Here is a 57,671-nt window from a genome sequence, read left to right as displayed (position 1 = left end):
CCCGCTCGCGACACCGGCCGCATAGTCGGCCTGCACCAGCGGTGCGAACTCCTGTGCCTTCTCACCGGCCGCGCGGTCGGGGTCGGCCCCGACGTGCTCGGCGTACAGGCGCAGGTCGCCGTCGGTGAGCCGGCTCTGGTTCTTGAAGAGCTTGTGGTGCATCTTCCAGAACACCTCCGGACCGCCCGTGGCCTCGGCCGACTCCGCGGCCAGGGCCGCCGTCAGCGCGTAGGGGTGCGTCTCGAACAGCGGGAAGTTCTGGAACACCAGACGGATCTGGCCCTGCGACGACTCCACCAGCTCGTGCAGCACCGGCGCGGCGCCCGCGCAGTAGGGGCACTCGTAGTCGCCGAACTCGACCACGCAGATCTCCGCGTCCGGGTTGCCGAACACGTGCCGGGCGGCGGCGGGTGCGTCGTCGGGCTCCGGCCGATCGCCCTCGTTGCGCAGGGGAGCGACCGCGTTGAACGGCTCCAGCTCGGGTGTGCCTTCGTCGGGATACGTGGTTTCCACGTCCTGGGACACGGGTCGGGCCCTTTCGTCGAACCGGGCGGATCGGGGACTCCAGGTTACGGACACGAAACGCCTCGTGCCGATCGGCCCTGGTGAGGGCGTCGGGCGTCATCGGTGGGTGATCGTGACCGTAGACTGCAGGATCGACAATCGTCTTCGCCGATTGCCGACCACGACCGTTGCAACACCCGTCGATGACAAGGGAGATGCTCCTCATGCCCGCCATCTCGCGCGATGAGGTGGCCCACCTCGCCGGACTGGCCCGGATCGAGATGAGTCCCGACGAGCTGGACCGCATGGCCGGCCAGCTCGACGTGATCCTCGGAGCCGTGGCCCAGGTCCGTGAGGTGGCCGGGGACGACGTGCCCGCCACGTCGCACCCCATGCCACTCGTCAACGTGACCCGCCCGGACGTGCCGCGCGCCGGCCTGTCCGCGGAGCAGGCACTCGCGGGAGCCCCGGCCCAGCAGGAGCAGCGCTTCCGCGTCCCGCGCATTCTCGAGGAGGACTGATGAGCGAGCTCATCCGCCGCACCGCGGCCGACCTTTCGCAGCTGCTGTCCTCGGGCGAGGTCTCGTCCGTCGAGGTGACCCAGGCGCACCTCGACCGGATCGCCGAGGTCGACGGGGGCGTCCACGCGTTCCTGCACGTCGCCGGTGAGAAGGCGCTGGCCGACGCGGCCGCCGTCGACGCCGCGCGCGCCGCCGGCGAGGAGCTCGGCCCGCTGGCCGGTGTGCCGATCGCCGTGAAAGACGTGATGACCACCCAGGGCCTGCCCACCACGGCCGGCTCGAAGATGCTCGAGGGCTGGATCCCGCCCTACGACGCCACCGTGGTGCGGAAGCTGCGCGAGGCCCGCCTGGTCACGCTCGGCAAGACCAACATGGACGAGTTCGCGATGGGTTCCTCCACCGAGCACTCGGCCTACGGCCCCACCCGCAACCCGTGGGCGCTCGACCGCATCCCGGGCGGCTCCGGCGGTGGCTCGTCCGCCGCGCTCGCCGCCTTCGAGGCCCCGCTGGCGACCGGCACCGACACCGGCGGCTCGATCCGCCAGCCCGCGTCGGTCACCGGCACGGTCGGCGTGAAGCCGACCTACGGCGCGGTGTCCCGCTACGGCCTGATCGCCCTGGCGAGCAGCCTCGACCAGGCCGGCCCGTGCGCCCGCACCGTGCTCGACACGGCGCTGCTGCACGAGGTCATGGCCGGGCACGACCCGCTCGACTCGACCAGCCTCTCCGGCGGCTATCCCGACGTGGTGGCCGCCGCCCGCGCGGGCGCCACGCAGGGCATCGCCGGGATGAAGATCGGCGTCATCCGCGAACTGCACGGTGGCGACGGCGGTTACCAGGCCGGCGTGATGGCCCGCTTCGACGAGTCGCTGGCCCTGCTCACCAAGGCCGGCGCCGAGATCGTCGAGGTCTCCTGCCCGAGCTTCACCGCGGCCCTCGCGGCGTACTACCTGATCCTGCCCAGCGAGGCGAGCAGCAACCTGGCCAAGTTCGACGCCATGCGCTACGGCCTGCGCGTCGGCCCGGCCGGGGTCGAGGCGCCGAGCGCCGAGCAGGTCATGGCCGCCACCCGCGCCGCCGGTTTCGGCGACGAGGTGAAGCGCCGCATCATCCTCGGCACCTACGCGCTCTCGTCCGGCTACTACGACGCCTACTACGGCTCGGCCCAGAAGGTGCGCACGCTCATCCAGCGTGACTTCGCGGCCGCGTTCGAGCAGGCCGACGTGCTGGTCAGCCCGACCAGCCCGACCACGGCGTTCAAGCTCGGCGCCAAGCTCGACGACCCGCTGTCGATGTACCTGCAGGACGTCGCGACGATCCCGGCCAACCTCGCGGGTGTGCCCGGCATGTCGCTGCCCTCGGGCCTGGCCGACGAAGACGGCCTGCCCGCCGGCATCCAGCTGCTCGCCCCCGCCCAGGCCGACGACCGGCTCTACCGGGTCGGCGCCGCGCTCGAGGCCCTCCTCCACGAGGGCTGGGGCGGAAGCATTCTCGACAAGGCACAGGTGCTCGACGCCAAGACCCTGGAGGCGGTCCGATGACCTCGCTCAGCCAGTTCGCCGAGGTCCTCGACTACGACGAGGCCCTCGAAAAGTTCGACCCGGTGCTCGGTCTCGAGGTGCACGTCGAGCTGAACACCAACACCAAGATGTTCTGCGGCTGCTCCACGGAGTTCGGCGCCGAGCCCAACACCCAGGTCTGCCCGGTCTGCCTGGGTCTGCCGGGCGCGCTGCCGGTGCTGAACGCGATCGGCCTGGAATCGGCGATCCGTATCGGCCTGGCGCTGAACTGCTCGATCGCCTCATGGTGCCGGTTCGCCCGGAAGAACTACTTCTACCCGGACATGCCGAAGAACTTCCAGACCTCGCAGTACGACGAGCCGATCGCCTTCGAGGGCTACCTCGACGTCGAGCTCGAAGACGGTGAGGTCTTCCGGGTGCAGATCGAGCGCGCCCACATGGAGGAGGACACCGGCAAGTCGCTGCACATCGGTGGCGCGACCGGCCGGATCCAGGGCGCCGAGTACTCGCTCGTCGACTACAACCGGGCCGGCATCCCGCTGATCGAGATCGTCACCAAGCCGATCACCGGGGCGGGCTCGCGGGCCCCCGAGGTGGCCAAGGCCTACGTGTCCGCGCTGCGTGAGCTGCTGCGGGCGCTCAAGGTCAGTGACGTGAAGATGGAGCAGGGCTCGATGCGCTGCGACGTCAACGCGTCGCTGCGCCCCAGGGCCGCCGACCAGGACTCCGTGCCGCTGGGCACCCGCACCGAGACCAAGAACGTCAACTCGCTGCGCAGCGTCGAGCGCGCGGTGAAGTACGAGATCTCCCGGCACGCGGCGGTTCTCACCGGCGGCCAGAAGATCCTGCAGGAGACCCGGCACTGGCACGAAGACACCGGCATCACCACGTCGGGCCGGGAGAAGTCCGACGCCGAGGACTACCGGTACTTCCCGGAGCCCGACCTGGTGCCGATCCAGCCCGACCCGGCCTGGGTCGAGGAGCTGCGGGCCACGCTGCCCGAACCGCCTGCCCTGCGCCGTCGCCGGCTGCAGGGGGAGTGGGGCTTCTCCGACAAGGAGATGCGCGACCTCTACAACGCCGGTGCGGTCGAGCTGGTCGAGGCCACCGTCGCGGCCGGGGCCTCGTCGGCGTCGGCCCGCAAGTGGTGGACGGGTGAGCTGGCCCGTCTGGCCAACCAGGAAGAGAAGCCGCTGACCGAGATGCCGGTCACCCCGGCCCAGGTCGCGCAGCTGCAGGCCCTGGTCGACGCGGGCAAGCTGACCGACACCCTGGCCCGCCAGGCGCTCGAGGGCGTGCTGGCCGGCGAGGGGGACCCGGAGCAGGTCGTCGAGAAGCGCGGGCTGATCGTGGTCTCCGACGACGGCGCGCTGGGCGAGGCCGTCGACCGGGCGATCGCGGCCAACCCGGGTGTCGCCGACAAGATCCGGGCGGGCAAGGTGCAGGCCGCCGGCGCGCTGATCGGTGCGGTCATGAAGGAGATGCGGGGGAAGGCCGACGCGGCCCGGGTGCGCGAGCTCGTTCTGGAGCGGCTCCCGGTGGATTCGCCGGATGCCTAGATCCTCTCGTGAGTCTCGTTGACGACTCACACCTCCCACGGACGGGACGCCGCGTTCTGGACGGTGGCCGCACTGGCCGTCGTCTGCGCGGTGGTCCTGACCGTGGCCGGAATCTCCCACGGCATGGACGCCCGTTCGCTCGACACCGGTCTGACCGGCGGGGTGGCGCTGCTCAGCGGCGCCCTGCTGGTCGTCCGGGGCACCCGGCCCGTCGCCGTGCGGCACCTGCGGATCCTGGGCGCGGCCCTGCTCTGCTGGGGTGCCGGCCAGGTCGTCAATTCGCTCACGTCCGACGGGTTCCCGGGCGTGGGCGACGTGATCGCCTTCCTCGCGGCGCCTCTCGGGGTGTGGGGCCTGCTGTCGGTGCCGCGCGCGGTGCCGGGCCGGCACCCCGCCTGGCGCCTGGGCCTGGACTCGGTGCTGCTCGGCGTCACCGTGGCCCTGCCCGCCTGGCACTTCGCCTTCGCCGGGCCGCTCACCGGGCGGCCGCTCGACGCCCAGGCCGTCACCGCGGTGCTGGTGCTCATCGCCGACCTGACCGTCATCTGTTTCGCGACCCTCGCGTACGTCCGCGACCTCGACCGCAACCTGCTCATCGCGTGCGTCGGGGCCGGGCTCTACACGATCGGCGACCTGGTGACGATGCGCGCCGGTCTGCTCGACGCCCAGCCCTGGCCCTGGTGGGCCGCGCTGCTGTGGTGCCTGGCCTGGCCGGTGATCGCCTACGGGCTGCTGCACTACGAGCCCGGTCAGCCCGACGAACTGCACGACCCGGTCGACCCGGACGCCCGCGGCGTCATCATCACCACCACGGCCAGCCTGGTGCTGCTGATCGTGTCGCTGGCCGCGCTGCTGGTCGACGACGACACCGACAAGGTCGCGCTGGTGCTCGTCATGATGGCCGTGGTGGTGTTCGGCGGCCGCGAGATGCTGAACACCCGCATCCGCTCGGCCCTGCTGCGCCGCCTGAACGAGGAGGCCACGGCCGACCCGCTGACCGGCCTGGCGAACCGGCGCGTGCTGCAGGCCCAGATGGCGCGTCTGCAGCACGGTGAGCCGTGGTGCCTGCTCACCGTCGACCTCGACGGCTTCAAGGACGTCAACGACCTGCTCGGCCACGCCACCGGCGACAAGCTGCTGGTCGCCGTGGCCCACCGCCTGGCCGCCGCCGTGCCGCCGAACGCCCTGGTCAGCCGGATCGGGGGCGACGAGTTCGCGGTGCTCCTGCCGGGCAGCCTGCAGGTCGGTACCCAGGTCGGCCAGACCGTCGTCACCGCCGTGCGGCAGTCGGCCGCCGACGTCGAGGGCGTCACCCGGGTCGAGGTCTCGGCCAGCATCGGGGTCGCCGCGGTCGACGCCAAGGCCACCGTCGAAGACGGTGTGGAAAGGGCCACGCCGCTGGCCATCCCGGCCGACGACGGCAACTCCCCGGACGACGAGACCCCGGTCGTCGAGCCCCTCGGCGCCCTCTCCGCCTCCGGTGCGGCCCTGCGCGTGGCCAAGGCCAGTGGCCGTAACCGCGTCGAGGTCTACAACTCCACCGTCGCGCGTATCCGTCAGCGTCGTCTGCGGGTCGAGGAACGGCTGCGCACCGCCGTCGAGACCGGCGCCATCACCGTGCAGTTCCAGCCCATCGTCGATCTCCGCCGCGGCGTCGTGACCAGCGCCGAGGCCCTGGCCCGGTGGACCGACCCGGTGCTCGGCCGGGTCGGCCCCGACGAGTTCATCACCGTGGCCGAGCAGACCGGCCTGGTCGTCGACATCGGCGAGCAGATCATGAAGGCCACGCTCTCCAGCGCCGTGAAGGAAGGCCTGTTCGACCGCGGCCTGCGCATCAACTGCAACGTCTCGCCGGTGCAGCTGCGGGTGCCGGGCTTCCACCAGGTGGTGCAGGAGGCCCTGACCGCCCACGGTGCGCCCACCGAGCAGTTCGTCATCGAGGTCACCGAGCAGGTGCTCGTCGAGGAGGGCCAGGCGGCCCAGACACTGCACCGGCTCGCGGCCCTCGGGCTGACCATCGCGATCGACGACTTCGGCACCGGCTACTCGGCGCTGGGCTACCTCCAGCGTCTGCCCGCCGACATCCTCAAGATCGACCGGGCCCTCACCAGCAGCCTGATCACCGAGCCCCGGTCCCGGGCGATCACCCGTGCGGTGCTCGACCTGAGCCGCACGGTCGGGGTCAGCGTGGTGGTCGAGGGCGTCGAGACCAGCCAGGTCGACGACCTGGTGCGACGCATGGGCGTCGGGTTCGGCCAGGGGCTGCACTACGGGCACGCGATGAGTGCCGCCGATCTCGCCGCGATGGCCGACCGGCTCTCCCGTTCCGGCGCCTAGCCGCCGTCCTTTCCGCACCTCGACCGGCCTTCCCGGGCCGTTCGGGCTGCCGCGTCACGCCCTTCGTCCCTCGCTGCGAAATATTTGGTAAAGATGCGTTTAGATTGCTCTGGGCACTTATTGGCCCGATAACATCCGTTATGGCCTTGCCGGACGGCTGGGTGGCGCAGTCGACGGAAGGCGAGGAGCCATCGGATGGCCGACCTGCAGGAGCCCCGGCCTGTCCCGAGTCGGCGCTCCGGCCGTCGTGCCGCGCCCGCCGCGCCGTCCGCCACGCCTCCCGGTGACTTCCCGGCCGGAGCCCACGAGCCCCTGCCCGGGCACCGCCGCGCCGAGGGGCACCGCGCGCCCGCGATCACCGCGCCGAACGGCATGCCGGTGCTGGACGCGCTGCGCGACCGCCGTCAGCGCACGGGCGAGATGTACCTGCAGCGCGACGACGCGACCCCGGCCGCTGCCGATCACCGCCCCCTGAACACGTATCTGCCCGAGTTCAGCCAGACCCCCGAAACGCCCTCCCGTGCGCCGGAAGCCGAGCCCCAGCAGTTCCGCTCGCGGGCCGAGCGCCGGCGCGCCGAGGGGCGCCGGGCGGCGCAGGTGCACCAGGCGTCCCCGGTCGGGAGGGGGCCTGAGGGCATGGCGGGTGCCGGTGGACGCGTCGGTGCCCCCGAGCCGGGCGGCCCCCGGCAGGCGCGGGGAGACGCCGGTGCCGATGGACGCGTCGGGGGCCCCGGGAGGACGGCCGCCCGCCCGCCCGCGGAAACCCCTGCGAACGCTGAGGAAAGGCCCTGGTGGGAGGGGCGCGCGGCGGGGAGTCCGCACGACCGTCCGGGGTCGGCGGCGCCGTCCGGGGGAAGCGGGTCCGGAGCTGCGGCCCCCACCGCTGGTGCCGGTGGCGAGCCGGGGCTGGACGCGTTGTCGGGCGGGCGGACTCGTCCGGGGGGTGAGGTGGCGCGGCGTCCCCTGATGCCGTTCGGCCCTGGCGACGTGGAGTCCGGAAAGCAGCCGGCGCCGGGTCCGCGGACCTCGGCGCCGAAGCGTCCCGGGTTCGATCCGGCCCGCCTGGCCGCCGCCGGGACTCCCACCCCGGATGCCGGTTTCGCCGCGGCCGCGGGTCTGAGGCGCCGTCCGCAGGATGCCGCGCCCGCGCTCGGTGGCGCGAATCCCGGCGGTAGGGCTCCCGGTGGCACGAACCCGGGTGGTGCGGTTGCCGGTGGTGCCGCCCTGGACGACGTGGATCTCCGGGGCACGGTTCCTGGTGAAGCGGTTCCGGGGGAAGCGGGTCCTGGCGGTGTGGCCGTCGGCGGCGCGAACCGGCGCGGTCTGGTTCCGGGTAAAGCGGTCCCGGGCGGAGCTGCGGGTGGGGCGCTGGCTCGGCAGGAGGGGGGTCCGGTGGTCCGGCCGTCCGGGGGACGTGAAGCCGGCGAACCCGACGGCGCGCGTGATCGGTTGCCGGAGAGAGACTTCCGGGGCGGGGCGGCGGGGTATCGGGTCGAGGCGTCCGTGCGTTCACCACACCGGGGGACGGCGGTGCCGAGTGTCTCGGAGATCGCGTCCCGGATGCCGGCGCCGGACTTCGGGGTCTCGGCGCGGCGCCCGGAGCCGGAGACCGACCACGAAATCGACGACCGCGCACACGCCCACGACGCCACCCCCGACTTTGACGCCCGTGACGGCAACGTTGCCAACGGTCACGACGCCGAGACGAAGCGCGATCCAGGGCGGGAGCCCCGGTTCGGCAGGGCTTCCCGGGAGCAGGGACGGGAGCAGGGACGGGGTGCGGCTCCAGTCGCTCGTCGCCATCCGGTGCCGACGACTCCTCCCGGCTTCCAGTCGGTGCAGCACGCGGGCGCCGGGCTCGGCGATCCGCAGGCGTTCTGGACCCAGGACCTGCCCGTCCCCGGACGCGGCCCCTCCCGGCCGGGCAACCGCGACGGCGCTGGCCGGCTCGGCGGGAACGAGGGACAGGACCGGTACGGCCGTCAGGATCGGCCCGCCCGTCAGGGTGCGTACGGCGATCAGGATGAGGACGACCAGGACGGGTACCAGGACGCGTACCGGGAGGAGGACGGCCAGGACGGGTACCGGGACGAGGGTGACCAGGACGGGTACCGGGACGAGGACGACCAGGACGGGTACCGGGACGAGGGTGACCAGGACGGGTACCGGGACGAGGGTGACCAGGACGGGTACCGGGACGAGGGTGACCAGGACGGGTACCGGGACGAGGGCGACCAGGACGCCTACCGAGCCCGGGACGCGTATCAGGACGGGTACCAGGGCCACGACGGGTACCGGGAGCACGACGACCGGCACCACCACGCCGCCGGGCCGTTCGACGAGGGCGACCTGCGGCTGAAGAGTCCCCGGCAGCTCACCGCCGAGGCCTTCAACCGCCAGCAGCGCGAGGAACGCGCCCGCGAACAGCGCGCCCGCGACGACTCCGACGCGATGTGGCTGACCCAGCTCTCCCGCCCCGTCACCCCGGAGAACCTGTTCCGGCCCCACCAGCCACCGGCCGACCAGAACCGTTACGCCCCGGCCCAGTACGCCCCCGACCGCACCCCTGACCGAGCCCTCGACCGAGCCCACGACCGAGCCCCCGACCGCACCCCCGGCCGTCAGCACCCGGGTGACCACCCGGACCCCCGCCACCCCGGCAACCAGTGGCAGCGAGCGCAGGCGCGACCACCGCGTCCGTCATCGGCACCGCACCAGGCGCCCGACGGCCACGGACACCCCAGCAACCCGCCCGCCCGTCCGCGACTGGCCTGGATCGACACCGCCCGGGGCCTGGCGATCAGCCTGGTCGTCTTCATCCACGCCTCGCAGTGGATGCAGGAGTCGACCATCAGCACCCCGCTGTGGAACGACATCAACGAGATCGTCAGCACCCTGCGGATGCCCCTGTTCTTCATGTGCGCCGGCCTTCTCGCGACCAAGTGGCTCTACCAGTCGTGGGCCGACCTGCTCTCCAAGAAGGTCTTCTTCCTGGGCTGGGTGTATCTGCTGTGGCAGGTGGTGGGCTCGTTCCAGGCCGTCGTGGCCTCGACCGTGACCGGTGACGACCTGTCCCCGATGCGAATGGCCCTGTCGCTGGCCCTGACTCCGGCCCGCCCCCGCTTCGAGCTGTGGTTCATCTGGGCCCTGGCCATCTTCTTCGTCGTGGCCCGCCTCTGTTCCCGGTTCCCCCTGGCCCCGCAGCTCGCGATCGGCGCGCTGCTCGGCGGGGTCGCGTTCTCGCACCTGGTGCCGGAGGTCAACCTGGGCTGGAACGGCGTGCCGAAGTACTACCTGTTCTTCCTGATCGGCTGCTACTACCGTCCGCTGCTGCTGGCCCTGGCCGCACGCGTCACCCGGCAGTTGGCGATCGGGGCGATCGTGGGCTGGCTGGTGCTGGCGTCGGTCGCCTACTTCACCGGTGTGCTCTACCTGCCGCTGGTCGGTGTGGTCGTGCGCATCCTGGGCCTGGTCACGGGCATCGGCCTGGCGGTGCTGCTGCAGGACGTGAAGCTGTTCGCCTACCTGGGCTCCCGCACCCTGCCGATCTACCTGGCCCACACCCCGATCCTCGTGGTCATGGTGGCCGTGCTCGACCCGGTCGCGAGTTCCGGTGCGGTGCAGGCGGTCAAGTGGATCCTGCCGTTCGTGCTGACCGTCCCGGCGATCTGGCTGGCGCTGAAGGTGAACGAGGGGCTGATGAAGACCCCGGCGCGGATGCTCTACGAACCTCCGCAGAATCTCACCGATCTCGTGCGGGACACGGTCGGCGGACGGCCCCGGGGCGCGCAGCCGATGCCGAAGGACATGGTGCCCGGCCTGACCCGGCAGCCGTTCGACCGGCAGCTCGAGAACGTGCTGATGTAGCTGCTCGTGGCTACTTCAGGTCGACGCGCAGCACCCGGTCGTCGAGACGGCCGGGGTCACCGCGTCCGTCGGTGTTGGACGTCGTGATCCACAGGTTCCCTCCGGGGGCCGCGGCCACGCTGCGGATGCGCCCGAAACGACCGCGGAAGAAGCTCTTCGGCGTCCCGGCGCTCTTGTCCTTCAACGGAACCGCCCACAGGCGTTCCCCGCGCAGGGCACCCAGGTAGGCCACGTCGTCCACTATCGCGAGACCGCTGGGGGACGCGACATCGGTGTGCCACTGCACCTTCGGCGACACGAATCCCGCCTTGGTCTTCTTGCCCTCGACCACCGGCCAGCCGTAGTTCTTACCGGGCAGGATGCGGTTCAGCTCGTCCCAGGTGTCCTGCCCGAACTCGGCCGCCCAGGGCCGCTTCTTCGAGTCGAACGCGATGCCCTGCACGTTGCGGTGGCCCATCGAGTAGACCGGTGAATCCCTGAACGGGTTGTCGTCCGGCACCGTTCCGTCGCCGTTGACGCGCAGGATCTTGCCGCCCAGGTTCTTCCGGTCCTGCGCGTTGCTGGTCTGCGCGCCGTCGCCCGTGCCGATCCAGAGCTTGTTGTCCGGCCCGATCTTCAGGGCCCCGCCGTTGTGGATGCTCGAGGCCGGGATCCCGGTCAGCACCGCCTTCGGGCGGCTGAGCCGGCTGCCGTCGAAACTCATCCGCACGACCCGGTTGTCACCCCGCGTGCTGTGAACGTAGGCCCAGACATTGACGGGCTGGGCCCGGGTCGGCTTCGCGCTCGGTTTCGTCGCGAGCCCCAGCAGGCCCCCCTCGCCGTCGTCACTGACACCCGGCACGGTGCCCACGGCCGTCTTCTTCCCGGTCCTGCTGATGCGCACCACGTCACCGCTGGGCCGCTCCGACACCAGCGCCGAGCCGTCGGCCAGGAACGTCACGCCCCAGGGCACGTCCAGTTTCGTCGCCAGCGTCCGGCCCAGCGTGATCTTCTTCGGGATCCGGCTCGAGGACGCGCCGGTCGCCGAGGCGCTCGGCCCACCTTCCGGAACGGTCGTGGCGGGCCGGGTGATCGGCTCACCCGCCGATCCCGGAGGCAGGGCGGACTTCGCGGGTTCCGATCCTCCGGCACACCCGGTCAGCGCGAACACGACGAGTGACCCGGCGGCGATCGAACGTGACGTCTTCACCTGCCTGATCCTGCTGGAACCGGCCGCGTTGTGCGAGCCGTCACGCACCGGACGGCGCAGTCAGCCCCTCACCCGAGGGCCTCGTCGAAACGCCGCAGCGCCAGCTCGACCAGGGCGTCGTGCGGTGCCAGCGGAGCGGTGACCCGGTCGGCGCCCGCGCGGTGCAGCTTGCTGCCGAAGTACCCGGGGGCCAGGAGATATCCGGCGACCGTGACGTGCTCGTGGTCCTGCCGCAGCGTCGCGACGGCCTCGGCCACGTCCGGGTTCCCGGCCGCGGCGTACGCCGGGACCACGGCGACCCCGCCGCGCGCGGAGGACAGCGTGGCGGCCATCCGCTCCACCGCCCGCGCGGCCTCCGGATCGCTGGAACCGGTGGCGGCCAGCACGATCGCGTCGTCGTCACCCGCCCCGGACTCGGCCAGGCGGTGCTGCAGGACCTCGACGAGCACCGGGTCGGGGCCGAGCGGACCGGCCGCCCGGGCCAGCCCACCGGTGCCGGCCACCGCCCGGCCGATGTCGTTCTTCACGTGGAAACCGGTCGAGAGCAGCAACGGGACCACCACACTCGGCGTACCCCGCGAGACCAGCCCGTCCACCACGTCCGCGATCGACGGCTCCTGCACGTCGACGTAGGCCTCGGCCACCCGCAGACCCGGCCGCGCCCGGGCCAGGTCGTCGCGGAACTGCTCGATCACCTCCTGCCCGGAGGCTGAGCGGGTGCCGTGCGAGCAGGCGATCAGAACGGGATCCGGCATGGTCGCGCAGTCTGGCACGCCGGGCCCGGCAGATCGAGAAAAGATTCCGGCGGACGAGCAAACCCCAGGGGCATCAGCAGCGTCCTGGTTGCTGTCCAAGTTGTTGCCTGTGGGGGAGTCCACGTGATCGCCTTGCTACCAGCGCTGCGCTTCCGGCGCATGCTGTCCCGACCGGTGCCACCACCGGAATCCTTCCGGGGGGAGGGAACGGCGGCCCTCGACCTGGACGAGGAGTCGGCCGAGCTCGGATTCCGGCGGTTCGTGGCGGCCCGCTGGGGTGCCCTGCAGCGGTACGCGTTCCTGCTCACCGGCGACCACCAGCTCGCCGAGGACGTGGTGCAGGCGGCGCTGGAGAAGTGCTGGCGGCGCTGGGAGAAGATCCGCAACGACTCGCCCGAGGGCTACGTGCGGGCCGCGATCGCGAACACCGCGGCGTCCCGCCGGCGCCGGCGCACGGTGCCGGAGACGTCGCTCGACAGTCTGCTGGTCCCCCCGGCCGCACCCCACGACCACGCGGAGACGCACGCCCTGCGGTCCGGGCTCTGGGCCGGTCTGCGTGACCTGCCTCCGCGCCGGCGCACGATCGTGGTGCTGCGGCTGTGGGAGGACCGCTCGGTCGAGGAGACCGCGCGGATGCTGGGCATCTCGACCGGCGCGGTGAAGTCCCAGCTGTCCAAGGCGGTCTCGACCCTCAGGGAGCATCCCGGGGTCCGTGACCTGCTCCAGAACACCGGTGGGGAGGCCGTCCGATGAGGAACACCGACGATCGGCTGGTGCGTGAGGTGAAGGCCGTGCTCGACGACGTGGACCAGGCGCTCGCGGCCCGTCCCGCCCCGACGCCGCCGTGGGAGGACATCCAGGCGTTCGTGAGGCGCTCACGGGAACGGCGCCGGCGGCGGGTCGCTCTGGTGGCGGCGGCCGCTCTCCTGATCGGGGTCGTCGTCACGCAGGTGAGGGTCCTTCAGTCGTCCGACCAGGGGCGGCCGCAGCCGGCGGCGCCCTCGTTCGAGAAGTGGGACACGACGCGGGGATCGCTGAAGGACGACGACGGCTGGCTCTCCGACTTCCGCGACTTCGCGGCCTCCAGCGACGTGGCCGGCCCGGAGAGCACCGGAGAACCTCTCCCGGAGCCCGGCCGGAACGTGAAGGTGCTGTTCGCCTCGGACATCGGTGAGTACCGGGTCGCGGTGGTGACGGCCGACTGGGCGTCGAACGAGGACACCCAGATCGCCGAGTTCATCGGCGTGCGCGGGGCCGCCGCCGACGCTCTGGTACCGGGGGACAACGGCGCCACGTCGCTCGCGGACAGCGGGAGCCTCTACCAGGGGATCGTCGCCCCGGACCTGCTGCCCGAGGGCACGACGGTGGACCCGGACTCGGCCGCCGTCTACGTGCTGGCCACCGGCGACGTGCCGACGGTGCAGCTGCAGCAGCCGCCGACGATCGCCGCCGACGGCAAGGTCACGCAGAACACCCGCATCCTGGAGTTCGACGGCGGTGCGGCCCAGGCGGACATCTCGGCGGGTGGGCACTACGCGGTGGTCATCCCGTCGGTGATGCGCAGCGGGAGTGAGTACGCGGTGCAGGAGGGGTACCAGGACTTCACGGCCGGGGCCGGGGTCGACCCGGGCCGTTTGCCGATCACGGCGGATCCGGTGCGCGGCAACCAGAGTCGCGTCGCCGCGATCGTGGAGCAGCTGGCGCTGTCCACCTGGATGGCGGTGCGGCAGCCGACCGACACAGGGGAGTGGCAGCTGCTGCTGGCCGAGCCGGGTGGGCTGACGGCCACCGGGCCGAAGCGGGTGGTCGTGGGGGTGCTGACCCTGCCGAGCGGGGCCCGGGTGGTCGGGGCCGGGCAGGTCGAGGCGGACACCTCCGACGACGGGTCGGCCGGGCTCTCCTGGCTCGACACGGCGCGGCTGCTGCCGGCCGGTGACATGGGCGACGTGGCGATCGCGTGGCGTGCGGCGGACTCGCGCACGGTCGCGGTGGGGCCTGCCGGCACCGAGTCGGTGGGGTGGACCACGGCCGACGGCCAGAAGCTCTCCGGGCCGGCCGTCGACACGCTGGCCACGATCGACCACGACGACATCACCTCGGTGCGCTTCCTCGACGGCCAGGGGAAGGAACTCGGGGTGCAGACGGTGCTGGAGCCGGCGGCCGGGATCGAGAGGGAGTTCGGTGAGCAGACGCTCGAGGCTCCCGACCTGATCGCGGCCTGGCAGCTCCCGGAGATCGAGGACGGCCTGGCCGGGTTCTGAGAACCCTTGGGAAAACGCGGGCGGGCTCCGGTTCCGGAGCCCGCCCGGCGGCGCGGCGTACAGTCACGTGACGTGACTGACATCAAGCCGCGCAGCCGGCAGGTGACGGACGGGATCGAGGCCACGGCCTCGCGGGGCATGCTCCGCGCGGTCGGCATGGGCGACGACGACTGGGTGAAACCCCAGATCGGCGTGGCCAGTTCGTGGAACGAGATCACCCCGTGCAACCTCAGTCTCGACCGGCTGGCCAAGGCCGTGAAGGACGGGGTGCACGCCGGCGGCGGCTATCCGCTCGAGTTCGGCACGATCAGCGTCAGCGACGGCATCTCGATGGGGCACGAGGGCATGCACTTCTCGCTGGTGTCGCGCGAGGTGATCGCCGACAGCGTCGAGACCGTCATGCAGGCCGAGCGCCTCGACGGCAGCGTGCTGCTGGCCGGGTGCGACAAGTCGCTGCCGGGCATGCTGATGGCCGCGGCCCGGCTCGACCTGGCGTCCGTGTTCCTCTACGCCGGGTCGATCCTGCCGGGCAAGGCCACGTTCACCGACGGCACCGAGAAGGACGTCACGCTGATCGACGCCTTCGAGGGGGTCGGCGCCTGCGCCCGGGGCCTGATGAGCCGCGAGGACCTGGACATCCTGGAACGCGCCATCTGCCCCGGTGAGGGTGCCTGCGGCGGGATGTACACGGCCAACACGATGGCGAGCGCGGCCGAGGCGCTGGGCATGTCCCTGCCCGGTTCGGCGGCGCCCCCGGCCACCGACCGGCGGCGTGACGGGTTCGCGCGGAAGTCCGGGGAGGCGGTGATCAACCTGCTGCGCCGGGGGATCACGGCGCGGGACATCCTGACCAAGGAGGCCTTCGAGAACGCGATCGCGGTGGTGATGGCGTTCGGCGGCTCGACCAACGCGGTGCTGCACCTGCTGGCGATCGCGCACGAGGCCGAGGTGCCGCTGACGCTCGACGACTTCGCCCGGGTCGGGGCCCGGGTGCCGCACCTGGCCGACGTGAAACCGTTCGGGCGCTACGTGATGTTCGACGTCGACCGGGTGGGTGGCGTGCCGGTGGTGATGAAGGCCCTGCTCGACGCCGGGCTGATGCACGGCGACGTGCTCACCGTGACCGGGTCGACCATGGCCGAGAACCTGGCCGGGATCGACCCGCCCGACCTGGACGGCAAGGTCGTCCGGGCGCTGGGCGAGCCGATCCACCGCACCGGCGGCATCACCGTGCTGCACGGTTCGCTGGCACCCGAGGGCGCGGTGGTGAAGAGCGCCGGGTTCGACAGTGACGTGTTCGAGGGCACCGCGCGGGTGTTCGAGCGGGAGCGGGCGGCGCTCGACGCGCTGGAGGACGGCACGATCGCGGCCGGGGACGTGGTGGTCATCCGGTTCGAGGGGCCGAAGGGCGGGCCCGGGATGCGCGAGATGCTGGCGATCACCGGGGCGATCAAGGGCGCCGGGCTGGGCAAGGACGTGCTGCTGCTGACCGACGGGCGGTTCTCGGGCGGCACCACCGGGTTGTGCGTAGGGCACGTGACGCCGGAGGCGGTGGACCGCGGGCCGATCGCGGCCGTGCGGGACGGTGACCGGATCCGGCTGGACGTCGCCTCCGGCACGCTCGACCTGCTGGTGCCGGCCGACGAGATCGATTCCCGTATGCGTGATTTCGCGCCGTTACCGCACAAGTACACCCGGGGCGTCCTGGCCAAGTACACGAAACTGGTCGGATCGGCCTCCGGGGGCGCCGTCCTGGGTTAGGACGCTCAACCGGCGTCACCCGGTTGCCGAACCTCCTTCCCAGGACCCGGTGGGTCCGACGGGGGAAAGTGGTTCACGGGTGGACTCATGCTGATGTGGCTGATCGCGACCGTGGTGGTGTTCGGGGGCGTCGCCCTGGCGAACGTCGCCGTCGCCGTGCGCGAGCCGGACTACCGCCGCGCCTCGGCGCTGTCCGGCCTCGGGTGCCTGATCTGGGGTGGTATCTCGGTCGGGACCCTGACCGGGATGCCCGACGCCTGGTTCTGGGGCCTGGGCCGTCCCGCCGTCCTGCTCGTCTTCCTGGCCGCGAGTTCCGGCCTCGGGCATGCGGTCTCGCCCCGTGAGGCGTGGGAGACCCTGGTCGAGGGCTGGCTGCAGATGGCCGGTCTGGTCGGGTTCGCCTGGATCCTGGTGCGCGAGCAGAACTGGCTGCCGGTCCGGGAGGACGTCGCCTGGACCCTGGCCTGGCTGCTGCCGGTGCTGCTGATGTCGAGCTTCGCCTGCGGCATCGCGGTGCGGGCCGAGCGCGGCCAGCGCCGGGCGGCCGCGATGGCGGTCGCCGCGGCGGTCCTGGCCCTGCTCGGTGACGTGCTGGCCCTGGCCACCCGCACCGAGGCGGGCATCCCGCTCTGGGCGGCCTCCGCCGTGGTGATGGCCCAGAGCACGGTCTGGGACGCCGGCAACGTCTTCCGCAACCCGGTGCTGGCGATCCGGCCCCGCCGCCTGCGCTGGTGGCAGCTGCCGATCCCGTTCGCGGCCCTGCTCGTGCTCTTTCCCGGTCAGCCCGCCGACCCGGTCACCGGCGTGCTGCTCACCGGCATCTCGATCGCCGTGTTCGCCAACATGATCGGCCAGTCCGGGCAGAGCGAGCGGCTCTGGGACGACCTGACCGCCCGCAGCGAGCTGTACGAGGAGCTGCTGGAGGACACCCAGGACGTGATCCTCCAGGTCGACGACTTCGGGGTGATCGAGTTCGCCAACCCGGCCTCGCAGCGCGTGCTCGGCATGCGCCCGGAGCAGCTGGTCGGCACCACTCTGATGGACTACCTGCACCGTGACGACCAGCGGATGGCCGGCACCGTGGCCGGGGCGCCGCAGTGGCGCCGGGGCGAGCAGCGGGTCGAGACGCGGTTCCTGCCCGTGCTGCCCGGCGTGCCCGCCGAGGTTCCCGAACCGCCCCGGCAGCAGGGCGTCCTGGGCAACCTGTGGGCCGCGCACGAGTCCCGCTGGCGGGTGATCGAGTGGGGCATCACGCCCCGCGACGACGGTGGTGCGGTGCTCGTCGGCCGGGACGTCTCGGACCGGGTGCGCATGCAGGGCGAACTCCTCGACGCCGCCCAGACCGACTCCCTCACCGGCCTTCTCAACCGCACGGCCTTCCTGGAGGCGGTCAACACCCGGCTCGCGGCCGGGGAACCGGTCGCCGTCATGTTCATCGACCTCGACAACTTCAAGGAGGTCAACGACACGATGGGCCACGCCGAGGGCGACCGGCTGCTGCACCGCGCGGCCGAGTGCCTGCGGCAGGCGGCCGGCCCGGGCGACGCGGTGGCCCGGCTCGGCGGCGACGAGTTCGCGGTGATGCCGGCCTCGGCCACCGAGGACGCCGCCCGGGCGGCGGCGGACGCGGTGGTCACCGCCTTCAACGGGTTCGACGAGTCGGCGCACGGCCGGCCCTCGGTCTCGGCCAGCCTGGGCCTGGTGATCGCCGACCCGGCCGTCACCCGCACCGCCCGCGAGGTGCTGCGCGACGCCGACCTGGCGATGTACCGGGCCAAGCAGCGGGGCGGCGCCGGGGTCGTGGACTTCGAGCCGTGGATGTCGGAGCGGGTGATGGAGCACCACCGGCTGCGCGGTGACCTGGAGACGGCGGTGCGCGACGAGAGCCTGTCGCTGTACCTGCAGCCGGTGGTCGACCTGCACACCCGGCAGTGGGAGGGCTTCGAGGCGCTGGTGCGCTGGCCGGTCGGGGCCGAGACCTGGTCTCCCGCCCAGTTCCTGCCGGTGGCCGAGGAGAGCGGCCTGATCGTGCCGATGGGCGCCTGGGTGCTGCGCGAGTCGCTGCGGCAGCTGGCCGGCTGGCGCGACCCCCGGCTGGGCATGGCGGTGAACGTCTCGGCGCAGCAGCTGGTCGGCACCGACTTCTACGACATCACCATGGAGGCCCTGACCGACAGCGGCATCGCACCCGACCGGCTCACCCTGGAGATCACCGAGCAGGCCGCGATCCAGGACCTGGGCCGCACCGCGTCCCGCCTGGAGCTGCTGCGCTCCGAGGGCGTGCACGTGGCGATCGACGACTTCGGCACCGGCTTCTCGTCGCTGCAGTACCTGTCCCGGCTGCCCGTCGACATCCTCAAGATCGACCGCAAGTTCGTCTGGGGGCTGGGGCAGCAGGCCGAGGACGACGTGCTGGTGCGCTCGATGCTGGGCCTGGCCGCCGAACTGGGCCTGGAGGTGATCGCCGAGGGCGTCGAGACCCGGCGTCAGGCCGAGCTGCTGCTGGAGTACGGCTGCCGCCTGGCCCAGGGCTTCCTGTTCTCCCCGCCCCGCCCGATCGAGGAGCTGAGGGCGAGCGACCCGTTCGTCAGCCCGGCCCCTCCGATGCTCGCGATGCCCTATCCGCGGCCCTCGAGCGACCAGCCGGTGACCGGTTGAGAACCGCATGATCACCAACGGTTGAGACCGCGCGCGTCCGGGGCATTTGTGCGGGTCGCCCACCCGCGCGGCGGTTACTGTCGTCACCGTGGTGCCGGCGATCCTGATGGCGGCCGCGGCCGTCGGGGCCGGGGCCTCCTGGCTGTACGCCGTGATCCGGGCGCGGGGCCGCGCGCGCAACCTGCTCACCCCGGCCATCGCCGCCGCCGGGCTGTGCTGGGCCCTCGGCTCGGCCGGGGCCCGGCTGCTCGACCCCGTCGACGGGCTGCTCGCCGGGCAGGTCGCCGACTTCCTGATGGTGACGGCCGCGGCCGGGCTGGCGACCGCGACGGCCATCAACACCGACCGCATCGTGCCGGTGCGCCGCCCGGGCGTCGGCGTGGCCGAGGCCGCCGTGCTGAGTCTCAGCGCCGCCACCCTGACCTGGGTCGCCGTCGACGGCCCGCCCCGCCTGCCGCCCAGCACCGTGTTCTCGCTCCTGCCCGCCGTTCTCGACCTCGTCGCCCTGCTCACCGTGCTGCGCCTGCCCACCCGCACCTCCTTCGAGGCGTCCCGCGCCGGGCTGATCGGCTACGTCGGGCCGGAGGGCAACCGCGCGCCGGGCCGCAGCTGGGGCCTGCTCGTCACGGCCCTCACCGCCGTGCTCGCCGCCGACCTGCTGCGCGGCCCCCGGGTGCTCGGCATCCCGCGCTGGCCGGGGGTTCCCGACGCCGTGCTGGTGTCGGCCGTGGTGCTCGGCTGCCTCCTGCTCACCGTCTACAACGTGCGCCTGAGCCGGGTGCCGGTGTCCTCCCCCGGCCGGCCGGAACGCTCCGCCGACGACGTCCGGTTCCTGCCCCGCCGCCGGGGCCGGGTCGTGCCCTACGGCGTGGCGCTCGCCGCCCCGCTGGCCGTGGCGATGCAGGCGGCCGCGGGCGCCGCCGGGCCGATCGTCTACTCGTCGCTGGGGTGCCTGGCCGTCGCCTTCGTGGTCTGGCAGACCCTTCTGCTGCTGGAGCAGGACGACCTGCTGCGCGCCCAGGTCGAGGCCCGGGGCCGGCTGGCCGCCCTGGTCGAGAACACCAGCGACCTGCTGCTGCGGCTGGACACCAACGGCCGCGTGCTCGCCGTCAACGGCGCCGTCACCCGTCTCCTGCACCGGCGTCCCGCGTCCGTCGTGCACCGACCCTTCGAGGAGCTCGCCCACGACCAGCGGGCCGTGCGCGAGCGGGTGCTCGAGGTGACTCGCGGGCACCGCGAGGCCGCCGAGATCGAGGTGCGCCTGGCCCCGCCCGCCACCGGCACCGCCCAGCTGCGGCTGCGCGCGGTCGAGGGCGGCGCCGTGGCCAACCTCAACGACGTCACCGACTCGGTCGAGCTGCGGCAGCGGCTGGAGCGTCTGGCCCGCTTCGACCAGATGACCGGCCTGGCCAACCGCAACCACCTGCTCGAGGAGGTCCGCACCTGGCTGGCCCCGGGGCCCGGTGAGCCGGTCGCCGTGCTCTACGCCGACCTCGACGGGTTCAAGGCCGTCAACGACCGTTTCGGGCACGCCTGGGGCGACCGGGTGCTGGTGGACGTGTCGGCCCGCCTCGACGCGGTCGCCGGGGGAGTGGACGCGCGGCGCGTGATCGTCGCGCGGGTCGGCGGCGACGAGTTCGTCCTCGCGCTGGAGGGGGTCGACGCGGCCACCGCCGAGACCGCCGCCCAGCGGCTCGTCGAGGCGGTCACCCCGCCGTTCCGGGTGGGTGGGCGCACCGTCGAGCTGGGCGTCAGCGTGGGCCTGGCCCAGGGCGACGGCACGGCCGACGAGGCCGCCCTCGTGCACCGCGCCGACCTGGCCATGTACGCCGCCAAGGCCGACGGCCGCAGCCGCTGGGAACGCTGGCGGCCCGAGCTCGAGGAGCGGGTGCGTCGCCGGGTCGACCTGGCCATCGGCCTGCGTGACGCGTTGCGGCGGGGGCACCTGTCGGTGGCCTACCAGCCGATCGTGCGGCTGGCCGACGGGCACGTCCAGGGGGTCGAGGCCCTGCTGAGGCTGCCCCCCGGCTTCGAGCGCGACGGCGTGGTCAGCCCGGCCGAGCTGGTCGAGATCGCCGAGGACACCGGGGCGATCACCGAGCTCGGCGAGTGGGTGCTGCGCCAGGCCGTGACCCAGGCCGCGAGCTGGCCGGGTATCTCGGTGAGCGTCAACATGTCGGTGGCGCAGTTGGTCTCCCCGGCCTTCGTGCAGCTGGTCACCGGAATGCTCGACGCGGCCGGCCTGCCCCCGTCGCGTCTGGTGCTGGAGCTGACCGAGAGCCAGCTCGTCGACCACACCGGCCCCGCGCCCGCCGCCCTGCAGGCCCTGCGCGACGCCGGCATCCGCCTGGCCATCGACGACTTCGGCACCGGCTACTCGTCGCTGTCCTACCTGCTGCGGATGCCGGTCACCGCGGTCAAGATCGACCGCTCGCTGCTGGCCGGGCTGGGCACCGACCCGCGGGCCGCCCGGCTGCTCGAGGGGGTGGTGCTGATGGCGCGCGGGCTCGAGCTGGCGACCGTTGCCGAGGGCATGGAAGACCTGGCCACCGCCCGCGCCCTGCGTGATCTCGGGGTGCAGGCCGGTCAGGGTTTCGCGCTGTCGAAACCGCTGCCGGCCTCCCGGGTGCGGGCGCTGCTGCGGTCCGGCCCGATCGATCTGGAGGGGCCGCCGACGGACGACGCGGTCACCGGGGCGGGCCCGTCACCCGCGGGGGAAACGGGCGAAAGACCGGAAAACGCCGGTGCCTCACGGGTGCTCGATCTGCCCGTTTCGCCGCGGGTGGTGCCGGTGCCCGAGGAACGGTCAGGCCGTCTCAGTCAGTGAGACCATCCGCGTCCCGATTGACATCCCCGTCATCCGGGGGCAACGTGTGAGCGTGCGTAAGACTCTCGTACTTGGACGGCGCGCCCGCTGAGGTCATGAAGACCCGCGAGCGCGCGACCCCTTGTGCCCATTGGGCCGAGGGGTCTTTTCGTCCCTGCCGACAGTTGCACGCCGTTCACCTGTTGGCACCGACCAGTCCGATGCACAGCAGTGATCCGACGAGCGAAGGAACCCCCTGATGCCCGGCCAGTCCCACACCGAGCCCACCCGCGCCGCGTCCACCGCGCCCCAGGTCGCCGCCGAGCCGATGACCGGGGCCCAGAGCCTCGTCCGCTCGCTCGAGTCGGTCGGTGTAGACACGGTTTTCGGTATCCCCGGCGGGGCGATCCTCCCGCTCTACGACCCGTTGATGGACTCCACGAAGATTCGTCACATCCTGGTCCGCCACGAGCAGGGTGCCGGGCACGCGGCCGAGGGCTACGCCCAGGCCACCGGCCGGGTCGGGGTCTGCATGGCCACGTCCGGCCCGGGGGCGACCAACCTGGTCACCGCCATCGCCGACGCCTACATGGACTCGGTGCCGATGGTCGCGATCACGGGCCAGGTCAACAGCAAGCTGATCGGGACCGACGGGTTCCAGGAGGCGGACATCGTCGGCATCACCATGCCGATCACCAAGCACAACATGCTGATCACCGACGCCGCGGACATCCCGCAGGCGATCGCCGAGGCCTTCCACATCGCCGGCACCGGCCGCCCGGGCCCGGTCCTGGTCGACGTGCCGAAGGACATCCTCCAGGCGCAGACCACCTTCTCCTGGCCGCCGAAGCTCGACCTGCCCGGCTACCGCGCCGTGACCCGGCCGCACAACAAGCAGATCCGCGAGGCCGCCCGCCTGCTCACCACGGCCTCGCGCCCGGTGCTCTACGTCGGCGGCGGTGTGCTCAAGGCGCAGGCCAGCGCCGAGCTCAAGCGCCTCACCGAGGCCACCGGCGCCCCGGTCGTCACCACCCTGATGGCCCTCGGCGCCCTGCCCGACTCGCACCAGCAGAACCTGGGCATGCCGGGCATGCACGGCACCGTCGCGGCGGTGACCGCGCTGCAGAAGGCCGACCTGATCGTCAGCCTGGCGGCGCGTTTCGACGACCGGGTCACCGGCAACCTCGACTCGTTCGCCCCGCACGCCAAGGTCGTGCACGCGGACATCGACCCGGCCGAGATCGGCAAGAACCGCATCGCCGACGTGCCCATCGTCGGTGACGCCAAGGAGGTCATCGCCGAGCTGACCCTGGCCGTCGAGGCGGAGCACCAGGCCGGCCACCGTGCCGACCTCACCGCCTGGTGGACCCAGCTCGACGGCTGGCGCGAGTCCTTCCCGCTGGGCCACGCCCCGGCCCCGGAGGGCGAGGTCTCCCCGCAGGACGTGATCCGCCGCATCGGTGAGATCTCCGGGCCGGAGTCGATCTACGTGGCCGGCGTGGGCCAGCACCAGATGTGGGCCTCGCAGTTCATCAAGTACGAGAACCCGCACACCTGGATCAACTCCGGCGGCGCGGGCACGATGGGCTTCGCGGTGCCGGCCGCGATGGGCGCGAAGGCCGGCAGCCCTGACAGCGTGGTCTGGGCCATCGACGGCGACGGCTGCTTCCAGATGACCAATCAGGAACTGGCCACCTGCGTGATCAACCAGATCCCGATCAAGGTCGCCGTCATCAACAACTCCAGCCTGGGCATGGTCCGGCAGTGGCAGAACCTGTTCTACAACGGGCGTTTCTCCAACACCGACCTGCACACCTCGGTCGGCAGCCGGATCCCCGACTTCGTGAAGCTGGCCGAGGCCTACGGCTGCGTCGGCCTGCGGTGCGAGAGCCCGGAAGACGTCGACGCGACGATCAAGAAGGCGATGGAGATCAACGACGTCCCCGTCGTCATCGACTTCGTCGTGTTCCGTGACGCGATGGTCTGGCCGATGGTGCCGGCCGGGGTCAGCAACGACCTGATCCAGATCGCCCGTGACACCCGCCCGGAATTCGACAGCGAAGGCTGAGGACGAAACAAGTGACGCACAAGCACACCCTGTCCGTGCTGGTCGAAGACCGGCCCGGTGTCCTCACCCGGGTCGCGGGCCTGTTCGCCCGGCGTGGTTTCAACATCCACTCGCTGGCGGTCGGCCCGACCGAGCACCCGGGCGTGAGCCGGATGACCGTCGTGGTCGACGTCGACGAGCTGCCGCTCGAGCAGGTCACGAAGCAGCTCAACAAGCTGATCAACGTGATCAAGATCGTCGAGCTCGAGCCCGGGGCCTCGGTGCAGCGCGAGATGCTGCTGGTGAAGGTCCGCGCCGACGCCACGACCCGCAGCCACGTGCTCGAGACCGTCGAGCTGTTCCGGGGGCACGTCGTCGACGTCGCGCCCGACGCGGTGACGATCGAGGCCACCGGCAGCCCGGACAAGCTCGCCGCCTTCCTCAAGGTGCTCGAGCCGTTCGGCATCCGCGAGCTCGCGCAGTCGGGCCTGATCGGTATCGGCCGCGGCAACCGCTCGATCACCGACCGGGCGCTCCGCAGCGCCTAACCTCTAACCGTCTGATCCTCTTCAACAAGGAGAACTAGCAACGTGGCAGCAAAGATGTACTACGACGCCGACGCCGACCTCTCGCTGATCGCCGGCAAGTCCGTCGCCGTCATCGGTTACGGCAGCCAGGGTCACGCCCACGCGCTGAGCCTGCGTGACTCCGGCGTCGACGTGCGCGTCGGCCTGGCCGAGGGCAGCAAGAGCCGCGCCAAGGCCGAGGCCGAGGGCCTGCGGGTCGTCAGCGTGGCCGAGGCCGTGCAGGAGGCCAACGTGGTCATGCTGCTCACGCCCGACCACATCCAGCGTCACGTGTACACCGAGTCGATCGAGCCGCACCTGGCCGAGGGCGACGCGCTGTTCTTCGGCCACGGCTTCAACATCCGCTTCGGCTACATCAAGCCCCCGGCCGGCGTGGACGTCTGCATGGTCGCCCCGAAGGGCCCGGGCCACCTGGTGCGCCGCGAGTACGTCGACGGCCGTGGCGTCCCCGTGATCGTGGCCGTCGAGGTCGACGCCACCGGCAAGGCCTGGGACCTGGCCCTGTCGTACGCCAAGGCGATCGGTGGCCTGCGCGCGGGTGGCATCAAGACCACCTTCACCGAGGAGACCGAGACCGACCTGTTCGGTGAGCAGGCCGTGCTCTGCGGCGGTATGTCGCAGCTGGTCATGTACGGCTTCGAGACGCTGACCGAGGCGGGCTACCAGCCCGAGGTCGCGTACTTCGAGTGCCTGCACGAGCTCAAGCTGATCGTCGACCTGATGTACGAGGGCGGCATCGCCAAGCAGCGCTGGAGCGTCTCCGACACGGCCGAGTACGGCGACTACGTGTCCGGCCCGCGCGTCATCGACGAGAAGGTCAAGGAGAACATGCAGGCCGTTCTCGCCGACATCAAGTCCGGTGCGTTCGCCGAGCGTTTCATCAACGACCAGGACGCCGGCGCCCCGGAGTTCAAGGCCCTGCGCGCCCAGGGTGAGAAGCACCCGATCGAGGCCACCGGCCGCGAGCTGCGCAAGCTGATGAGCTGGGTCAAGACCACCGACTCGGACTACGTCGAGGGTTCCGCCGGACGCTGATCCCGGACCTCACGCGTCAGGCCCCCGCTGCCCACGAGGCGCCGGGGGCCTTCGCACGTCCACGACGGCTTCTCCCTGATCGTGCGCGGTCGCGAACCACGAGAACGAGGGACGCGGCGGCGCCCCTCACGCACGAGGCGTCAGGGCAGCGGGGCGTACAGGTCGATATGGGTGCCGTCCGGATCCTGAACCGTCGCGTGGCGGCGTCCCCACGGGGCGTCGAGCGGCTCCCGGAACCCGTAACCGTCGTCGTCGAGCCAGGAGTAGAGCTCGTTGAGGGCCTCGGGCGAGTCGCAGCCCACCGCCAGCGTGACCCCGGTGCGCGGGGCGTCGGCGTCGATGTCCCAGCTGAGCTCGCGCAGCAGGTCCTCGGTGTAGAGCCGCAGGCGGAACCCGCCCAGGTCGGCGATCACCGTGCCGTCCCTCCCGCCGGGGGAGAACGAGACCCCCAGGCGCTGGTAGAAGGCGATCGACTTGTCCAGGTCGGCGACCACCACACCGACGGCGTCCATCCGGAATCCCATGGCGGTCACCCTATGCAGGTGAGAGGCGCGGGCCAGCCGGGACGCGCGTCCGTCCACCAAAAACCCTATCCACATAATGAGATCCGGCGACCGGCATCCGGACGCGGGAGGTAATATCGCGGCCATGAGCACCTCGACCGCCCCCACGTCCGTCCGCCTCGCCGTCATCCCGGGCGACGGCATCGGCCCGGAGGTGGTGAACGAGGGCCTCAAGGTCCTCAACGCGGCGGTCGGCAACGAGGTGTCCTTCGAGACCACCGAGTACGACCTCGGTGCTCGCCTCTGGCACAAGACCGGCGAGACACTGCCCGACTCCGTGCTGGCCGAGATCCGGCAGCACGACGTCATCCTGCTCGGCGCGATCGGTGATCCCGGTGTGCCCAGCGGTGTTCTGGAGCGGGGCCTCCTGCTGCGCCTGCGGTTCACACTCGACCACTACGTGAACCTGCGCCCGGCGCGGCTGTACCCGGGCGTCACCTCGCCCCTGGCTCCTCACGTCCTCGAGAACGGCCTCGACTTCGTCGTGGTCCGCGAGGGCACCGAGGGTCCGTACGTCGGCAACGGCGGCGCGGTGCGCACGGGTACGCCCCACGAGATCGCCACCGAGGTCAGCGTCAACACCGCGTTCGGTATCGACCGGGTGGTGCGTGACGCGTTCCGTCGCGCCGCCGCCCGTCCGCGCAAGCACCTCACCCTGGTGCACAAGCACAACGTGCTCACCCACGCCGGGCACCTGTGGCGTCGCACAGTCGAAGCGGTCAACGCCGAGTTCCCCGACGTCACCACCGACTACCTGCACGTCGACGCGGCCACCATCTTCATGGTGCAGAACCCGGGCCGGTTCGACGTGATCGTCACCGACAACCTGTTCGGCGACATCATCACCGACATCGCGGGTGCCATCGCCGGCGGCATCGGCCTGGCCGCGTCGGGCAACATCAACCCCGACCGCAGCGCCGCCCCGAGCATGTTCGAGCCGGTCCACGGCTCCGCGCCCGACATCGCCGGTCAGGGCAAGGCCGACCCGACCGCCACCGTGCTGTCCGTCGGCATGCTCCTCGAGCACATCGGCCTCGACAAGGCCGCCCAGAAGGTCGAGCAGGCCGTGGCCGAAGACCTCGCCGCGCGTGGCGACCGAGTACGCACCACGTCGGAGATCGGCGAGGCCATCGCCTCGCGTCTCGCCTGACCGCAAGCCTGAAGCACCACCTCGGCCGGTCGGGTGAAACCCGACCGGCCGAGTCACGTCCGGGACGGTTGCCGCAAGAAAGCCGGCCGCCCGGTACTCACCAGGCTCACGCGCTTTCCCCGCTGCTACCGTCGTCAGCAGATTCTTTCCGGTCCTCCACCCGGACCGGTTTGCGAGGGAGTATCGCGATGACAGCGCTCACGTTCAGCTCGACCCGTAACCCGCGGCCCGCCACCGATGAGCGGCGCGCGGCGATCCATGCCCAGCCCGGGTTCGGCAAGTACTTCACCGACCACATGGTCTCGATCGACTGGGACGCCGAGAAGGGCTGGCACGACGCCGGTCTGATCCCCTACGGCCCGATCCAGCTCGACCCGGCCGCCGCGGTGCTGCACTACGCCCAGGAGATCTTCGAGGGGCTCAAGGCCTACCGGCACGCCGACGGCTCGGTCTGGGCGTTCCGGCCCGAGGCCAACGCGGCCCGGCTGGCCCGGTCGGCCCGTCGTCTGGCGCTGCCCGAGCTGCCCGAAGAAGACTTCCTGGCCAGCATCGACCTGCTCGTCAACACCGACCAGGCCTGGGTCCCCGACCACGCGAGCGGTGAGAGCAGCCTCTACCTGCGGCCGTTCATGTACGCGTCGGAGACCTTCCTGGGCGTCCGCCCGAGCAAGCAGGTGCGCTACCTGCTGATCGCGTCGCCGGTCGGCCCGTACTTCTCCGGCGGGGTCAAGCCGGTCAGCATCTGGCTGTCGAGCACCTACACCCGCGCCGCGGCCGGCGGCACCGGGGCGGCCAAGTGCGGCGGCAACTACGCGGCCGGTCTGGCGGCGCAGCTCGAGGCCGAGGCGCACGGTTGCGAGCAGGTCTGCTTCCTCGACGCGGCCGAGCACCGCTGGGTCGAGGAGCTCGGCGGCATGAACATCTACTTCGTCAAGAACGACGGCACGCTGGTCACGCCGACGGTCTCGGGCACGATCCTCGAGGGCATCACGCGTTCGTCGATCCTCACCCTGGCGGGCGAGATGGGGCTGAAGGTCGAGGAGCGCCCGATCAGCATCGACGAGTGGCGTGACGGCGTCGCCTCCGGCGAGATCACCGAGGTCTTCGCCTGCGGCACGGCCGCGGTCATCACGCCGCTGGGCCGCCTGGCCTGGGAGGGCGGGGAGCTCGAGATCCCCACCGGCGAGGTCGCGATGAAGATCCGGGCCTCGCTGCTCGACGTGCAGTACGGCCGGGCCGAGGACACCCACGGCTGGATGCGCAAGCTCGCCTGATCCTCTTCGGCGACCACCGCACTGAGCACGCGTCGGCACCCACGGGTGCCGACGCGTCCCTCATTCTGTGGAGGGTTTTCATAAACGGCTGTGGCAGAATCACCCCCAGCATGAACACCAGCGTCGTGATTATTCGCGGGCGCGTCGGCACGGCCTAGACACGGGCATCGTCGACGCGCAGACCTCTCGCATTCGCGGGGGGTCTTTTTTCATGCTGAAACCAGCACCCACGACCAGAGGCGAGCATCCGATGGAGAGCAACCCCAGTACCTTCCAGGTCTACGACACCACCCTGCGCGACGGCGCCCAGCAGGAGGGGCTCAGCCTCTCGGTGCAGGACAAGCTGGCGATCGCGGGTCATCTGGACGAACTGGGCGTCGGCTTCATCGAAGGTGGCTGGCCGGGCGCGATTCCGAAGGACACCGAGTTCTTCCGCCGCGCCACCACCGAACTCGACCTGAAGAACGCGGTGCTCACCGCGTTCGGCGCCACCCGCAAGGCGGGCGTGAAGGTGCACGAGGACCCGCAGGTGCGGGCCCTCCTCGACTCCCTCGCCCCGGCCGTCACACTCGTGGCCAAGAGCGACATCCGGCACGTGGAGCGCGCTCTGCGCACCACCGGCGACGAGAACCTGGCCATGGTCACCGAGACCGTGCGGCATCTGCGCGAGCAGGGACGCCGCGTGTTCCTCGACGCCGAGCACTTCTTCGACGGTTACGCCTTCGACCAGGCCTACGCCCTCGAGGTCGTGCGGGCCGCGGCCGAGGCGGGGGCCGAGGCGATCGTGCTGTGCGACACCAACGGCGGCATGCTGCCGAACCAGGTGGCCGACGTGGTGCACGACGTCCGCTCGGCCTCGGGTGCCGACCTGGGCATCCACTGCCACAACGACACCGGCTGCGCCGTCGCGAACTCGCTGGCGGCGGTCGACGCGGGCGTCATCCAGGTGCAGGGCACGCTCAACGGTTACGGCGAGCGCACCGGGAACGCCGACCTGATCACGGTTCTCGCCGATCTCGAGCTGAAGCTGAACCGGCTCGTGCTGCCCGACGGCCGGATCCGCGACATCACCCGCATCGCGCACGCGGTCAACGAGATCGCCAACGTGACGCCGTACAACCGTCAGCCCTACGTGGGGGCCTCGGCGTTCGCGCACAAGGCCGGCCTGCACGCCAGCGCGATCAAGGTCGACCCGGACCTCTACCAGCACATCGATCCGGAGGCCGTGGGCAACGACATGCGCATGCTGGTCTCGGACATGGCCGGGCGGGCGTCGATCGAGCTCAAGGGCCGGGAGCTGGGTTTCGACCTGTCCAGCGACCGCGAACTGCTGGGCCGGGTCACCGACCGGGTGAAGCACCTGGAGGCCCGCGGTTACACGTTCGAGGCCGCGGACGCGTCGTTCTCGCTGCTGCTGCACGAGGAGGTGCACGGCACCCGCCCACTGTTCTGCGAGGTGGAGAGCTGGCGGGTGATCACGGAATCCCGCGGTCCGGAATCGGTTTGCGAGGCCACGGTGAAGCTGACCGCCGGGGGAGAGCGACGGGTGGCCACGGCCGAGGGCAACGGCCCGGTCAGTGCACTCGACCACGCGCTGCGTCAGGCGCTGCTGCCGGTCTACCCGGAGCTGGAGCGGATGAAGCTGACCGACTTCAAGGTCCGCATCCTCGACGGGGAATCGGCCACCGACGCGGTGACCCGGGTGCTGGTCGAGACCACCGGGGCCGGTGCGGTGTGGCAGACCGTGGGTGTCGGCACGAACATGGTCGACGCGAGCTGGCAGGCGCTGCTGGAGAGTTTCGTCTACGGGCTGGCGTCCTCCGGGGTCCGGTCGCAGGTCTGATCTCTTGTGCCCGGCACCAGGAACGGACGACGTGGGCACCCCGGGTGCCCACGTCGTCCGTTCCTGGTCTTACTTCAGCAGGGTCTCGATGCCGCGCATCGTCTTCTTGCCCAGCGGCACGATCTGGTAGCTCGCCGACTCCGGGTTCGCCACGCCGAAGCGGGCGTTCACGGTCCACAGCGTGTGGTTGACGAACGCGCCCGTGCTCGGGACGTCGAGCTGCGGGGACGTCAGCGTCTTCTTCCAGGTGGCGCGCCAGCCCTTGCTGTTGTGGTGCAGCTTGAGCGCCTCCACGGCGTTCTGGCTGTTGCCGCGCACCACGAAGAGCGTGTGGCCCTTGCGCTCCAGGCCGTCGCCGCCGGTGATCCCGGGACCGCGCTTGACCAGGATGTTCCTGGCCTGACCGGTGTACGGGCTGACGGTGTAGATGCCGCCCGCGGTGCTGTTGTTCAGCAGGATCGTGCCGTCCCACAGGTTGCTGATGCCGTTGGCGCCGTTCTTGCCCGCGACGGTCGCCGGCCACTCACCCTTGAGCGGGACGAGGTCCTGGCGGCCGGTCCAGGCGCCGGTCTTCGGGCTCAGGTCGAGGCGCAGCAGCCGGTCGACCTGGGAGTCGGTCACCCACACGCCGTGCGGCTCGACCAGCACGTCGTTGAGGAACTTCGCGCCGGGGATCTCGATGCGGTGCTTGACCGCACCGGTGGTCACGTCGACCGCGAGAACGATGCCCTGGCTGCCGTCCTGACCGGCGACCCACAGCAGGTTCGAGCGCTTGTCCCACTCCATGCCACGCACCGAGCGGCCCGTGACACCGGCCGTGAGCTGACGCGTGGTGCCGGTCTTGAAGCTGCCGGCCAGGATCCGGCCGTCGGCGAGCGAGCCGACGTAGAACGCGCGGGCGGCACCGGACGTGATGCCCTCGGGCCGGAAGCCGGTGGGAAGGCTGATCGGCTTGAGGGATGTGCTGCTCGACGCTGTGCCCAGGCGTGCTTGGTCGGGCTGGACCGAGTTGAGCTGGGGGGACAGCGCCGAGCCCGCCGGGGAGACCGCCGGGGTCGCGGCGGAGGACTCCCCGGCGAGTGCGGGGGAAGCGAGCAGGGCCGTGCCGATCACCGCCGCGCCGGCGGCGATGCGGACGCGCCCGAGATACGTGAGCCTTCTCGTATTCATACGTCACAGGGTCATTCAGATCGCGCTGGGACGCGGCTGGGAACACACCGAACGTTTGGCCTACTGGCACGTCAACTGGTCGGTCAACTGAGCACCTCGGCCCCCGTGAGCACCGCTGTCACCGCGATCAGCCGGGCCCGCAGAGCCTGCGACCGCTCGGCGAATTCTCGCTGACGCCGCGCGTACTCGGCCTTGCCCTCCGGCGTCTCGATCTTCACGGCCGGCTCGCCGTAGGACGTGAGGTCGTAGGGCGAGGCCTGCATGTCGAGCATCCGGATGTCGCGCGCCAGCTCGAAACAGTCGAGCGACAGGTCGCCGGGCACGGCCGGGCCCAGCTTGGTGGCCCACTTGTGGCTGTCCATCGAGGCGTGCAGGCAGCCGGGCTGATCCAGGTCGACCTGGGTGTCGCGCGTGGGCTGCAGCTTGTTGAGACCCACCGCCTCCGGAGTGAAGAACCGGAACGCGTCGAAGTGGGTGCAGCGGATCTGGTGCCTCTCGACCACCGCGTCGGTGCCGTCCTGCCCCAGGCGCAGGGGGAGCGGGTGCCGGTGCTCACCCTGGCGGTAGACCATGGCCCACTCGTGCAGCCCGAAACACCCGGTGAACACGGGACGCTCTGAGATCGAGGTGAGCAGCCGGTGGATGAACCGCACCGAGTCACCCCGGTCGCGCATGAACTGGTCGGCGTCGAAGCCGACGCTGCCGTCCTGTGCTTTGGAGTACCAGCGCCAGTTCTCGTGCTGCTCGCTCCGGTCGAGCCGCGAGCCGACCCCCGGGTGCCAGCGCCGCAGCACGGCCGGGCGGGTGGAGTAGTAGTCGTAGAGGAAGTCTTCGACGGCGTGCTTGGTGTGCGTGGCCCGGCGCTCGCGGTGGCCGGCGGTGAGGGCGTCGGCGCGGGCCTCGTGCTGCTCCTGAAGGGGGTGCCATTCGGGCCGGGTCAGGAGCGTGGTCACCGCCCCAGTATCTCCCAGGGGGTAATGGCATAGGTTTGGCGTCGTGCTCATCGCGAGATTCACCACCGGCGAAGACCCTCGGTACGCGATCGTGGAGGGCGGGCAGGGCAGCGGTTTCCTGCACGTCATCAGCGGCGATCCGCTCTACCAGACCGTCCAGATGACCGGTGAGAAGGTCCGGTTCGACGACTCGGTGCGCCTGCTCGCGCCGGTCATCCCGCGGAGCAAGGTGGTGGCGGTCGGCAAGAACTACGCCGACCACGTCGCCGAGATGGCCTCCACGCCGGGTGAGGCCCCGCCCGCCGAGCCGCTGCTGTTCTTCAAGCCGAACACCTCGGTCATCGGCCCGGGCGATCCGATCGTGCTGCCCCGCCAGTCCACGAACGTGCACTACGAGGGCGAGCTCGCCATCGTGATCGGCAAGCTCTGCAAGGACGTGCCGGTCGAGCGTGTGAACGAGGTCATCCTCGGCTACACGGTCGCGAACGACATCACGGCCCGCGACCTGCAGAAGTCCGACGGTCAGTGGGCGCGCGCCAAGGGGTTCGACACGTTCTGCCCGATCGGCCCCTACCTCGTGCTCGACGCCGACCCCACCGACGTGCGCGTCACCACACGCCTCAACGGCGAGACCCGGCAAGACGGCCGCACGTCGCAGCTCATCCACAAGATCCCCGAGATCGTCGCCTACATCTCGGCCGCGTTCACGCTGTTGCCGGGTGACATCATCCTCACCGGCACGCCCGCCGGTGTCGGCCCCATGGTCGCGGGCGACCGCGTCGAGGTCGAGATCGAGGGCATGGGCGTGCTGAGCAACCCGGTCGTCTCGCGCGACTGACGAAGCCGAGCGCCTTCTCCGCCCCGTGCGGCCGGGTGTTCTGCCGGGCGTCGAGGGCGAGGGTGCGCTGTCGTCACCAGGTACGGGCTCGCGCCCACCCTTCTCGACGCTGGGGTTGGCATGGGTTTGTCTGGCTGGGTGTTGTGCCGGGCGTCGAGGGCGAGGGTGCGCCGTCGTCACCAGATACCGGCTCGCGCCCACCCCTCTCGACGCTGGGGTTGGCGTGGGCTTGTCCAACAGGGTGTTGAGGTTGGCGTGGGCTTGTCTGGCTGGGGGCTGAGGTTGGCGCGGGCTTGTCTGGCTGAGCGCTGAGGCCGGCTGGGCACGTCTGCCTGGCACGTCTGCCTGGCACGTCTGGCTGACACGTCGGGCCTGTCCAGCTCTGCCGATTGCGCGAGACGGGTTGAACCACGACGGGTCGAACCACGGGCACGGTGCGTTGGAGAGCGGTGCTTTCGATTATCGATAATCGAAAGCACCGCTCCTTCGCTTTCAGCTCGAATAGCCGACGCCCACCAGTTCGGCCGTGACCAAGCACGTTTCGCCCGCAGTGACCTTGAGCGGAAGAACGAGGCCGCCGGAACACCCGACCACGAACTCCGCTTACTCGAGGCATCGATCCGGGTGCCCAGGTGGGTCTCGCAGCGCTGCCGGTGGGGTCTCAGCCAGGTGCGTCTGCAGCGCTGCCTGTGGGGTCTCAGCGAGCCTCGGCGAGATGGCCTTCGCGGGCGGCGAGCCAGTCCATGAAGCTGTCGAGAGGCATCGGGGCGGCGAGGAAGAAGCCCTGCATGTTGGAACAGCCCATGCGCTGCAGCTCGGCGCGGGTGGCGGCGTCTTCGACGCCCTCGGCCACCACGGCCAGGCGCAGGTTGGTGCCGAGATCCACGATGGAGCGCACGATCGCGGCGTCGTTGGGCTCGGCCAGCATGTTCATCACGAAGCTCTTGTCGATCTTGACCTCTTGCACCGGGAGCTGGCGCAGGTAGGACAGCGACGAATAGCCGGTGCCGAAATCGTCGATGGACAGGCCCACCCCGAGTGAGTGCAGCTGGTCGAGCACGATCTGGGTGCGCGCCGGGTCGCGGATGACCGAGCTCTCGGTGATCTCGAGGATCAGCGACTTGGCCGGCACCCCGTGGCGGTTGAGCAGCGACTGGACGTTCTCGATCAGCGTCTCGTTGAGATTGCTGCGGGCCGAGAGGTTCACGCTGACCGTGAGCCGGTGCCCGGCCCGCCGCCAGCGACCGCAGGCGGCCACGGCCTGTTCGAGCACGGCGTCGGTGAGTTGCGGGATCAGGCCGTTGCGTTCGGCCAGCGGGATGAAGGTGTCGGGGAAGAGGAGCCCGTGACGCGGGTGACGCCAGCGCACCAGGGCCTCGACGCCGAGCACCATGCCGGTGCGCAGACTGGCCTGGGGCTGCACGTAGACCTCGAGCTGACCGGTCGAGATGCCCTGCCGTAGTTCGGCCGTCAGCGCCAGGCGCTCCGGGGTCTCGTTGGCGTCGAGCCCCTTGTCGTAGACGTGCAGCCCGTTGCCGGAGTTCTTGGCGTAGTACATCGCCGCGTCGGCCCGCTTGAGCAACGTGTGACCGTCGGAACCGTGCAGCGGGGCCACGGCGATGCCGATCGAGACGCCGACCTCGACGTCGACCTCCTGGATGCTGACCGGCTGCTCCAGCCCGCAACGCAGGCTCGCGGCGACCTCGAGGGCGGCGGCCACGGTGTCGACAGCGGGCAGCAGCACGGAGAACTCGTCGCCCCCGGTGCGGGCGAGGATGCCCCGGCCGTTGAGCTTCGTGCGCAGCCGCTGCCCCACCTCCTGCAGCAGCAGGTCGCCCAGAGCCAGGCCGAACGTGTCGTTGACCTGCTTGAAGTTGACCAGGTCGAGGTTGAGCACGGCCAGGCCGGGGGAGCGGTCGCCCCGCATGTCACCGATCGCGATGACCATCTCCTGCTGCAGCAGGTTGCGGTTGGGCAGACCGGTGAGCTTGTCGTGCAGAGCATCGTGTTTCAGCCGGTCGACGAGCTGGCCGTTCTGCAGCGCCATGCTCGCGTGGTTGGCCACGGTCATCAGGAGCTGCACGTCGTCGGAGTCGAACGAGCGCACGTCGCTGATGCGGTCGCCGACCAGGATCGTGCCGACGATGCCCGCCTCACCGCGCAGCGGCACGAGCACGGCGTCGCGCAGGTCGCGGTCGCCCAGCAGCGAGCGGTGCGACCGGTCGCCGCGCGGGATCAGCAGCGGGCCACCGCTGTTGACCACCCCGGCCCAGCTCGGCTCGTTGGCCGCGGCCTCGCTCAGGCGCACCCGGCGCAGCTTGCCGCCGGAGCCCCGGCTGTCGATGCGCAGCGGCTGGTGGCCGGCCTCGGAGGAGACGAAGACGATCTCGGCGTAGTCGGCGCGAAGCACCTCGCGGGCGTGCTGGAGCACACCGGTGAGGATCTCGTTGACCTCGGGCGTGCTGCTCACGGCGTGACTGAAGCGGTAGAGCCGTTCCAGGCTGAGGTGCCGCTCGGACAGGGAGCAGTAGTTGCGGTAGGCCAGCAGGAGCAGCACCCCGGAGATGGCCAGCGGCACCGCGGCGCGGGCCTCGGCGTTCAGGGCGTGCACGGCGACCACCGCGATGCAGGTGACCCAGGCCGAGGTGGCGGCGCCCCGCGCGGCCTCGAGAAGCAGGTCGCGCCGCTTGGTCTCACCGTCGACCATCGCGATCACCACGTTGACGGCGACGGCCGAGAACAGCCCGCCGCAGATGGTCGCGATCAGCGCGGCGGCCCAGGCCCGCGGGTCGATGTGCACCCCGGAGCCGCGCACCAGGTTGAACAGCAGCAGCGACAGCACCGACTCGGCGAACAGCAGCGAGCCGTTGAAGAACACCTTGAGCGGCCCCTGCCGGCGCCAGAGCACCAGCACGGCCAGCCCGCCGACCAGGCGCCCCACCACGAAACTGCCCGGCGTGGCGAAGAACAGGCCCAGCACCGTGGCGATCTCGCTCATCGAGACCGCGCGGACCTGCCGGTGCCCGTTGACCTGCACCATCTGCACGACGACCTCGCAGACGGCGGCGAGCACGGCGACCGTGTACCAGTCGAGCCGCATCAGCTCGCCGCGTGCGCCCATCGCCTGGGTCGGCGGGGCCAGCCACAGCAGTGCACCGAGCCCGAGCAGCAGCACGCTGACCCCGACGATGCGCAGCTGGGTGAAGTCAGGACGGAGGCGGGTGCCGGTGCGCCCCGCACCCGGCCGTGCGGCCGACGGGGAGAGATCGGAGAGTCGGATGCCCGAGACCGCCACTCGTCACCCCCTGCGACCGGGGTCGCGGAGGCGTGCCTGAGCCCGGGCCGGATCGGCGATCGGAGCGACCCGAGCCGGCCGGACCGCGACCAGGCGCGGCATCAGGCCGTTCCCGGTCGAGCGCCACACCCGAAAACCAGTGCTTGAACTGTGAACATCCCCGTCCCCCGGTGATCACGCCCCCGATCGGGGCGCAGCTGAATCGCCGATACGCCAAGCGCGGAAGTCCGGACGAAACCTGTAGTGGACACCTTACCCATAGTCATGTCGCCGCTCGGAGATGTCGGACACATTCCGTCGTCCCGGGGGCACGCGCGGGGCGGTGCCCGTGCGGCGTGGAGTTCGTGCGGATGACGCAAAGTAATGGAAAGTCGTGTGACGGAGAGAGTCCTACGTCCTGTTCGCGGGGGTGCCGTAACGAGTTGATCTCGGTCGTGACCGTCACCGGCGCCGGCCCGGTCTCGAACCCGCTCCACGAGAGGGGGTCTCGGGGGTCGGTGGTGACTGCGGGGCGAGATGTGGGCCACATGTACGGGTTGCCGGGTGATGCCCGGTGTGGCACCGGTCGCACGAGCAAGGACGCGGTGGAGCAGGGGCGGTGGTCCCTTGCTTCTCAGGGGGCAAGAGGTGAGGAGAGGGGGCGTGCCCCGTTCCCCGCCCCTCGTGAGGGAGTGCCCCGTGAGGGAGCGGCCCGTGAGGGAGTGCCCCGTGAGGGAGCGACCCGTGAGGGAGTGCCCCGTGAGGGAGCGGCCCGTGAGGGGGCGGCCTGCGAAGGAGCGGCCCTGTGAAGGAGCGTCCCTGTGAAGGAGCGTCCCTGTGAGGGGGTGGCCCCGCTTCGGAGGGGCCCGGTCGAGCTCGTTCCGGGACCCTCGTCCCACGGTTCCGGCGCCGCCCAGGTCTCCCGAAGCGTCCTCAAGCCCCTGAATCCAGGATCGGTCGAGCACTTCGGTCGCAGCCGTTTCACCTTCCCCCAGTGCATCTTTGGTGGGTCGTCGCCCCTCGGGGGAGTGGTGGCGGCGCGCCCCCGGGGGGATCTGATTTGGGTCCGGGCTCGCGGACCGCTAATCTTCTTCCAGGGCGCTCGCCCAACGGACAGAAAGTCCTCCTCACCGAGGATGTTCTGTGCGTCGGGCGAGCACTCCCTTGGGGTATGGTGTAATTGGCAGCACGACTGATTCTGGTTCAGTTAGTCTAGGTTCGAGTCCTGGTACCCCAGCGCGGTCAGATCGTCAGACTGTGGGCGTTCAGCCCCGGTCCGGACAGATCAGATCGATTCGGTGAAAGCCAAGCAGTTGGCTAGAATCGAACGGCTGACCTGGTCAGCGAGTAAGGCCATGGCCCCGTTGTGTAGTGGCCTAGCACGTCGCCCTCTCAAGGCGGTAGCGCGGGTTCGAATCCCGTCGGGGCTACACGAGAACGGCCCTCGACCCTCACCGGTCGAGGGCCGTCTTCATGTCTAGTACTCTCTCGCCGACCTGCGAGAACCAATGGATGCTCGGGGGTGGAGCACCACCGCGGGGGCGCCACAATCGTATGGAGGTAATGCTCATGACGGCCCAGATCGGCCAGCTGGTTCGGGAATTGCTGGAAGGCGATCTCAACGCCTACCCGGAGCGGACCAAGGAGCTCGACGAGCAGGGCTGGAACGCCTTCGGCGAGATCGTCGGCGCGGCCTTCTACAGTGCCGTGGGCAGCCGTCTCGCCGGGCAGTCGTCCGACGTGCCGGCCTTCGTGTCGGCCGCGGCCGCGCCGTACGCCTCCTCGCCCGTCGCGATCGACGAGTCGGCCGCGCAGGCCCTGGTGCGCTCGGTGCTCGGCGACGACGCCACCGTCGGTGAGGTGCTCGAGCAGCTCGACGAGCCCGACCTGGCCCGCATCGAGCTGGTGCTGCTGCGCCGCCTGATCGCCGACGGCAACGGCGAGATCACGGTCGACGCACTGGTCTCCTCCGCCCAGGACGAGGCCGCCGAGTTCAGCGGCGAGGCCGGGGTCTCCTGATCCGGTAAGCCGCACCACCGGTTTCGAGCCCGTCACCTTCGTGGTGGCGGGCTCGACCCGTTTGCGGTCGTGCGCCGAACGGGTGAAACGGAGCGGTGGGGGACGCCCGGTGGCCGCGACCCGGTCACCGACGGTGGGCCGGTGGTGCCCTTCGGAGCCGCGGAAGGCCCGCCCGGTGAAAAGAGTGGTGGGGCCGTGATCTTGATACGTGCGGGGTTTCGGCGGGTCGGGGCCGGCCGCTGACAGAACCCTGCGCAGGGCGCCGGGCACGCGCCGCGTCCGTCGTGTGAATTCGCGTCGTCCTGGCGGGATGTGCTGTGAATCCGCGCGAAAAGAAGCGCCGGGCCCCAGGGCCCGGCGCTTGCGGAACCACGAGCGGTCAGGCCTGGATCTGCCCCCGCCGCAGCACCTCGGTCAGCCGGCCGGCCGCCGCGACCACCGCGGTGGCGTGCTGACGACCGGGCTGACGGGTGAAACGCTCGACCGGGCCGGAGATCGACACCGCCGCGACCACCCGCCCCGACGGCCCCCGCACCGGCGCCGACACCGACGCCACCCCCGGCTCGCGCTCGGCGATGCTCTGCGCCCAGCCCCGGCGCCGCACCGCCGACAACGTGCTCGCGGTGAACTTGGCGCCGTTCAGCCCACGGTGCAGGCGGTCCGGCTCCTCCCAGGCGAGCAGGGTCTGCGCGGCGGAACCGGCGTGCATCGACAGGGCCGAACCGACCGGGATCGAATCACGCAGCCCGACCGGCCTTTCGGCGGCGGCCACACAGATGCGCTGGTCGCCCTGCCGGCGGAACAGCTGCGCGCTCTCGCCGGTGTGGTCGCGCAGTGCCGCCAGCACCGGGCCGGCGGCGGCGAGAAGCCGGTCTTCCCCCGCGGCGGCGGCGAGTTCGCCCAGGCGCGGCCCGAGCACGAAACGGCCCTGCAGGTCACGGCCCACGAGCCGGTGGTGCTCCAGCGCGACGGCCAGGCGGTGCGCGGTCGGCCGGGCCAGCCCGGTCGCGGTCACCAGCTGGGCCAGCGTCGCCGGCCCCGCCTCCAGGGCGTCGAGCAGCACGGCTGCCTTGTCCAGGACGCCGACTCCGCTACTCTTGTCCATGGAGCGATACTGGCGTCTCACGAAGCGAGACGCAAGTCCGGCGCCGGGCGGGGGCCGGACGTCGCTGAAAACCCCCGGGCGACCCAACCTTGCCCGGGAATGACCGAACGGGCCGCAGGCCCGGATGGAGGATGATGATCGTGGGCCGCACGCTGGCGGAGAAGGTCTGGGACGCGCACGTCGTGCGCGCCGGGGAGAACGGCGAACCCGACCTGCTCTACATCGATCTGCACCTGCTGCACGAGGTGACCAGTCCGCAGGCGTTCGACGGGCTGCGTCTGGCCGGCCGCCCGGTCCGCCGCCTCGACCTCACCATCGCCACCGAGGATCACAACACCCCGACGATCGACATCGACCAGCCGATCGCCGACCCGGTCAGCCGCACCCAGATCGAGACCCTGCGGAGGAACTGCGCCGAGTTCGGTGTGCGTCTGCACCCGCTGGGTGACCTCGACCAGGGCATCGTGCACGTCGTCGGCCCGCAGCTGGGCCTGACCCAGCCGGGTATGACCGTGGTCTGCGGCGATTCGCACACCTCCACCCACGGCGCCTTCGGGGCCCTGGCTTTCGGTATCGGCACCAGCGAGGTGGAGCACGTGCTGGCCACCCAGACGCTCCCGCTGAAGCCGTTCAAGACGATGGCGATCAACGTGGACGGTGACCTGCCGGCCGGAACCAGCGCCAAGGACATCATTCTCGCGGTGATCGCCAAGATCGGCACCGGTGGTGGCCAGGGTTACGTCCTGGAGTACCGCGGTTCCGCCATCCGGGCCCTCTCGATGGAGGCCCGCATGACGATCTGCAACATGTCCATCGAAGCGGGCGCCCGGGCGGGCATGATCGCGCCCGACGACACCACGTTCGACTACGTGAAGGGCCGCCGTCACGCCGCCGAGGGTGACGACTGGGACGCCGCCGTCGAGTACTGGCGCACCCTGCGCACGGATGACGACGCCACCTTCGACACCGAGGTTCACCTCTCCGCACCCGACCTGGAACCGTTCGTCACCTGGGGCACGAATCCCGGTCAGGGTTCGCCGCTCTCGGCGAACGTGCCCGACCCGGCCACGATCGACGACCCCGACCAGCGCGGCGCCGCCGAGCGGGCCCTGGCCTACATGGACCTGACCGCCGGCACCCCGCTGCGGCAGATCGCCGTCGACACGGTGTTCATCGGCTCGTGCACCAACGGCCGCATCGAAGACCTGCGCACCGCCGCCGCGGTGGTGCAGGGCCGGCAGAAGGCGGCCTCGGTGCGGGTTCTGGTCGTCCCCGGTTCGGCGCGGGTGCGTCTGCAGGCCGAGTCCGAGGGGCTGGACAAGGTCTTCACCGAGTTCGGCGCCGAGTGGCGTCAGGCCGGCTGCTCGATGTGCCTGGGCATGAACCCCGACCAGCTGGCGCCGGGTGAACGCAGTGCGTCGACCTCCAACCGTAACTTCGAAGGACGTCAGGGCAAGGGCGGCCGCACCCACCTGGTCTCGCCGGCGGTGGCCGCGGCCACGGCGGTGAGGGGCACGTTGTCCTCGCCGTCCGACCTGGAGACGGGTCCGGGACTCGAGGTTTCCTCCCAGCAGGGCGCTTCCACCGCCCGCTGACATTCGTCAGAAACCTCGGCAGGCCCCTCCCGACACTCAAGTCCTCACATCGAAGGGACAGCAAAATCATGGAGAAGTTCAGCACCCACACCGGTATCGGTGTCCCGCTGCGCCGCTCGAACGTCGACACCGACCAGATCATCCCGGCGGTGTACCTCAAGCGGGTGACGCGCACCGGTTTCGAGGACGGGCTGTTCGCCGCCTGGCGCCAGGACCCGGAGTTCGTCCTGAACCAGGAGGCCTACAAGGCCGGTTCGGTGCTCGTGGCGGGCCCCGACTTCGGCACCGGATCCAGCCGGGAGCACGCGGTCTGGGCCCTCAACGACTACGGCTTCCGGGTCGTCCTGTCGTCACGCTTCGCCGACATCTTCCGGGGGAACTCGGGAAAGGCGGGGCTGCTGACCGGGATCGTCGAGCAGGCCGACATCGAGAACCTGTGGTCGGTGCTGGAAACCCGCCCTGGCACTGAGGTGACGGTCGACCTGGAGACCCGCACCGCCGTCGCCGGCGACCTGACGGTGCCGTTCGAGGTCGACGACTACACCCGCTGGCGGCTGCTGGAGGGCCTGGACGACATCGGCCTGACCCTCCGGCACGTCGACGACGTGACTGCTTTCGAGTCGAATCGGCCACAGTTTCTGCCGACCACCCTCCCGGCCCGCTGAGCTTCCCCGGCCGGCCAACCGGAATCGAAATTCATTCTCGTAATTTGTTCTGAGGGAATGGATTTCGCAAACATCGGCGGTCTTCGCGCGCCCCCTGCCGGGGGCCGTGCGAGGGCCGCCGAGGGCGTTTGCGGGGCGGTTTTGCGTTGAGACACAACGACAAAACCTCACTCTGTATTGGATTTATAAGCCGGAGTGCGTTTATCTTCATCTTCGACAACGAGTGTTCGCTCGTTCCCACGTACCGGAGGATTGAAAGTGAACAAGGCAGATATCGTCGAGCTTCTCCAGGAACGCCTGGGTGGCCGTCAGGCCGCCGCGGACGCTCTCGACGCCGTGATCGACACGATCACCCGCGCCGTTGTCCGTGGCGAGAAGGTGACCATCAGCGGCTTCGGTTCCTTCGAGAAGGCCGTCCGCAACGCCCGTACCGGCCGTAACCCGCGTACCGGCGAGAAGGTCCGCATCAAGAAGACCTCGGTCCCGCGCTTCCGCGCCGGCACGAGCTTCAAGGCGTACGTGGCCGAGCCGCGCACCCTTCCGAAGCCGGTCGCCGGTTCGACCCGCGCCGCCACCACGCGTGGTGTGGCCGCCGCCGCCAAGGCCGCGACCCCGGCCCGCGCCACGAAGACCACGGCCGCCAAGAAGGCCACGGCGACCAAGGCCACCCCGGCGAAGACCACCGCCGCGAAGACCACCACCGCGCGCAAGACCGCGACCGCCACCAAGGCGGCCCCGGCCAAGACCACCGCCGCGAAGACCACTGCCGCCGCGAAGAAGACCACGGCGACGAAGGCCGCTCCGGCCAAGACCACCACCGCGCGCAAGACCGCGACCGCCACCAAGGCCACGCCGGCCAAGACCACGGCGGCGAAGACCACCGCGGCCAAGACCACCACCGCGCGCAAGACGGCCGCGAAGAAGACCGCCACCACGGCTTCCCGCAGCACCGCCGCCGCGAAGACCCCGGCCCCCACCGCCGCGAAGCGCACCACCACGCGTCGTCGCAGCACCACGGCCTGAGTTCAGCAGCGCCACAGCACAGCAGCACCACCCCTCCACACGTGGCGGGCGGCCCGGGATCCCCGGGACGCCCGCCACGTGGCTGTTTTGGCGCCTGCCTACAGTTCCGCCCGGCGGGCGCCGACGATGCGCACATGAGGTTTAGGGCGGGCCGGAATTGGTACCTGGCCCGGCGTGGTCCACGATGTTCCTCATGAACGACGTACTCACCGTGCACGGCGGCACCCCGCTGGTCGGCAGCATCCAGGTGCGAGGTGCCAAGAACCTGGTTTCCAAGGCGATGGTGGCCGCGCTCCTCGGTGAGGAGCCGAGCGTGCTGCGTAACGTCCCGCAGATCCGCGACGTCGGGGTCGTGAGCGGTCTGCTGGAACTCCACGGCGTTCAGGTCGAGGAAGTTCCCGGTCCCGAGGGTGAACTCCGCCTCGACCCGAGCAATGTGATTCAGGCTCACGTCGCCGACATCGACGCGCACGCCGGCTCGAGTCGTATCCCCATTCTTTTCTGCGGTCCTCTGCTTCACCGTCTGGGTGAGGCATTCATTCCTGATCTCGGTGGGTGCCGGATCGGTGACCGTCCGATCAATTACCACATGGATGTGCTCCGGCAATTCGGTGCGGTGGTCGAGAAGGAGCCGAACGGAATCGCCCTGCGCGCACCGCAGCGGCTCAAGGGCACGAAACTCGCGCTGAAGTACCCGAGTGTGGGCACCACCGAGCAGGTCCTGCTCACGAGCGTGCTGGCCGAGGGCGTCACCGAGCTCACCAACGCGGCCATCGAGCCCGAGATCATGGACCTGATCGCGGTGCTGCAGAAGATGGGCGCCATCATCAGCGTCGACACCGACCGCACCATCCGGATCGAAGGTGTCGACCGGCTCGGCGGTTTCACCCACCGTGCGATGCCCGACCGCATCGAGGCCGCGAGCTGGGCCAGTGCCGCTCTGGCGACCAAGGGTGACATCACCGTGCTGGGTGCCCGCCAGCAGGAGATGATGACGTTCCTCAACGTGTTCCGGAAGGTCGGTGGCCTGCTCGACATCGGCGACGACGGCATCCGGTTCAGTCACCCGGGCGGCGAGCTGAACTCGCTCGTGCTCGAGACCGACGTGCACCCGGGCTTCGCCACCGACTGGCAGCAGCCCCTGGTCGTGGCCCTGACCCAGGCCAGCGGCCTGAGCATCGTGCACGAGACGGTCTACGAGAACCGGCTGGGCTTCACCCACGCGCTGCGTGAGATGGGCGCCCAGATCCAGCTCTACCGTGAGTGCCTCGGTGGCCGGCCGTGCCGTTTCGGTCAGCGCAACTTCATGCACTCCGCCGTCATCTCGGGTCCGGCCAAGCTGCACGGCGCCGACATCACGGTTCCCGACCTGCGGGGCGGCTTCAGCCACCTGATCGCCGCGCTGGCCGCCGAGGGCACCTCCCGGGTGCGTGGGATCGGCCTGATCGACCGGGGATACGAGCACTTCCAGCAGAAGCTGCAGATGCTCGGCGCCAACTACGAGCGCTGATCACCCGTTTCAACTGCGTCACGATCCCCGGTGGGCCACTGGCCCGCCGGGGATCGCTGCTGTGCGGGAGAACTATCCTGCGTGAGGACGTTGCGGTCACCGGAGCGTCACGGGGCACCTCGAGCGGTGCGGACGCCCGTGGGCACCGGAGGTTCCCCGTCGCGCCGACCCCGACCGGGGCGTCCTCAAGCACGAACAGCAGTTGCCCCGAGAAACAACCCTTTACGGAGTGAACTCTTCGGGCCCGCGGATCGTGCCCAGGCGCAGTTCGACGACCTCGTCGCCCTCGCGCACGGCCGACAGACGCTGACCCGGGCGCAGGTGCCGCAGCCCACTGCCCTGCAGGGCACGCCCGGTGAACGGCAGCACCTCGCCGGAATCGGTCAGCACGGAGCCGGAACCGGTTGCGGCGTCGAAGCGGTGCACGGTGGCCTGCACGGGATCAGCCTAGGGCTTCGCGGGTGCGACGGCCCAGGCCCAGCGCCCGCGCGGCGGCCAGATCGGCCTGGGTGTCCACGTCGCGGCGCAGGGCCGGGAGGTCCAGATCCAGCCTCCGAGCACCGGAATCGGCGTGCGAGCGGGCCGAGGCCGGGCCGAACGAGGGGCGCATCGCGTGCGGTGCGGCGGCAGCGAGCAGGACGGTGCCGACCTCGTCCGCGTCCGGCACGAAAACCATCGCGGGGGAGGGGACCGTCGTTGTCAGCGTCTCCCAGGCCTTCCGGAGCGCCTCGTCGAGGTCGGGCGCCCTCAGGGCCGGGAGGTCGCCCAGCAGGACGGCACACGGCCCCTCGAGCCCGCGCAGTCCGTCGTCGATCGCCGCGAGCAACCCCGCCCCGGGCCGGGACTCACCCCGCACACCCGCTCCCGCGGCCGAGGCGGCCCGGGCCAGGCCGGGATCCGCGGTCACCACGATCACCCGGCTGACCAGGCGCGCGGCCAGCACCGCGTCCAGGCAGTCGAGCGCGATGGCGGTGGCCAAGCCGGCCGGAGCGCCCAGACGCGACTTGGCGTTCGGGCCCCCCTTGAACGGGAGCACCGTGGTCCAGCCGGGGGACGGCACTTCCGGTGGGGCGTCAGCGTTCGTCATCACGAACGTCCGCCGTCGACGCCCGGTCGCCGGGGAGCCGGGGGCCGCCGGTCGGCAGCACCGCCCGGAAACGGCAAGATGGTCTGATGACGTCGTGTCGGTTCATGCGCGGCAGTCTCGGATGTCCCTGAAGTCGTCGGATTCGGACCGGAAGGTGGAACGCTGGTGAAGGGGCGGAGGATCGGTGCGTGGTACCGGCTGGTCGTGATCCTGCTGAAGCCGGTGCTGTTGCTGTCCACGAGAAGGAACTGGAAGGGCGCCGAGAATCTTCCGGCCACCGGCGGGGTGATCACGGTGTCGAACCACATCTCCTACGCGGATCCCTTCACCTACGCGCACTTCGTCTACGACAGCGGCCGGCTGCCGCGCTTCATGGCCAAGGAGAGCCTGTTCCGGTTGCCGTTGCTCGGCCGGATCGTGCGGGGGGCACGGCAGATCCCGGTCTACCGGGAGACCCGCGACGCCGGCGCAGCCTACTCGGCGGCGGTGGCCGCGGTCCGGGCCGGGGAGCTCGTCGCGATCTTCCCGGAGGGCACGCTCACCCGTGACCCCGACGGCTGGCCGATGCGGGGCAAGAGCGGCGCGGTGCGGGTGGCCCTGGAGACCGGGGCGCCGCTGATCCCGGTGGCCCAGTGGGGAGCTCAGGACCTGCTACCGCCGTACTCGAAACGGCTGAGCCTGTTCCCGCCGCACCGGATCTGGGTGACGGCCGGCCCGCCGGTCGACCTCAGCCGGTTCGCCGGGCGCCCGATGACGCTGCCGCTGCTCACCGAGGCCACCGAGCAGGTGATGGCCGAGCTCACGGCCCTGGTCGAGGAGATGCGGGGCGAGAGCGCCCCGGCCGAGCGGTACGACCCGAGAAACCGTGGGAAGCCGCGGTACGGCAACCCGAACCCGAGAACCCCGAAAACCCCGAAGGCCCGGAATTTCCCGGGACTGCAGAAGCGGAAGAGGTCTGGACGATGAGTCGCGTCGCGGTGATGGGCACCGGTTCCTGGGGCACCACGTTCGCGGTGGTGCTGGCCGACGCGGGCGCGAAGGTGACGATGTGGGGCCGCCGCCCGGAGGTCTGCGCCGCCATCGCCGACCGCCACGAGAACCCCGACTACCTGCCCGGACTCGAGCTCCCGGCCACGGTCACGGCCCATCCCGACGCGGGGGTCGCGCTCGACGGCGCCGACATCGTGGTGCTGGCCGTGCCGGCCCAGACCCTGCGCACCAACCTGGCCGCCTGGAAGCCGCTGATCGGGCCGTCGGCGGTGACCGTCAGCCTGATGAAGGGCGTCGAGAACGGCACGCTCAAGCGGATGAGCGAGGTGATCGGCGAGGTGCTGGAGATCGGGCCCGAGCGCAACGCGGTGGTGTCGGGGCCCAACCTGGCCGCCGAGATCGCCGCCCGCCAGCCCACCGCCACGGTGGTGGCGTGCACCGACCACGACACCGCGGAGCAGGTCGCCGCGGCCTGTTCCGCGCCCTATTTCCGGCCCTACACCAACCACGACGTGGTCGGCGTGGAACTGGCGGGCGCAGTGAAGAACGTGATCGCGCTGGCCGTGGGCATGGTCGAGGGGATGGGCCTGGGCGACAACTCGAAGGCCTCGATCATCACCCGGGGCCTGGCCGAGATCACCCGGCTGGGCGTCGCTCTCGGTGCCGAGCCGGCCACGTTCGCCGGGCTGGCCGGGATGGGCGACCTGGTCGCGACCTGTGCGTCGCCGCTGTCGCGCAACCGCACCTTCGGGGTGCACCTCGGGCAGGGCATGAGTGTGGACGAGGTGGTCGCCATCACGAACCGCACGGCCGAGGGGGTCAAGAGCGCCGGGGCCGTGCTGGGCCTGGCCCGCGAGCACGGGGTGGAGATGCCGATCGCGGAGGCGGTGACCGGGGTGGTGCGTGGCGAGGTCCCGCTGTCCGAGCTCGCGACGAGTCTGCTGTCGCGAGCCCGGAAGTCGGAGCTGGCCTAGCTGATCGTGTCGAGGGCCTGCGACAGGTCGGCCCACAGGTCCTCGACGTCTTCGATGCCGGTGGAGAGCCGGATCAGGGTCTCCGGCACGACCTTCGACTCCCCGCCGTGACGGCGCCGCCGCTCGAGGCTCGACTCCACGCCCCCCAGGCTGGTGGTGTGGATCCAGAGCCCGGTGGCGGCGCAGACCTTCTCGGCCTGCTCGGCCGGGCCGGCGAGCTCGAACGAGAGCATCGCGCCGAAGCCCCTCATCTGGGTGCGGGCCAGTTCGTGCTGCGGGTGGTTCTCCAGCCCGGGGTAGCGCACCCGGGTGACGGCCGGGTGATCGCCCAGCCGGCGGGCCAGTTCGGCCGCGTTCGCGCTCGCCCGCTCCACCCGCAGGGCGAGGGTGCGGATACCGCGCAGGGCCAGCCAGGCCTCCATCGGGCCGGGGATCGCGCCGTTGATGGTGCGGTGGCCGTGCAGCTTCTCGTGGATCCCGGCCGAGTCCTCGGCCGTGACAACGATTCCCAGCAGGACATCGCTGTGACCGCTGAGGTACTTCGTGGCGGAGTGCACCACGACGTGTGCGCCCAGTGACAGGGGTTGCTGCAGAAGAGGGGTGGCGAAGGTGTTGTCGACCGCCGTCAGGACACCCTTCTCGCGGGCCGCGGCGATGATCGTGCCCAGGTCGGCGACGTCCATCAGGGGGTTGGTCGGGCTCTCCAGCAGCACCAGGTCGGCGCCGTCGAGGGCCGCCACCACGGCCGCGGTGTCGGCCATCGGCACCGCGCGCACGGTGATCCGCCCGGCCGCCACGAGTTCACCGGCCAGCTGCGAGGTTCCGGAGTAGGGCGCGTCCGGGATCACGACCGTGCCACCCAGCGGGACCAGCCCGTAGACCGCCGAGATCGCGGCCATGCCGGAGCCGAAGGCCAGCGCCCGGCCGCCCTCCAGCGCGCCCACGGTGTCTTCCAGGGCGGTCCAGGTCGGGTTGCCCCAGCGCCCGTAGCCCAGATCACCCGGCTGCGGGGAGAAGTCGGACGCGGTGTACGTGGAGGTCAGCACCACCGGGACGTTCATCGGCTGGTTCGGGGAGCTCGCGGGGCGGCCCGCCGTGACCGCCACGGTGGCGGAAGCCAGCTTGCCCGGGGAGGAGTCGCTCATGCGCTCAGAGTAGGGGGTGCTCGTTGTCACCCGGGGAGGCCCCGTCCGGCGGAAATGCGCCGAGCCGATCCCCGGTACTCTCCCCGGTCATGGACGCTATCCAGCCCGTGACTGCCACGGATCCGGGAAACACGGCCGCCCGCAAGCCCCGGGTGGCCGTGCTCTTCGGCGGTCGCTCGAGCGAGCACGCGGTCAGCTGCGCCACCGCCTCGTCGGTGCTGCGCGCGATCGACCACGACGCGTACGACGTGATCCCGATCGGGGTCACCCGCACCGGCCGCTGGGTGCTCGCGGCCGACGACCCCGACCGCTGGGCCATCACGGCGGGGGCGCTGCCCGAGGTGAAGGACGGCGACGGCCCGGGAGTCATCGCCCCGGTCGAGACCGGCGACAGCAACCTCAAGGTGCTCGAGCCCGGGCAGGTGCCACAGGAGCTCGGCACGGTCGACGTCGTCTTCCCGCTGCTGCACGGCCCGTTCGGTGAGGACGGCACGGTGCAGGGACTGCTCGAGCTGGCCGACGTGCGCTACGTCGGGGCCGGTGTGCTGGCCTCCGCGGCGAGCATGGACAAGGCCGTGATGAAGGTCATGCTGAAGGGCGCGGGCCTGCCGATCGGCGAGTACGTCGTGGTGCGCCCGGGTGCCTGGGAGCGCGATCCCGACGCCGTGCGCGACGACGTGGAGGAGCTCGGCTGGCCGGTGTTCGTGAAGCCGGCCCGGGCCGGGTCGAGCGTCGGCATCAGCAAGGTCGACGGCCCGGACGAGCTCGAGGCCGCGATCACCGAGGCGCTGAAGCACGACCGCAAGCTGGTGATCGAGGCTGCCGTGGTCGGCCGCGAGATCGAGTGCGCGGTGCTGCAGTCGGCCGACGGCAGCGTCGCCACCAGCCTGCCCGGCGAGATCGAGTTCGTCGGTGACCACGGCTTCTACGACTTCGAGGCCAAGTACCTCGACAACACCACCAAGCTCAGCTGCCCGGCCGACCTGCCCGACGAGGTGCTCGCCCGGGTGCGCGAGCTGTCGGTGCGCACGTTCGAGGCGATGAACTGCGAGGGCCTGTCCCGGGTGGACTTCTTCGTGCTGCCCGACGGTGGGGTCGTGGTCAACGAGATCAACACGATGCCGGGCTTCACGAGTTCGTCGATGTACCCGCGGATGTGGGCGGCGACCGGGCTGGAGTACCCGGAGCTGATCGACCGGCTGATCAAGGCCGCCCTGGCGCGGCCGACCGGGCTGCGCTGAGGGTTCCGCCACTGGATGAGGGGTGCCTGGTCGTGGACCGGGCACCCCTTCTCAGTTGCTCAGCCGCTGCTCGGGACCGGGTCGGTCACGTCGTAGCAGCGGCGCTCGGTCGTCTCCAGAGGCCTGACGGCCTCTTCCAGATCGACCAGTGCCCCGGTGGCGGTGCTGCGCTCGATCGAGCTGGGCACCTGCACCTGCACGGCCGGGTCCCGGCCGTAGGTGAGGAACGTGTACGCGCTCGCGCTCTCCCGGAAGACCCAGGCCACGTCGTTGATGTCGATGCACTCGTCGGTGGTCGGGCCGGTCGGTGTCGCGCCGCAGCTCAGCGAGATGGCGGGATCACCCCAGGTGGCGATGCCGGTGGGCTCCTGGGCGGGGTTGCGGGCCCGGGAGAGCACCTTCTCCGGCAGACGGTCGGCCAGGTCGGTGCACGCGGCGCTGGAGGCGTCGGGACCTGAGGTGAGGGCGGGGACGGCGGTGTCCCCGGACGACGACCCGGATCCGCATCCGGCCAGCGCCACGATCGTCCCGAGAGTCACCGGTACAGCGATCAGGGCCCGGCGCGGTGGCCGGACCCCGAGGCGCGCGATGTCTGGCAGGACCAGGCGCATCAGCTCACATCTTCACAACGGTGCAGGTGAGCGTGCGGGTAATGCCCTTCACGTCCTGGATCTTCGCGATCACGCCGGAGCCGAGCTCGTCGACGGACGGCGCCTCGATCCGGGCGATGACGTCGTACGGACCCGTGACGTCCTCGGCCAAGGTCACGCCCGGGATCTGTGCGATCTCCGTGACGATGGACGTCGAGCGCCCGACCTCGGTCTGGATCAAGATGTAAGCCTGCACCACCACGTATTTCTCCTGTCCGAACTGCCTGAGGGTCTGCAGAGGCTCCATACGCGGGCCGATCCCAGACATTGGGCGGTCACGCTACCGTGTCGATCCGCAGACGCCGTAGAGGGTTGACCGGATCGAGGCCGAAGGTTGGGGACGAGTTTGGGTACGGGTGCGGACGAACCGGTCCCTAACGACCTCACGATCGGCACTCTGGGTGAGGATCCCCTCGTTGCCGGGGTGATCGATCGTTATCCTCCGGCGCCCTGGCTGACCGTCGGGCCGGGCGACGACGCAGCAGTTCTCGACCTGAGCGGTTCCCTCGCGGGCCCGGTGGTCGCGTGCACGGACACCCTGGTCGAGGGGCAGGACTTCCTGCGCTCCTGGTCGACAGCCCGTGACATCGGAATCAAGGTCGCCGCGCAGAACTTCGCCGACGTCGCGGCCATGGGTGGCAGGCCTCACACGCTTCTGGTGAGCCTGACCACTCCCGCAGATGTCCCGGCGTCCTGGGCGAACGAGATGGCGGACGGTCTGGTCGCCGAGTGCGCCCGCGCCGGTGCGGTGGTGGCGGGTGGGGACGTGTCGGCCGGGTCGGAGATCGTGGTGACCGGCACCGCACTGGGCACGCTGGCGGTTGGGCGGGCGGTGCTGCGGTCAGGGGCGTCGACGGGGGACGTGGTGGCCGTCACCGCGGGCAGCGGCCGGTCGGGTGCCGGGTGGGCGCTGCTCCGGGAGGGCGTGGTGAAGGGCGGTGTGCCCTCGGGAGACCCGGTGCTGAGAGACCCGGTTCTGGGCGACCCGGTTCTGGGCGACCTGGTGCTGGGCGACCCGGTTCTGGAGACGCTGGTCGCCGAGCACCGCGCACCGGTGCCCCCGTACTCCGCGGGGGTGGAGGCGGCGCTGGCCGGCGCGACCGCGATGATCGACACCAGTGACGGCCTGGTGCGCGACGCCACCCGGATCGCCGTGTCGTCGGGCGTGGTGCTCGACCTCGACCCGGCGGCGCTGAACCCCGGTGACGACCTGCTGCACGCTGCGAAAGCCCTGGGGCACGGCGGGGCCTCGGCCACCGACGTCGCCCAGGACTGGGTGCTGACCGGGGGAGAGGACCACGCCCTGCTGGCCTGCTTCCCGCCCTCGGTGACGCTGCCGGCCGCGTTCCGCGCGATCGGGGTGGTGCGCGAGGGGGAGCCGGGGGTGTGGGTCGGGGGACGCCCGTTCACCGGTGAGGGCGGCTGGCGGCACTGGACCTGAGGCCGTGTCGGTGCGGCGGTGCGGCGGTGCGGCGGTGCGGCGGTGCGCGGTGCGGCGGTGCGGCGGTGCGGCGTGGCCTCGTGCGGAGGTCCCGGATCCGGCCCCACCCGTCGGCCCGGTGGTGCGCGTCCCTTCGGCGCCGAGCCGCTCGCCGGTGGGTCGTTCCGTCAACCCGTTCCGTCGGGTCTCCGCGGTTCCGGGGCACTCGGAGGTGGGCCGCTATGTGAACCCGTGCCGCCGCGTCCCCCATTGCCCGGCGTGGTCACCGAGCGGCGGGCAAACGAGAGGGGCCGGGCAAACGAGAACCGCCGGGCACCCTTACGGGGCCCGGCGGTTCGCGAAGCGGAAACGTCAGCGGCTGACCTTGCCGGCCTTCAGGCAGGAGGTGCAGACGTTGATGCGCTGCGGGGTACCACCGATGGTGGTGCGGACGCGCTGGATGTTGGGGTTCCAGCGACGCTTCGTCCGGCGGTGCGAGTGCGAGACGCTGAAGCCGAAGCCCGGCCCCTTCTGGCAGACGTCGCAGTTGGCGGCCACGTTCTTCTCCTGAGGTATCGAACTGATGTCATGTGCGGGCGGTCGGTTCTGCTTGCCCGGCTGCGCTAGAGGGCAGCCGCGGGCAGCGACGACCTACCACGCCTTTGAGCAGAGTAGCCGAACCGTGTCCCTGTCCCAAACCCGAGCCGGGGCGGGCAGCGGCTCTGGATGACAGACGAGGGCAATCAGTGTCCAATTCGGGTGAACGGTGCATGAATGGCCGGTGAGCCGCGGGGACGGCTACTGTCCGGCTGAAAGCAGAGTCTCTATCGGCGGCCCGGTGACGACCGGGTGTCCTCGGGTGTCCACGGGTGTCCTCAGGTGACGGAGGGGTGCGGGTGCTGAGCGTTCTCGATCCGCCCGCCGCGCGGCGCTGGGCGATGACGGCCCTGGGGGCGCTCGCCGACGCCCGCGAGGAGATCGACGCCCTCAACGTCTTCCCGGTGCCCGACGGTGACACCGGCACGAACATGTACCTGACCCTCGAATCGGCGGTCGCCGCGGCCCAGGCGCTTCCGCCCGACGCCCCGGTCGCCGAGGTGGCCGCCACCTTCGCCCGCGGTGCGCTGCTGGGGGCCCGGGGCAACTCCGGCGTGATCGGGGCGCAACTGCTGCGGGGCTGGGCCCAGGTGCTGGCCGAGCACACCGAGCTCAGCGCGCGGACCGCCGTCGAGTGCTTCCGCCGGGCCGACGAGCAGGCCTGGAAGGCCGTGCACCATCCGGTCGAGGGCACGATCCTGTCGGTCAGCCGGGCCGCCGCGCAGGCCGCCGCGGCCGCGGCCGACATCGGCGCCGACCTGGAGGCCGTGATCAGCGCCGCCGCCGAGGCCGCCCGGGTGGCGCTGGCCCGCACCCCGGCCCAGCTGCCCGCCCTGGCCGCCGCCGGGGTGGTCGACGCCGGGGGGCGGGGCCTGGTCGTGCTCCTCGACACCCTGGCCGAGGTGGTCGCCGCCGGTCACGCCCACCACCGGCAGCACCGTCAGTACCGGCACCGCCGTCCGGCCAGTCTGCCCGCGCTGGACTTCACCTCCTGTCACGGGCTGACGGCCGTGCCGCCCGGCACACCCGCCGTCGGCATCCCGCTGGGCACGCCACGGGGGTCGGGCGAACCCACCCACCACCGCGGGGGCGGTGGCCCCGCGGAGGCGACCGCCGCGTCCACCGTCGGGCCCCCGGACGAACCGGCGGCCGAGACCGGCGAGCTGACCGCCCCCTCCGAGGTGAGCCACCCCGCCGAGGCGACCGCCGCGTCCATCGTCGCCGCCCCGGGCGAACCGGCCGGCGACCTCTTCGAGGTGATGTTCCTGCTCGACACCGACGCCGACCGGGGCGACGAGCTGGTCGGCCACCTGCGCGACGAGCTCGACGCACTCGGCGACTCGCTGGTCATCGTGGGCGGGCCGGGGCTCTGGCAGGTGCATGTGCACACCCCCGACGCGGGGGCGGTGGTGGAACGGGCCATCGCCACCGGGCACCCGCACCAGATCCGCATCAGCCATCTCGGGCGTCCGTCGGCGGCCGCCCCGGAAACCACCGCCGCGCCGAGACCCCGCAGCCGCTCGACCGGTCTGGTGGCCTGCGCGGCCGGGCCCGGTCTGGCCGAGTTGTTCGCGAGCACGGGAGCGGTCGTGGTGGCGGGTGGCCCGGGGCGGCGGGCGTCGACGGCGGCGATCCTGGCGGCCATCCACCGCACCGGCGCGGCCGAGGTGGCGGTGCTGCCCAACGACGCCGACACCCTGAGCGTGGCGCGGATCGCGGCGGCCTCGGCCCGGGCCGAGGGGGTCCGCGTGACGGTGGTCCCGACCCGGGCCCAGGTGCAGGGGCTCGCCGCGGCGGCGGTGCACGACGGGCAGCGGCGCTTCGACGACGACGTGGTGTCGATGTCCGCGGCGGCCGGCGGGGCCCGCGACGGCGCCGTGACCGTGGCCGTGCGGAATGGACTCACCAGCGCGGGGGAGTGCAGGATCGGCGACGCCCTGGGTGTGGTCGACGGCGACTTCGCGGTGGTCGGCGCCGATCTGGCGCAGGTCGCGACCGAGGTGCTGGACCGGCTGCTGGCCTCGGGCGGGGAGCTCGTCACCATCGTTGTCGGTGCCGGCGGGCATGATGCTCTTGGCCGCTCGGTGGCGGCCCACGCCCGTGGTCTCGGCCGGGGCCTGGAGGTGAACGTCGTCGACGGCGGTCAGCCCCGGTACCCGCTCCTGATCGGGGTGGAGTGACAGCAGCAGGCGAACAGGGGTGAGAGCTCGGTGGCGACAGCGGGGCCGACGGAATCGATGCCGGAACGTCTCAGGGAACCCCTGACCAAGGCCGTCGGCAGCCGCACCGCGAAACCCCTCGAGCGGGAGCTCGGCCTGGAGACCGTGGGCGACCTGCTGCGGCACTACCCGCGCCGCTACATGGAACTCGGCGAGCTCACCCCGATGGACTCGCTGCCCGAGGACGTCCCGGTCAGCCTGGTCGCCGAGGTGCGCAAGGTCAGCGTCCGCGAGATGAAGACGCGGCGCAGCAAGATCATGAACGTCGAGGTCACCGACGGGCACGGCACGCTCGACCTGACGTTCTTCAACAACGTCTACAAGCCGCAGAAAGAGCTCACCGTGGGCACGCGGGCGCTGTTCAGCGGCAAGGTCAGCCGCTACCAGAACAAGAAGCAGCTGGCCCAGCCCATGTACGAGCTGCTCGACGAGGAGGAGGACGCCTCCGAGGAGCGTCTGGCCGAGCGCCTCCACATGCCGCTGCCGATCTACCCGGCCACCGGCAAGGTCGGCTCCAACCTGATCCGGAACTCGGTGCGCGTGGTGCTCGACACCCTGCCCACCGACCTGCCCGACCCGGTGCCGGCCGAGATCCGCAGGCGGCTGCGCCTGATCGACCTGAGCTCGGCGCTGCGGCAGATCCACCGGCCCGGCGACCGCGCCCAGCTGGCGGCGGCGCAGCGGCGGCTGAAGTTCGAGGAGGCGTTCATCCTGCAGACGCTGCTGGTCTGGCGAAAGGCCAACGACCGGCAGCAGCAGGCGACGCCCCGGCTGCACGTGCCCGGCGGCTTTCTCGACGCGCTCGACGAGCGGCTGCCGTTCCAGCTCACCGAGGGCCAGCAGAAGGTGGGCGACGAGATCGCCGCCGACCTGGCGCAGCAACACCCGATGCACCGGCTGCTGCAGGGCGAGGTCGGTTCCGGCAAGACGCTCGTGGCGCTGCGGGCGATGGCCCGGGTGGTCGACTCCGGCGGTCAGGCGGCACTTCTCGCGCCCACCGAGGTGCTCGCCACGCAGCACCACCGGTCCATCACGGCGATGCTCGGCGACCTGGCGGCCGGTGGCCTGCTCGGTGGAGACGACCGCGGCACCCGGGTCACGCTGCTCACCGGCTCGATGAACACCGCCCAGCGCCGCAAGGCCCTGCTCGAGGCGGCCTCCGGCGACGCGGGCATCGTGATCGGCACCCACGCGCTGATCCAAGACACCGTGCAGTTCTCCGAGCTCGGCCTGGTGGTGGTCGACGAGCAGCACCGGTTCGGCGTCGAGCAGCGTGACGCGTTGCGCCGCAAGGGCGAGAACACGCCGCACCTGCTGGTCATGACGGCCACGCCGATCCCGCGCACGGTCGCGATGACGGTCTTCGGCGACCTGGAGACCTCGGTGCTCGACCAGCTCCCGGCCGGCCGCAGCGAGATCAAGACCCACGTGGTGCCCGCCCGCGACCCGCGCTGGATGACCCGCACCTGGCAGCGCGTGGCCGAGGAGTGCAAGGCCGGGCACCAGGCCTACGTGGTCTGCGCGCGCATCGGCTCCGACGACGAGCCGGCCGAGGAGGACCTGTTCGACGAAGACGGCTCGGTCCGGATGCTGAGCGACGCCGAGCTGGCCAAGGTGGGCGACGAGAAGCGCCCGGCCGCCGCCGCGATCGACGTGCTGGCCGCGCTGCGCATCCAGCCCGAGCTCGACGGCCTGGTGATCGAGATGCTGCACGGCCGGATGCCCGCCGACGAGCGCGAGGAGGTGATGCGCCGCTTCGCCGCCAACGAGGTGCACGTGCTGGTCGCCACCACCGTGATCGAGGTCGGCGTCGACGTGCCCAACGCCACCGCGATGGTGATCACCGACGCCGACCGGTTCGGGGTCTCGCAGCTGCACCAGCTGCGCGGCCGGGTGGGCCGGGGCAGGGCGGCGGGCATCTGCCTGCTGCTCACCGAGGCCGGGCAGGGGCCCTCGCTCGACCGGCTCACCGCGGTCGCGAGCACCCGCGACGGGTTCGAGCTGGCCCGCATCGACCTGGAGACCCGCCGTGAGGGCGATGTGCTGGGGGCGCGGCAGTCGGGGCTGAACTCGTCGCTCAAACTGCTGCGTGTGCTGCGTGACGAGAAGGTGATCGTGGAGGCCCGGCAGGTGGCCACCGAGCTGATCGACGAAGACATGGGCCTGCGGGCCCATCCCGAGCTGGCCGAGGCGCTGGACCCGTGGCTCGGGTCCGACCGCGCGGCCTTCCTGGACCGGGGGTAGACGATGACGCGGATCATCAGTGGCTCGGCCGGGGGCCGCACGCTGGTCGTGCCGAAGGGCGACGCCACCCGTCCCACCAGCGACCGGGTGCGGGAGGCGCTGTTCGCGGCGCTCGACGCACGCGGCCTGATCGAGGGGATGCCGGTGCTCGACCTGTTCTGCGGCTCGGGCGCGCTCGGGCTCGAGGCGGTGAGCCGGGGCGGTGCCTCGGTGGTGCTGGTCGACGCGGGGAAGCCTGCGGTCGAGGCGGCGCGGGCGAACGTGTCCACGCTGGGGTTCGGCTCGGCCGAGGTGGTGCTGTCGCCGGTGCAGAAGTTCCTCGACGGGCGGGCCGCGGTGCCGATGGGCCTGGTCTTCGCCGACCCGCCCTACCCGCTCACCGACGCCGAGATCACCGTGATGCTCGCCTCCCTGGCCGGTCGCGGCTGGCTGGCGCCCGACGCCACCCTGGTGCTCGAGCGCGGGCGGCGTTCGCCCGAGCCGTCGTGGCCGCAGGGCCTGTACGTCGAGAAACAGCGGCGTTACGGCGACACCATGCTCTGGCAGGCGGTCTGGGACCCGGAGCCGGAGCCGGACCCGGAGCCGGCCGAGCCCCAGCCCGAGCCGGCCCCGGTAGCGTCGAACCCGTGACCCGACGTTGCGTGTGCCCCGGCAGTTTCGACCCGGTGACCAACGGTCACCTCGACGTGATCGAGCGGGCGACCGTGCTGTTCGA

The 57,671-nt window shown here is 71.3% G+C and carries 44 protein-coding genes and 2 tRNA genes (2 of these 46 only partly in view); 32 read left to right on the top strand and 14 right to left on the bottom strand.

Features of this window, described 5'->3' with window-relative positions:
• On the bottom strand, positions 1-525 hold the 5' portion of the coding sequence (locus tag J2S57_RS02835) for a DsbA family protein (RefSeq protein ID WP_307237940.1). Its footprint begins 129 nt before the window's first position; only the first 525 of its 654 coding nucleotides appear in the window; the start codon lies at positions 523-525; the stop codon falls past the left edge of the window.
• Between the two features lie 203 nt (positions 526-728).
• On the opposite strand from J2S57_RS02835, the gene gatC reads away from it, so the two are divergent.
• From gatC to J2S57_RS02810, 5 genes are all read left to right on the top strand, one after another.
• A complete protein-coding gene (gene gatC, locus J2S57_RS02830) occupies positions 729-1,025 on the top strand; it encodes an Asp-tRNA(Asn)/Glu-tRNA(Gln) amidotransferase subunit GatC (protein WP_307237938.1) in 297 nt (98 codons plus the stop codon).
• Positions 1,025-2,566 carry an Asp-tRNA(Asn)/Glu-tRNA(Gln) amidotransferase subunit GatA gene (gene gatA / locus J2S57_RS02825; RefSeq protein ID WP_307237936.1) on the top strand — a complete coding sequence of 514 codons (1,542 nt, stop codon included), beginning with the start codon at positions 1,025-1,027 and terminating at the stop codon, positions 2,564-2,566. The genes gatC and gatA overlap by 1 nt, the downstream gene beginning before the upstream one ends.
• Positions 2,563-4,104, top strand: coding sequence for an Asp-tRNA(Asn)/Glu-tRNA(Gln) amidotransferase subunit GatB (gatB, locus tag J2S57_RS02820; RefSeq protein ID WP_307237934.1), 1,542 nt, complete (start codon positions 2,563-2,565; stop codon positions 4,102-4,104). The genes gatA and gatB overlap by 4 nt, the downstream gene beginning before the upstream one ends.
• 18 nt (positions 4,105-4,122) lie before the next feature.
• Positions 4,123-6,441: a putative bifunctional diguanylate cyclase/phosphodiesterase gene (locus J2S57_RS02815; protein ID WP_307237932.1), complete on the top strand. Its 2,319-nt coding sequence runs from the start codon at positions 4,123-4,125 to the stop codon at positions 6,439-6,441.
• Positions 6,442-6,636: 195 nt separating this feature from the next.
• Complete coding sequence (locus tag J2S57_RS02810; RefSeq protein WP_307237930.1) at positions 6,637-10,308, top strand: acyltransferase family protein; 3,672 nt, start codon at positions 6,637-6,639, stop codon at positions 10,306-10,308.
• A 10-nt stretch (positions 10,309-10,318) separates the two neighbouring features.
• Here J2S57_RS02810 and J2S57_RS02805 read toward each other — a convergent pair whose 3' ends face one another.
• Both J2S57_RS02805 and J2S57_RS02800 read right to left on the bottom strand, forming a co-directional pair.
• Positions 10,319-11,497, bottom strand: coding sequence for a PQQ-dependent sugar dehydrogenase (locus tag J2S57_RS02805; RefSeq protein ID WP_307237928.1), 1,179 nt, complete (start codon positions 11,495-11,497; stop codon positions 10,319-10,321).
• A gap of 68 nt (positions 11,498-11,565) precedes the next feature.
• A complete protein-coding gene (locus J2S57_RS02800; protein ID WP_307237925.1) occupies positions 11,566-12,252 on the bottom strand; it encodes a sirohydrochlorin chelatase in 687 nt (228 codons plus the stop codon).
• A 123-nt stretch (positions 12,253-12,375) separates the two neighbouring features.
• On the opposite strand from J2S57_RS02800, the gene J2S57_RS02795 reads away from it, so the two are divergent.
• The 8 genes from J2S57_RS02795 to ilvC all read left to right on the top strand — a co-directional run bounded on the left by J2S57_RS02795 (position 12,376) and on the right by ilvC (position 25,407).
• Positions 12,376-13,005 carry a SigE family RNA polymerase sigma factor gene (locus J2S57_RS02795; protein WP_307237923.1) on the top strand — a complete coding sequence of 210 codons (630 nt, stop codon included), beginning with the start codon at positions 12,376-12,378 and terminating at the stop codon, positions 13,003-13,005.
• The gene (locus J2S57_RS02790; protein ID WP_307237920.1) at positions 13,002-14,513 is read left to right on the top strand and encodes a hypothetical protein; all 1,512 of its coding nucleotides are present in this window, start codon (positions 13,002-13,004) and stop codon (positions 14,511-14,513) included. The genes J2S57_RS02795 and J2S57_RS02790 overlap by 4 nt, the downstream gene beginning before the upstream one ends.
• Before the next feature lie 72 nt (positions 14,514-14,585).
• A complete protein-coding gene (ilvD, locus tag J2S57_RS02785) occupies positions 14,586-16,274 on the top strand; it encodes a dihydroxy-acid dehydratase (protein ID WP_307237917.1) in 1,689 nt (562 codons plus the stop codon).
• A gap of 87 nt (positions 16,275-16,361) precedes the next feature.
• The gene (locus tag J2S57_RS02780; RefSeq protein WP_307237915.1) at positions 16,362-18,932 is read left to right on the top strand and encodes a putative bifunctional diguanylate cyclase/phosphodiesterase; all 2,571 of its coding nucleotides are present in this window, start codon (positions 16,362-16,364) and stop codon (positions 18,930-18,932) included.
• 88 nt (positions 18,933-19,020) lie between these two features.
• Entirely contained in the window at positions 19,021-21,759 is a 2,739-nt protein-coding gene (locus J2S57_RS02775; protein WP_307237913.1) for a putative bifunctional diguanylate cyclase/phosphodiesterase, read from the top strand.
• 238 nt (positions 21,760-21,997) lie between these two features.
• The gene (locus tag J2S57_RS02770) at positions 21,998-23,806 is read left to right on the top strand and encodes an acetolactate synthase large subunit (RefSeq protein ID WP_307237911.1); all 1,809 of its coding nucleotides are present in this window, start codon (positions 21,998-22,000) and stop codon (positions 23,804-23,806) included.
• An 11-nt stretch (positions 23,807-23,817) separates the two neighbouring features.
• Positions 23,818-24,333, top strand: coding sequence for an acetolactate synthase small subunit (ilvN, locus tag J2S57_RS02765; RefSeq protein ID WP_307237909.1), 516 nt, complete (start codon positions 23,818-23,820; stop codon positions 24,331-24,333).
• Between the two features lie 42 nt (positions 24,334-24,375).
• Positions 24,376-25,407, top strand: a complete 1,032-nt coding sequence (ilvC, locus tag J2S57_RS02760) for a ketol-acid reductoisomerase (RefSeq protein WP_307237907.1) — start codon at positions 24,376-24,378, stop codon at positions 25,405-25,407.
• 140 nt (positions 25,408-25,547) lie between these two features.
• On the opposite strand, the gene J2S57_RS02755 is transcribed toward ilvC, so the two are convergent.
• Positions 25,548-25,931, bottom strand: a complete 384-nt coding sequence (locus J2S57_RS02755; protein ID WP_307237905.1) for a VOC family protein — start codon at positions 25,929-25,931, stop codon at positions 25,548-25,550.
• Positions 25,932-26,055: 124 nt separating this feature from the next.
• Between J2S57_RS02755 and J2S57_RS02750 the strand changes: the two genes are divergently transcribed.
• The 3 genes from J2S57_RS02750 (at position 26,056) to cimA (ending at position 30,237) form a co-directional block, all read left to right on the top strand.
• Positions 26,056-27,120: a 3-isopropylmalate dehydrogenase gene (locus tag J2S57_RS02750; protein WP_307237903.1), complete on the top strand. Its 1,065-nt coding sequence runs from the start codon at positions 26,056-26,058 to the stop codon at positions 27,118-27,120.
• A 188-nt stretch (positions 27,121-27,308) separates the two neighbouring features.
• Positions 27,309-28,394: a branched-chain amino acid aminotransferase gene (locus J2S57_RS02745; protein WP_307237901.1), complete on the top strand. Its 1,086-nt coding sequence runs from the start codon at positions 27,309-27,311 to the stop codon at positions 28,392-28,394.
• A 250-nt stretch (positions 28,395-28,644) separates the two neighbouring features.
• Positions 28,645-30,237 carry a citramalate synthase gene (gene cimA / locus J2S57_RS02740; RefSeq protein WP_307237899.1) on the top strand — a complete coding sequence of 531 codons (1,593 nt, stop codon included), beginning with the start codon at positions 28,645-28,647 and terminating at the stop codon, positions 30,235-30,237.
• Positions 30,238-30,306: 69 nt separating this feature from the next.
• On the opposite strand, the gene J2S57_RS02735 is transcribed toward cimA, so the two are convergent.
• Both J2S57_RS02735 and J2S57_RS02730 read right to left on the bottom strand, forming a co-directional pair.
• Positions 30,307-31,407: an NHL repeat-containing protein gene (locus J2S57_RS02735; protein ID WP_307237897.1), complete on the bottom strand. Its 1,101-nt coding sequence runs from the start codon at positions 31,405-31,407 to the stop codon at positions 30,307-30,309.
• Positions 31,408-31,490: 83 nt separating this feature from the next.
• On the bottom strand, positions 31,491-32,411 hold the full coding sequence (locus tag J2S57_RS02730; RefSeq protein WP_370882431.1) for a 3-methyladenine DNA glycosylase: 921 nt from the start codon (positions 32,409-32,411) through the stop codon (positions 31,491-31,493).
• Between J2S57_RS02730 and J2S57_RS02725 the strand changes: the two genes are divergently transcribed.
• Positions 32,404-33,198 (top strand): fumarylacetoacetate hydrolase family protein, encoded by a 795-nt coding sequence (locus J2S57_RS02725; RefSeq protein ID WP_307237893.1) that lies wholly within the window; start codon positions 32,404-32,406, stop codon positions 33,196-33,198. The two genes, J2S57_RS02730 and J2S57_RS02725, sit on opposite strands and share 8 nt — an antisense overlap.
• 697 nt (positions 33,199-33,895) lie before the next feature.
• Here the strand turns inward: J2S57_RS02725 and J2S57_RS02720 are convergent.
• Positions 33,896-36,493, bottom strand: a complete 2,598-nt coding sequence (locus J2S57_RS02720) for a putative bifunctional diguanylate cyclase/phosphodiesterase (RefSeq protein WP_307237891.1) — start codon at positions 36,491-36,493, stop codon at positions 33,896-33,898.
• Positions 36,494-37,637: 1,144 nt separating this feature from the next.
• Between J2S57_RS02720 and J2S57_RS02715 the strand changes: the two genes are divergently transcribed.
• The 3 genes from J2S57_RS02715 to J2S57_RS02705 all read left to right on the top strand — a co-directional run bounded on the left by J2S57_RS02715 (position 37,638) and on the right by J2S57_RS02705 (position 38,491).
• A tRNA-Gln gene (locus J2S57_RS02715) sits at positions 37,638-37,709 on the top strand.
• 120 nt (positions 37,710-37,829) lie between these two features.
• Positions 37,830-37,902, top strand: a tRNA-Glu gene (locus tag J2S57_RS02710).
• Between the two features lie 139 nt (positions 37,903-38,041).
• The gene (locus J2S57_RS02705; protein ID WP_307237889.1) at positions 38,042-38,491 is read left to right on the top strand and encodes a hypothetical protein; all 450 of its coding nucleotides are present in this window, start codon (positions 38,042-38,044) and stop codon (positions 38,489-38,491) included.
• A gap of 379 nt (positions 38,492-38,870) precedes the next feature.
• On the opposite strand, the gene J2S57_RS02700 is transcribed toward J2S57_RS02705, so the two are convergent.
• Positions 38,871-39,596, bottom strand: coding sequence for an IclR family transcriptional regulator (locus tag J2S57_RS02700; protein WP_307237887.1), 726 nt, complete (start codon positions 39,594-39,596; stop codon positions 38,871-38,873).
• A 140-nt stretch (positions 39,597-39,736) separates the two neighbouring features.
• Here J2S57_RS02700 and leuC point away from each other — a divergent pair, with 140 nt between their 5' ends.
• The 4 genes from leuC to murA all read left to right on the top strand — a co-directional run bounded on the left by leuC (position 39,737) and on the right by murA (position 44,389).
• On the top strand, positions 39,737-41,191 hold the full coding sequence (leuC, locus tag J2S57_RS02695) for a 3-isopropylmalate dehydratase large subunit (protein WP_307237885.1): 1,455 nt from the start codon (positions 39,737-39,739) through the stop codon (positions 41,189-41,191).
• A gap of 68 nt (positions 41,192-41,259) precedes the next feature.
• Positions 41,260-41,856, top strand: a complete 597-nt coding sequence (leuD, locus tag J2S57_RS02690; protein WP_307237883.1) for a 3-isopropylmalate dehydratase small subunit — start codon at positions 41,260-41,262, stop codon at positions 41,854-41,856.
• Between the two features lie 258 nt (positions 41,857-42,114).
• Positions 42,115-42,879: an HU family DNA-binding protein gene (locus J2S57_RS02685; RefSeq protein WP_307237881.1), complete on the top strand. Its 765-nt coding sequence runs from the start codon at positions 42,115-42,117 to the stop codon at positions 42,877-42,879.
• Positions 42,880-43,072: 193 nt separating this feature from the next.
• On the top strand, positions 43,073-44,389 hold the full coding sequence (gene murA, locus J2S57_RS02680) for a UDP-N-acetylglucosamine 1-carboxyvinyltransferase (protein ID WP_307237879.1): 1,317 nt from the start codon (positions 43,073-43,075) through the stop codon (positions 44,387-44,389).
• Between the two features lie 222 nt (positions 44,390-44,611).
• Here the strand turns inward: murA and J2S57_RS02675 are convergent, their stop codons facing one another.
• Entirely contained in the window at positions 44,612-44,827 is a 216-nt protein-coding gene (locus J2S57_RS02675; RefSeq protein ID WP_307237877.1) for a hypothetical protein, read from the bottom strand.
• A gap of 4 nt (positions 44,828-44,831) precedes the next feature.
• Entirely contained in the window at positions 44,832-45,476 is a 645-nt protein-coding gene (cofC, locus tag J2S57_RS02670; RefSeq protein WP_307237875.1) for a 2-phospho-L-lactate guanylyltransferase, read from the bottom strand.
• 165 nt (positions 45,477-45,641) lie between these two features.
• Here cofC and J2S57_RS02665 point away from each other — a divergent pair, with 165 nt between their 5' ends.
• Entirely contained in the window at positions 45,642-46,442 is an 801-nt protein-coding gene (locus J2S57_RS02665; RefSeq protein WP_307237872.1) for a lysophospholipid acyltransferase family protein, read from the top strand.
• A complete protein-coding gene (locus tag J2S57_RS02660) occupies positions 46,439-47,440 on the top strand; it encodes an NAD(P)H-dependent glycerol-3-phosphate dehydrogenase (RefSeq protein ID WP_307237870.1) in 1,002 nt (333 codons plus the stop codon). The genes J2S57_RS02665 and J2S57_RS02660 overlap by 4 nt, the downstream gene beginning before the upstream one ends.
• Here J2S57_RS02660 and J2S57_RS02655 read toward each other — a convergent pair.
• The gene (locus tag J2S57_RS02655) at positions 47,437-48,585 is read right to left on the bottom strand and encodes a trans-sulfuration enzyme family protein (protein ID WP_307237868.1); all 1,149 of its coding nucleotides are present in this window, start codon (positions 48,583-48,585) and stop codon (positions 47,437-47,439) included. The genes J2S57_RS02660 and J2S57_RS02655 overlap by 4 nt on opposite strands.
• 89 nt (positions 48,586-48,674) lie before the next feature.
• Between J2S57_RS02655 and J2S57_RS02650 the strand changes: the two genes are divergently transcribed.
• The gene (locus J2S57_RS02650) at positions 48,675-49,826 is read left to right on the top strand and encodes a D-alanine--D-alanine ligase family protein (protein ID WP_307237866.1); all 1,152 of its coding nucleotides are present in this window, start codon (positions 48,675-48,677) and stop codon (positions 49,824-49,826) included.
• Positions 49,827-49,885: 59 nt separating this feature from the next.
• On the opposite strand, the gene J2S57_RS02645 is transcribed toward J2S57_RS02650, so the two are convergent.
• Both J2S57_RS02645 and J2S57_RS02640 read right to left on the bottom strand, forming a co-directional pair.
• On the bottom strand, positions 49,886-50,437 hold the full coding sequence (locus tag J2S57_RS02645) for a DUF3515 family protein (protein WP_307237863.1): 552 nt from the start codon (positions 50,435-50,437) through the stop codon (positions 49,886-49,888).
• A 4-nt stretch (positions 50,438-50,441) separates the two neighbouring features.
• Complete coding sequence (locus tag J2S57_RS02640) at positions 50,442-50,723, bottom strand: Lrp/AsnC family transcriptional regulator (RefSeq protein ID WP_370882556.1); 282 nt, start codon at positions 50,721-50,723, stop codon at positions 50,442-50,444.
• A gap of 177 nt (positions 50,724-50,900) precedes the next feature.
• On the opposite strand from J2S57_RS02640, the gene thiL reads away from it, so the two are divergent.
• Positions 50,901-51,917: a thiamine-phosphate kinase gene (gene thiL / locus J2S57_RS02635; RefSeq protein ID WP_307237860.1), complete on the top strand. Its 1,017-nt coding sequence runs from the start codon at positions 50,901-50,903 to the stop codon at positions 51,915-51,917.
• A gap of 351 nt (positions 51,918-52,268) precedes the next feature.
• On the opposite strand, the gene rpmB is transcribed toward thiL, so the two are convergent.
• The gene (gene rpmB, locus J2S57_RS02630; protein ID WP_231445270.1) at positions 52,269-52,454 is read right to left on the bottom strand and encodes a 50S ribosomal protein L28; all 186 of its coding nucleotides are present in this window, start codon (positions 52,452-52,454) and stop codon (positions 52,269-52,271) included.
• Positions 52,455-52,765: 311 nt separating this feature from the next.
• Here rpmB and J2S57_RS02625 point away from each other — a divergent pair, with 311 nt between their 5' ends.
• The 4 genes in view from J2S57_RS02625 to coaD are tightly spaced (at most 57 nt apart) and all read left to right on the top strand, a layout consistent with a single transcriptional unit that may run on beyond the window.
• A complete protein-coding gene (locus J2S57_RS02625; protein ID WP_307237856.1) occupies positions 52,766-54,673 on the top strand; it encodes a DAK2 domain-containing protein in 1,908 nt (635 codons plus the stop codon).
• Between the two features lie 57 nt (positions 54,674-54,730).
• On the top strand, positions 54,731-56,956 hold the full coding sequence (gene recG, locus J2S57_RS02620; protein ID WP_307237855.1) for an ATP-dependent DNA helicase RecG: 2,226 nt from the start codon (positions 54,731-54,733) through the stop codon (positions 56,954-56,956).
• Between the two features lie 3 nt (positions 56,957-56,959).
• Positions 56,960-57,586, top strand: a complete 627-nt coding sequence (rsmD, locus tag J2S57_RS02615) for a 16S rRNA (guanine(966)-N(2))-methyltransferase RsmD (RefSeq protein ID WP_307237853.1) — start codon at positions 56,960-56,962, stop codon at positions 57,584-57,586.
• A 35-nt stretch (positions 57,587-57,621) separates the two neighbouring features.
• Positions 57,622-57,671, top strand: partial view of a pantetheine-phosphate adenylyltransferase gene (gene coaD, locus J2S57_RS02610; protein WP_370882430.1) — the 5' portion only. The gene runs 433 nt beyond the window's last position; 50 of the gene's 483 nt are visible here — the first part of the coding sequence; it begins with the start codon at positions 57,622-57,624; its stop codon lies off the right edge, out of view.

It is taken from the genome of Kineosporia succinea (genome assembly GCF_030811555.1).
Lineage (GTDB): Bacteria > Actinomycetota > Actinomycetes > Actinomycetales > Kineosporiaceae > Kineosporia > Kineosporia succinea.
The sequence above is the reverse complement of the archived record's forward strand: the minus strand, read 5'-3'. Positions and strand labels throughout refer to the sequence as shown.

Excerpts from the sequence above, each read along its gene's own strand:
- gatC (WP_307237938.1), top strand. The coding sequence starts at position 729 with ATGCCCGCCATCTCGCGCGATGAGGTGGCCCACCTCGCCGGACTGGCC.
- gatA (WP_307237936.1), top strand. The coding sequence starts at position 1,025 with ATGAGCGAGCTCATCCGCCGCACCGCGGCCGACCTTTCGCAGCTGCTG.
- gatB (WP_307237934.1), top strand. The coding sequence starts at position 2,563 with ATGACCTCGCTCAGCCAGTTCGCCGAGGTCCTCGACTACGACGAGGCC.
- J2S57_RS02810 (WP_307237930.1), top strand. The coding sequence starts at position 6,637 with ATGGCCGACCTGCAGGAGCCCCGGCCTGTCCCGAGTCGGCGCTCCGGC.
- J2S57_RS02800 (WP_307237925.1), bottom strand. The coding sequence starts at position 12,252 with ATGCCGGATCCCGTTCTGATCGCCTGCTCGCACGGCACCCGCTCAGCC.
- J2S57_RS02790 (WP_307237920.1), top strand. The coding sequence starts at position 13,002 with ATGAGGAACACCGACGATCGGCTGGTGCGTGAGGTGAAGGCCGTGCTC.
- J2S57_RS02780 (WP_307237915.1), top strand. The coding sequence starts at position 16,362 with ATGCTGATGTGGCTGATCGCGACCGTGGTGGTGTTCGGGGGCGTCGCC.
- J2S57_RS02770 (WP_307237911.1), top strand. The coding sequence starts at position 21,998 with ATGCCCGGCCAGTCCCACACCGAGCCCACCCGCGCCGCGTCCACCGCG.
- J2S57_RS02755 (WP_307237905.1), bottom strand. The coding sequence starts at position 25,931 with ATGGGATTCCGGATGGACGCCGTCGGTGTGGTGGTCGCCGACCTGGAC.
- J2S57_RS02750 (WP_307237903.1), top strand. The coding sequence starts at position 26,056 with ATGAGCACCTCGACCGCCCCCACGTCCGTCCGCCTCGCCGTCATCCCG.
- J2S57_RS02745 (WP_307237901.1), top strand. The coding sequence starts at position 27,309 with ATGACAGCGCTCACGTTCAGCTCGACCCGTAACCCGCGGCCCGCCACC.
- cimA (WP_307237899.1), top strand. The coding sequence starts at position 28,645 with ATGGAGAGCAACCCCAGTACCTTCCAGGTCTACGACACCACCCTGCGC.
- J2S57_RS02735 (WP_307237897.1), bottom strand. The coding sequence starts at position 31,407 with ATGAATACGAGAAGGCTCACGTATCTCGGGCGCGTCCGCATCGCCGCC.
- J2S57_RS02730 (WP_370882431.1), bottom strand. The coding sequence starts at position 32,411 with ATGAGCACGACGCCAAACCTATGCCATTACCCCCTGGGAGATACTGGG.
- J2S57_RS02705 (WP_307237889.1), top strand. The coding sequence starts at position 38,042 with ATGACGGCCCAGATCGGCCAGCTGGTTCGGGAATTGCTGGAAGGCGAT.
- J2S57_RS02700 (WP_307237887.1), bottom strand. The coding sequence starts at position 39,596 with ATGGACAAGAGTAGCGGAGTCGGCGTCCTGGACAAGGCAGCCGTGCTG.
- leuD (WP_307237883.1), top strand. The coding sequence starts at position 41,260 with ATGGAGAAGTTCAGCACCCACACCGGTATCGGTGTCCCGCTGCGCCGC.
- murA (WP_307237879.1), top strand. The coding sequence starts at position 43,073 with ATGAACGACGTACTCACCGTGCACGGCGGCACCCCGCTGGTCGGCAGC.
- cofC (WP_307237875.1), bottom strand. The coding sequence starts at position 45,476 with ATGACGAACGCTGACGCCCCACCGGAAGTGCCGTCCCCCGGCTGGACC.
- J2S57_RS02660 (WP_307237870.1), top strand. The coding sequence starts at position 46,439 with ATGAGTCGCGTCGCGGTGATGGGCACCGGTTCCTGGGGCACCACGTTC.
- J2S57_RS02655 (WP_307237868.1), bottom strand. The coding sequence starts at position 48,585 with ATGAGCGACTCCTCCCCGGGCAAGCTGGCTTCCGCCACCGTGGCGGTC.
- J2S57_RS02650 (WP_307237866.1), top strand. The coding sequence starts at position 48,675 with ATGGACGCTATCCAGCCCGTGACTGCCACGGATCCGGGAAACACGGCC.
- J2S57_RS02645 (WP_307237863.1), bottom strand. The coding sequence starts at position 50,437 with ATGCGCCTGGTCCTGCCAGACATCGCGCGCCTCGGGGTCCGGCCACCG.
- J2S57_RS02640 (WP_370882556.1), bottom strand. The coding sequence starts at position 50,723 with ATGGAGCCTCTGCAGACCCTCAGGCAGTTCGGACAGGAGAAATACGTG.
- recG (WP_307237855.1), top strand. The coding sequence starts at position 54,731 with ATGCCGGAACGTCTCAGGGAACCCCTGACCAAGGCCGTCGGCAGCCGC.
- rsmD (WP_307237853.1), top strand. The coding sequence starts at position 56,960 with ATGACGCGGATCATCAGTGGCTCGGCCGGGGGCCGCACGCTGGTCGTG.